Annotated in this window: 34 protein-coding genes and 1 riboswitch; of the genes, 25 read left to right on the top strand and 9 right to left on the bottom strand. The window is 47.7% G+C overall.

The genetic code is table 11. From position 1 onward, the window contains the following. Positions 1 to 164 precede the first annotated feature (164 nt). The 3 genes from ilvD to CRO25_RS29790 form a co-directional block, all read right to left on the bottom strand. Complete coding sequence (gene ilvD, locus CRO25_RS29800) at positions 165 to 1,850, bottom strand: dihydroxy-acid dehydratase (RefSeq protein ID WP_063566857.1); 1,686 nt, start codon at positions 1,848 to 1,850, stop codon at positions 165 to 167. Positions 1,851 to 2,164: 314 nt separating this feature from the next. Further along, positions 2,165 to 2,356, bottom strand: coding sequence for a KGG domain-containing protein (locus CRO25_RS29795; protein WP_079697458.1), 192 nt, complete (start codon positions 2,354 to 2,356; stop codon positions 2,165 to 2,167). A gap of 112 nt (positions 2,357 to 2,468) precedes the next feature. Next, the gene (locus CRO25_RS29790) at positions 2,469 to 3,521 is read right to left on the bottom strand and encodes an acyltransferase family protein (protein WP_079697457.1); all 1,053 of its coding nucleotides are present in this window, start codon (positions 3,519 to 3,521) and stop codon (positions 2,469 to 2,471) included. 221 nt (positions 3,522 to 3,742) lie between these two features. On the opposite strand from CRO25_RS29790, the gene CRO25_RS29785 reads away from it, so the two are divergent. The 6 genes from CRO25_RS29785 to mgrA all read left to right on the top strand — a co-directional run bounded on the left by CRO25_RS29785 (position 3,743) and on the right by mgrA (position 9,020). Beyond that, on the top strand, positions 3,743 to 4,708 hold the full coding sequence (locus CRO25_RS29785; RefSeq protein ID WP_079697456.1) for a sugar kinase: 966 nt from the start codon (positions 3,743 to 3,745) through the stop codon (positions 4,706 to 4,708). Between the two features lie 86 nt (positions 4,709 to 4,794). Then, positions 4,795 to 5,460 carry a bifunctional 2-keto-4-hydroxyglutarate aldolase/2-keto-3-deoxy-6-phosphogluconate aldolase gene (locus CRO25_RS29780; protein ID WP_063566860.1) on the top strand — a complete coding sequence of 222 codons (666 nt, stop codon included), beginning with the start codon at positions 4,795 to 4,797 and terminating at the stop codon, positions 5,458 to 5,460. Between the two features lie 90 nt (positions 5,461 to 5,550). After that, the gene (locus tag CRO25_RS29775) at positions 5,551 to 6,315 is read left to right on the top strand and encodes an alpha/beta fold hydrolase (protein WP_079697455.1); all 765 of its coding nucleotides are present in this window, start codon (positions 5,551 to 5,553) and stop codon (positions 6,313 to 6,315) included. Positions 6,316 to 6,376: 61 nt separating this feature from the next. After that, positions 6,377 to 7,162 carry an HAD family hydrolase gene (locus CRO25_RS29770; RefSeq protein ID WP_079697454.1) on the top strand — a complete coding sequence of 262 codons (786 nt, stop codon included), beginning with the start codon at positions 6,377 to 6,379 and terminating at the stop codon, positions 7,160 to 7,162. Between the two features lie 21 nt (positions 7,163 to 7,183). Then, positions 7,184 to 7,924, top strand: a complete 741-nt coding sequence (locus tag CRO25_RS29765; protein ID WP_079697453.1) for an NAD-dependent protein deacylase — start codon at positions 7,184 to 7,186, stop codon at positions 7,922 to 7,924. A gap of 88 nt (positions 7,925 to 8,012) precedes the next feature. After that, positions 8,013 to 9,020, top strand: a complete 1,008-nt coding sequence (mgrA, locus tag CRO25_RS29760; RefSeq protein WP_063566864.1) for an L-glyceraldehyde 3-phosphate reductase — start codon at positions 8,013 to 8,015, stop codon at positions 9,018 to 9,020. A gap of 100 nt (positions 9,021 to 9,120) precedes the next feature. On the opposite strand, the gene CRO25_RS29755 is transcribed toward mgrA, so the two are convergent. After that, positions 9,121 to 10,083 (bottom strand): AraC family transcriptional regulator, encoded by a 963-nt coding sequence (locus CRO25_RS29755; protein WP_079697452.1) that lies wholly within the window; start codon positions 10,081 to 10,083, stop codon positions 9,121 to 9,123. A 156-nt stretch (positions 10,084 to 10,239) separates the two neighbouring features. Here CRO25_RS29755 and CRO25_RS29750 point away from each other — a divergent pair, with 156 nt between their 5' ends. The 14 genes from CRO25_RS29750 (at position 10,240) to CRO25_RS29680 (ending at position 28,304) form a co-directional block, all read left to right on the top strand. Beyond that, a complete protein-coding gene (locus CRO25_RS29750; RefSeq protein WP_079697451.1) occupies positions 10,240 to 11,421 on the top strand; it encodes a galactokinase in 1,182 nt (393 codons plus the stop codon). A gap of 1 nt (position 11,422) precedes the next feature. Beyond that, complete coding sequence (gene galE, locus CRO25_RS29745; RefSeq protein WP_064635876.1) at positions 11,423 to 12,412, top strand: UDP-glucose 4-epimerase GalE; 990 nt, start codon at positions 11,423 to 11,425, stop codon at positions 12,410 to 12,412. A gap of 15 nt (positions 12,413 to 12,427) precedes the next feature. After that, positions 12,428 to 14,029: a UDP-glucose--hexose-1-phosphate uridylyltransferase gene (locus tag CRO25_RS29740; protein WP_079697450.1), complete on the top strand. Its 1,602-nt coding sequence runs from the start codon at positions 12,428 to 12,430 to the stop codon at positions 14,027 to 14,029. A 357-nt stretch (positions 14,030 to 14,386) separates the two neighbouring features. After that, positions 14,387 to 15,550: an iron-containing alcohol dehydrogenase gene (locus CRO25_RS29735; protein WP_079697449.1), complete on the top strand. Its 1,164-nt coding sequence runs from the start codon at positions 14,387 to 14,389 to the stop codon at positions 15,548 to 15,550. 260 nt (positions 15,551 to 15,810) lie between these two features. Beyond that, positions 15,811 to 16,347 carry a protease gene (locus CRO25_RS29730; RefSeq protein WP_063566870.1) on the top strand — a complete coding sequence of 179 codons (537 nt, stop codon included), beginning with the start codon at positions 15,811 to 15,813 and terminating at the stop codon, positions 16,345 to 16,347. Positions 16,348 to 16,405: 58 nt separating this feature from the next. Continuing rightward, the gene (locus tag CRO25_RS29725) at positions 16,406 to 17,962 is read left to right on the top strand and encodes a flotillin family protein (protein ID WP_063566871.1); all 1,557 of its coding nucleotides are present in this window, start codon (positions 16,406 to 16,408) and stop codon (positions 17,960 to 17,962) included. A gap of 165 nt (positions 17,963 to 18,127) precedes the next feature. Further along, positions 18,128 to 18,982: a glucose PTS transporter transcription antiterminator GlcT gene (glcT, locus tag CRO25_RS29720; protein WP_063566872.1), complete on the top strand. Its 855-nt coding sequence runs from the start codon at positions 18,128 to 18,130 to the stop codon at positions 18,980 to 18,982. Positions 18,983 to 19,270: 288 nt separating this feature from the next. Next, on the top strand, positions 19,271 to 21,328 hold the full coding sequence (gene ptsG, locus CRO25_RS29715) for a glucose-specific PTS transporter subunit IIBC (RefSeq protein WP_079697448.1): 2,058 nt from the start codon (positions 19,271 to 19,273) through the stop codon (positions 21,326 to 21,328). Between the two features lie 77 nt (positions 21,329 to 21,405). Next, on the top strand, positions 21,406 to 21,681 hold the full coding sequence (locus tag CRO25_RS29710; RefSeq protein ID WP_024633102.1) for an HPr family phosphocarrier protein: 276 nt from the start codon (positions 21,406 to 21,408) through the stop codon (positions 21,679 to 21,681). Continuing rightward, positions 21,674 to 23,386, top strand: a complete 1,713-nt coding sequence (gene ptsP / locus CRO25_RS29705) for a phosphoenolpyruvate--protein phosphotransferase (RefSeq protein ID WP_063566874.1) — start codon at positions 21,674 to 21,676, stop codon at positions 23,384 to 23,386. Before CRO25_RS29710 ends, ptsP begins: the two co-directional genes overlap by 8 nt. A gap of 249 nt (positions 23,387 to 23,635) precedes the next feature. Then, the gene (locus CRO25_RS29695; RefSeq protein ID WP_063566876.1) at positions 23,636 to 25,207 is read left to right on the top strand and encodes a helix-turn-helix domain-containing protein; all 1,572 of its coding nucleotides are present in this window, start codon (positions 23,636 to 23,638) and stop codon (positions 25,205 to 25,207) included. Positions 25,208 to 25,351: 144 nt separating this feature from the next. After that, entirely contained in the window at positions 25,352 to 26,518 is a 1,167-nt protein-coding gene (locus CRO25_RS29690) for a S9 family peptidase (protein WP_179132301.1), read from the top strand. A 26-nt stretch (positions 26,519 to 26,544) separates the two neighbouring features. Further along, the gene (locus CRO25_RS29685; RefSeq protein WP_063566878.1) at positions 26,545 to 27,525 is read left to right on the top strand and encodes an ABC transporter substrate-binding protein; all 981 of its coding nucleotides are present in this window, start codon (positions 26,545 to 26,547) and stop codon (positions 27,523 to 27,525) included. Beyond that, positions 27,525 to 28,304 carry a hypothetical protein gene (locus CRO25_RS29680; protein ID WP_079697446.1) on the top strand — a complete coding sequence of 260 codons (780 nt, stop codon included), beginning with the start codon at positions 27,525 to 27,527 and terminating at the stop codon, positions 28,302 to 28,304. Before CRO25_RS29685 ends, CRO25_RS29680 begins: the two co-directional genes overlap by 1 nt. Positions 28,305 to 28,448: 144 nt before the next feature. Here CRO25_RS29680 and gcvPB read toward each other — a convergent pair whose 3' ends face one another. The 3 genes from gcvPB to gcvT all read right to left on the bottom strand — a co-directional run bounded on the left by gcvPB (position 28,449) and on the right by gcvT (position 32,520). Next, positions 28,449 to 29,936: an aminomethyl-transferring glycine dehydrogenase subunit GcvPB gene (gcvPB, locus tag CRO25_RS29675; protein WP_079697461.1), complete on the bottom strand. Its 1,488-nt coding sequence runs from the start codon at positions 29,934 to 29,936 to the stop codon at positions 28,449 to 28,451. Positions 29,937 to 30,031: 95 nt separating this feature from the next. Continuing rightward, positions 30,032 to 31,387 carry an aminomethyl-transferring glycine dehydrogenase subunit GcvPA gene (gene gcvPA / locus CRO25_RS29670; RefSeq protein ID WP_063566880.1) on the bottom strand — a complete coding sequence of 452 codons (1,356 nt, stop codon included), beginning with the start codon at positions 31,385 to 31,387 and terminating at the stop codon, positions 30,032 to 30,034. Further along, a complete protein-coding gene (gene gcvT / locus CRO25_RS29665) occupies positions 31,384 to 32,520 on the bottom strand; it encodes a glycine cleavage system aminomethyltransferase GcvT (RefSeq protein ID WP_079697445.1) in 1,137 nt (378 codons plus the stop codon). The genes gcvPA and gcvT overlap by 4 nt, the downstream gene beginning before the upstream one ends. A gap of 301 nt (positions 32,521 to 32,821) precedes the next feature. Further along, a riboswitch (glycine riboswitch) is annotated at positions 32,822 to 32,944 on the bottom strand. Positions 32,945 to 33,291: 347 nt separating this feature from the next. Between gcvT and gcvH the strand changes: the two genes are divergently transcribed. From gcvH to CRO25_RS29640, 5 genes are all read left to right on the top strand, one after another. Further along, positions 33,292 to 33,681 (top strand): glycine cleavage system protein GcvH, encoded by a 390-nt coding sequence (gene gcvH / locus CRO25_RS29660; RefSeq protein ID WP_079697444.1) that lies wholly within the window; start codon positions 33,292 to 33,294, stop codon positions 33,679 to 33,681. A 565-nt stretch (positions 33,682 to 34,246) separates the two neighbouring features. After that, the gene (locus CRO25_RS29655) at positions 34,247 to 35,713 is read left to right on the top strand and encodes a PTS mannitol transporter subunit IICB (protein ID WP_079697443.1); all 1,467 of its coding nucleotides are present in this window, start codon (positions 34,247 to 34,249) and stop codon (positions 35,711 to 35,713) included. Beyond that, positions 35,713 to 37,818: a BglG family transcription antiterminator gene (locus CRO25_RS29650; RefSeq protein WP_079697442.1), complete on the top strand. Its 2,106-nt coding sequence runs from the start codon at positions 35,713 to 35,715 to the stop codon at positions 37,816 to 37,818. Before CRO25_RS29655 ends, CRO25_RS29650 begins: the two co-directional genes overlap by 1 nt. Beyond that, positions 37,815 to 38,249 carry a PTS sugar transporter subunit IIA gene (locus CRO25_RS29645; protein WP_024633110.1) on the top strand — a complete coding sequence of 145 codons (435 nt, stop codon included), beginning with the start codon at positions 37,815 to 37,817 and terminating at the stop codon, positions 38,247 to 38,249. Before CRO25_RS29650 ends, CRO25_RS29645 begins: the two co-directional genes overlap by 4 nt. Continuing rightward, on the top strand, positions 38,246 to 39,397 hold the full coding sequence (locus CRO25_RS29640) for a mannitol-1-phosphate 5-dehydrogenase (RefSeq protein WP_079697441.1): 1,152 nt from the start codon (positions 38,246 to 38,248) through the stop codon (positions 39,395 to 39,397). Before CRO25_RS29645 ends, CRO25_RS29640 begins: the two co-directional genes overlap by 4 nt. A gap of 52 nt (positions 39,398 to 39,449) precedes the next feature. Here CRO25_RS29640 and CRO25_RS29635 read toward each other — a convergent pair whose 3' ends face one another. Together CRO25_RS29635 and CRO25_RS29630 are read right to left on the bottom strand one after the other, a co-directional pair. After that, on the bottom strand, positions 39,450 to 39,698 hold the full coding sequence (locus tag CRO25_RS29635) for a cysteine-rich CWC family protein (RefSeq protein WP_079697440.1): 249 nt from the start codon (positions 39,696 to 39,698) through the stop codon (positions 39,450 to 39,452). Between the two features lie 92 nt (positions 39,699 to 39,790). Continuing rightward, the gene (locus CRO25_RS29630) at positions 39,791 to 41,800 is read right to left on the bottom strand and encodes a DNA mismatch repair protein MutS (protein ID WP_079697439.1); all 2,010 of its coding nucleotides are present in this window, start codon (positions 41,798 to 41,800) and stop codon (positions 39,791 to 39,793) included. Positions 41,801 to 41,845: the final 45 nt, after the last annotated feature.

Genomic DNA, 41,845 nt, shown 5'->3' with positions numbered 1-41,845 from the left:
TGCACCCTCGCAAACTTTTTCTAATCTGATTAAAACACAAAAGACCCGTAAGAGGGCACTTTTTTCAAAGTGTCTATCTTACGGGTCACAGTTCAAGTCGGCTGAAGAGCAACCCTTTATTTATGTTTCCGATATAGAAATTCACCGGATATCTCATACTTGAATTAGATACTCAGTACGCCACCGTTGCTTGCATTCGTTACCAGTTTGGAATAACGAGCGAGGTAACCGGTTTTTACTTTCGGTTCAAAGCCTTTCCAACCTGCGCGACGACGTTCGAATTCTTCGTCACTGATATGCAATTCGATGATGCGGTTGTTCAGATCAAGTTCAATAATGTCTCCTTCTTCAACAAAAGCGATCGGACCGCCTTCAGCAGCTTCTGGAGAGATATGTCCGATACTGATTCCGCGGGATGCGCCAGAGAAGCGTCCGTCGGTGATCAAACCTACTTTGGCACCGAGGCCCATACCTACGATCTGGGAAGTAGGAGCGAGCATCTCAGGCATTCCTGGTCCGCCTTTTGGTCCTTCATAACGGATAACGACAACATGTCCTTCTTTTACTTTGCCGTTTGCAATACCTTCGAGCGCTTGTTCTTGGGAGTCGAAGCATATAGCAGGACCTTTGTGATATCCACCAACCGAAGCGTCAACAGCACCAACCTTGATGATGGCGCCTTGTGGTGCAAGGTTACCAAACAATACAGCCAAGCCGCCTTTTTCGGAATGCGGGTTATCCAGGTGGTGGATGACATTGGTATCTTGGATTTCCTGACCTTCAACGTTCTCACGGATCGTTTTACCTGTTACCGTGATACAGTCGCCATGAATTGCACCTGGTTTCTTGAGCAATTCGTTCAGAACTGCACTTACGCCACCCGCATTGTGAACGTCTTCGATGTGAAGATCGGAAGCAGGTGCCAATTTTGCCAAGTGAGGAACGCGGTTAGCAACTTCATTGATTCGCTCGATTGGATACTCGATGCCTGCTTCATGAGCCAGTGCCAATGTATGAAGTACCGTATTCGTGGAACCACCCATAGCCATATCCAGTGCAAAAGCATTGTCGATGGCTTCTACAGTAACGATATCGCGTGGTTTCAGATCCAATTTGATGAGTTCCATCAGTTGTTTAGCGGATTGTTTAACAAACTCACGACGCTCAGGAGCAACAGCCAGGATGGTTCCGTTACCTGGCATAGCCAGTCCCATCGCTTCAGCCAGACAGTTCATGGAGTTCGCAGTGAACATACCGGAGCATGATCCACATGTTGGACAGCCGAACTGTTCAAGTTCAAGCAAGCTCTTATCATCGATTTTACCAGCTTGATAAGCACCTACGCCTTCAAAAACGGAGGTCAAGGACAGAGCTTTACCATTGCTGTCACGACCTGCCTTCATTGGACCGCCGCTGACAAACACGGTAGGGATATTACAGCGGAGTGCGCCCATCATCATACCTGGTGTGATTTTGTCACAGTTCGGGATACATACCATGCCGTCGAACCAGTGTGCAGATACAACGGTTTCCACGGAATCCGCAATAATGTCACGGCTTGGCAGCGAGTAACGCATACCAATGTGTCCCATGGCGATTCCGTCGTCAACTCCGATGGTGTTGAATTCGAATGGAACGCCACCGGCTTCACGAATAGCTTCCTTTACAATTTTACCGAATTCCTGCAGGTGGACATGGCCGGGCACGATATCGATGTAAGAGTTACATACGGCAATAAATGGTTTGCCAAAGTCCTCTTCTTTAACGCCCGCTGCGCGGAGCAAACTGCGGTGCGGTGCACGGTCAAAACCTTTTTTGATCATATCGGAACGCATCTTCTTGGCTGACATGGTGTATTTCCCCCCAAATTTATAATATTGAGCAACATGAATGGAAATATAAATGGCAGTGCATCTGTCGTTTAATTTCATCCGTACTCTAAAAAAAATTGACCAGTGATACTGGTTTCGAGCTTCCCGTAGTTTGTGAAGTTCTTTGCTGCTTTAAACCCGTGAACAACCCGGTTTTTCTATAGAGTCTATCACAACCGTCGTCATAATTCTACAATTCAATAGAAAGAAGCTTCAATCCATTAGTGGAATGAAGCTTTCTTGATTTGATGCACTGCATCAGGTGATCTTTCACCGCTACCTATGGGGATAGACTAACTGCTCCCGCCTTTGCGGCCAATCTCCCGATAGAATTCTTTATTATGAGTTTCTGAAGTCGCTTCTCCACCTTTTTTACCTATCGTTTGGTAGAAGCTCCGATCATGCTTTTTGGATGTGGCCTTGCCACCTAATCTACCCGCTTCCTCGCGACTCATTTTGTGTTCAGACGTCTGTGGACGTGCCATTACAAATCACTCCTTATATCATAAGTAGATTGTTGTAGCGCGTATTCCTACTTACCACAACATTTCCAGCCTGAAACAAGTCGATTTGGATGGAAAGGAGCAGGATTTCAGTTCATCTGAACCAGGATGCTGAACGTTTTAATACCCCCTGACGATTGAAGTGAACGCGGGAAATATCGGGCTCAATGAGAGGCCGAAAGGCATGACGGACGGCTGGGTGGGCCAGCGTTATAGCGAACAGTAACGCAATGGAGACAATCACCGGAATGTACAAGCTGGTCTCCATATAGTTGTAAACCCCGGACCAGACCGCCAAGCGAACGAGAAATCCATGTAAAAGGAACACATACAGAGTGCGTCGTCCCAATTCAGTCAATCTGGATGTTAATGAAGGGACCCAGGCGAGAAATAATGCTCCTGATCCAATTTCAAGTGCATAGATTCCGAGGCGGTAAATCCCTGCAAACCACTCATGATGTCCAAGCTCTGCGTAAGTCATGCTTCCCAGTAACCAGCCTGGTGAAATGTTGAACCCTCCGAGTCCAATCCAACCAAGAAGAGCAGCAGATAACGTACCTGCAATTCTTCGGCCCCAGCCGGATCGCAAATGGGAGCGGATGGACGCTCCGTAGTCATACCCGATAACAAAGAAAGGAAGGAACACAAACGTTCGGCTGAAGCTCAACCAGAAACCATCAATGGGTAAATATCCGGCACACACTCCCAGCATCACGGCACCCAGTAATCTATAGATCGGTTTCCAGGAGAGTGTAAGACGAAGCAACAGCCGCCAGCAGAAATGACTTGCCAGAAACCAGAGCAATAGATAAGGTGCAAAGAATGACAAACGCATATGCGGTGTGTGGAATACGGTGAAATCCATTACTGCATACAGAGACTGAAACAGAAGGTACTGTAATGCAATTTGCTTAAGTACATTGCGGCCAGATGTACCTTTGAGTGAATGTCTGGCAAAGTAGCCGGTTACCCATACAAACAGCGGCATGTGAAACGTATATATCCACAGAAACAGAGCCTCTGCTCCTGCAAAACGCGTAATGATTGGTTCGAGAGCATTGCCTGCTAGTACACAGACAATGAGCATGAAGCGCAAGTTGTAAAAAAAGGAATCCTGATCATTGTGAATGACGGTCGGTTTGTTCATGTTGTAGCCCCCCTGATAACCCTTGGCGATTGCAATCTGCTTCTGTAATAAGGGTAATATGGATGTGTAACATTAATTGTGATATATTTCACAAGAGTAAGCGCTATCCTTTCTCAAAGCTGTGACAACAAAATGAACGCTCCGGGATTGACAACGGTTGCATAGAGGCTGACAATGGGGAAAGAAGATGAGAAACTGTAAATATAAGGAGGGGAGAATTCATGTCGACGAATACCCGCCCTAGCCCTGAAATTGTTACGTTTGGCGAAAGCATGGGTTTGCTGACAGCAAAGGATACAAGAGGTCTCGAATATGCAGCGACATTAGACAAATCATTTGGCGGCGCAGAGAGTAATCTGGCTATTGGTGTATCCCGGCTTGGGCATACCAGCGGCTGGTTTGGCCGCCTGGGTAATGATCCGATCGGTAACATGATCTTGAAGGCAATTCGTGGTGAAGGTGTAGATGTATCCAGAGCAAGGATGAGCGACAAAGAGCCCACTGGTTTGATGATTCGTGAGAACGCTTCCGGGAAAGCTTCGGTGCACTATTATAGGAAGCTATCCGCTGCAAGTGCGATTACTCCTGAAGACCTGGACACGGATTATATCGCGGGTGCGCAAATCCTTCACGTTACAGGCATCACCGCAGCAATAAGCGCGTCGGGACTTGCTACTGTTGAAGCTGCTATACATATAGCTAAGCAGGCTGGTGTGAAAGTGAGTTTTGATCCGAATCTGCGTCTTAAACTATGGTCAGCTGAAGAAGCGCGTCCCGTACTGCTTCGTCTGGCTGAGCAAGCGGATTATTTCTTGCCGGGTCTGGACGAGATGAAACTTCTGTATAACGAAGAAGATGATCAAAAAGTACTTGAGCGTTTGTCCGCCATGAATGCAGTCTGTATCGTGAAGGGCGGCCCTGATTTGACCTACGTATTGGTGAATGGTACCCTAACGGAAGTTCCGTACTTCAAGGCAGATCATGTCCTGGATACGGTTGGGGCAGGAGATGGATTCTGTGCGGGCTTTTTGTCCGGCCTTATTAAAGGATATTCTCCGCAGGAGGCGACCCGTCTCGGGAATTTGACCGGTTCCATGGTTATACAGGCTGTTGGCGATTGGGAGGCGCTCCCGACGTTGGAGCAGGTCGAGGCCAAGCTGAACAATGTAGCTCATGTTGAGCGCTAGTCGCTGCTGATATCATATATGTCTCATCTTCGTTCATTAATGTAAGGCTTGTAATAGACAACCACATTGACAAGGGAGAGAATGAAATGAAGAAGCTTCAGCTGCTACAAAAAATAACAGACAGTGGGGTTGTTGCGGTTCTGCGTGCAGATTCTGCTGATCAGGTTATCGCAATGGCCGAACAAGCCATCGCGGGTGGCATCAAGATTATCGAGATTACGATGACGGTGCCTAGTGCCCTCAAGGCCATCGAGAAATTAAGCCGTGTATACCATTGGAACACACAAGATCCAGAGAAATTTGCCATTATCGGAGCTGGAACAGTGCTTGAACCCCAGACAGCGCGTGCCGCAATTATGTCAGGTGCCGAGTTTGTTGTGGGTCCTTCCCTGAACCCGGACACTGTGAAAATCTGCAACCTGTACCGGATTCCGATTCTTCCAGGGGTGATGACCATTGCGGATGTTCAACGTGCATTGGAACTTGGCGTGGATATTGTGAAGTTGTTCCCGGGTAATCTCTACGATCCGTCCATTATCAAAACGATGAAGGGACCTATGCCACAAGCGAATTTTATGCCGACCGGTGGGGTGTCCTTGTCCAATCTAGGTGACTGGATTAAAGGAGGCGCTGTTGCTGTAGGTATTGGCTCGGACCTTACAGCGGAAGCAGTGAAGACGGGGGACTTGAGTCATGTTCGCCGCAAAGCGGAACAATATATGGATGCTTACCGCAAGGCCAAGGCTGAATAGCGATGAATGATGGAGAAGGGGAGCCTCAGGAATGAAGGCTCCCGTTCTGCAAGCCGCGGCACCTGCGGAAGTGCAGAAAGGTGATGAACGTTGAGAAACCGATATAATACAGGGCGCAAGAAGAGGGGCATCGGGAAATTCCTGCTCGTTCTTCTGGCGCTCATTGTCATTGGATGTGGGTTTGTGGCCTGGAAGCTTTTTACGCCTTATGGACCACAGGAGATGGCTCAGACAGCCATGGAAACTGCAAATCAGGTGACTGTAACTGAAAAAGACAACTGGATTGATTTTGTACCGGACAAATCTGTTGGGGTGAGTGTTATTTTTTATCCTGGTGGATTGGTTAAACCGGAAAGTTATGCACCTCTTGCCCATGAACTTGCGGCAGCTGGACATCATACCATTATTGCGAAAATGCCTTTTAATCTCGCGGTAATCAAGCAGAATCTCGCAGATGATATTATTAAAGCCTATCCAGATGAACCATTTGTTATGGGAGGGCATTCTCTTGGTGGATCAATGGCAGCACGTTATGCGGCTTCCCATCCAGATGCACTTCAGGGCATCTTTTTCCTCGCATCTTATCCGGATGAAAAAGGCAGTGTGAAGTCACTGGGGATACCCGCGTTATCCATTTTGGGTACGAATGATGAAGTTGTGAATGCAACAAAGTATCAGAATGGTCGGGCATATTTGCCAGAAGATACGGTGTATTACACCATTGAAGGTGGTAACCATTCGCAGTTTGGTGACTATGGCCACCAGAGTGGTGACGGCGAAGCTGGGGTCAGTGAAGATGAACAACTGTCTCAAACGGTTAAAACGACTGTGGGCTGGCTGGATACAATCAAGTAAGCTGCAATTTCAACGGTGAATGGAACGAATCCATAGCAGACGGGAACTGGGGGTGATACGTATGTCCATGCTTCAAATTCATGGTAAGCAAGTTACCTGCCGAGGCATTCTATTTGATAAAGATGGAACGCTGCTGGATTTCTTACAACTATGGGGACCGTGGGCGGAGTCTTTGCTGAATCAGCTGGAATCACAGCTGTCAGAGCTTGGGGCCTCGTTCACGGTGGAGCGTGAGCAAGTTCTGGGTACGGTCCGCAATCGTGAAGGTCTTCTGATCGGATATGATCTTCAAGGGCCATTGGCTATTGCCACAGTGGACGAGAGCAACGGTTTGCTTGCTGGGCAGTTGTATGCCGCAGGCATGCCATGGAACGAAGCAATCACTACGATCCGCCGTTTTTCCAGTGTCGCCATGGGTGAGGTACGGCAGAGAAAAATGGCTGAATCGCTGCCTGGACTAAATGTATTTTTACAGAGCTGCAAGGAAGCATCGATTCCCATGGCAGTCGTCACTTCGGACAGCACAGCTGCTGCCGAGGAGCATATGGAGTGGATGGGCATCCGGTCGTATTTTACATCGGTTGTTGGAAGTGACCGGGTGACTCGGGGCAAACCGGATGGAGAGGCTGCGGTTCTGGCTTGCCGGGAATTACATATTCTTCCTGAAGAGGCTGTTGTGATCGGTGACAGCAATGGAGATATGCAGATGGGACGTAACGCAGGGGTGTCCTATAGGATTGGTTTCTGTCCAGAAATCGATAGAAGCCACTATTTATATGACGCCGATGCCATTATTCAAAATTATGATGAGTTAAAAATCATCTCTGAACGTTCCTCACAGGGGTGATCTCATAAAGGAGGAGAGAGGATGAACGCAACAGAACAACTGGCTGCCTGGATTAAGGAAAGTTCAAATATTGTTTTTTTCGGAGGGGCCGGAACTTCAACGGAAAGCGGGATTCCCGACTTCCGCTCTGCCGCTGGCTTATACCAGACAGAGCAGCATTCACCCTACCCACCGGAAGAGCTGCTGAGCCGACATTTTTTTGATCAGCATGCTGATATTTTTTATGATTTTTATCGAGGCAAAATGCTTCATCCCGATGCGATGCCCAACGGCTGCCATCGACTGCTCGCCAGATTGGAGCAGGAAGGAAAACTTCAGGCGGTTATCACGCAAAATATCGACGGGTTGCACCAGAAGGCTGGCAGCAGCAATGTTCTGGAGCTTCATGGTTCGATCCATCGAAATGCCTGTATGGATTGCAAGAGATTTTACGGGTTGGATGACATTATTACGGCAAAAGATACGGTTCCTCGTTGCACTTCATGTGGTGGCGTGATCAAGCCGGATGTCGTGCTGTATGAAGAAGAACTGGACCAGACGATATTATATCGTTCGGTTGACGCACTGTCTGCGGCGGATTTGCTGCTGGTAGGTGGAACTTCACTAACGGTGTATCCTGCCGCACAATTAATTACGTACTTTCAAGGGAAACATACGGTCTTGCTTAACGCTACACCTACGGCTTACGACAGGCAGGCTGATTTGCTGATTACAGACCCTATTGGTGAGGTAATGAATAAGGTGGACCAGCTTCTTGGTTAAACGTTAGTCAACATTGTCCGAATAACCGCATTCTCCGGCATACGGACCGGGTACTAGAGGCGGAACCTGGGGAAAGAAGGGATTCATGATGGTCTACGTAGCCAGCGATGCACGCTACGAAACAATGAAATACAACCGCGTTGGACGTTCAGGTTTGAAACTGCCAGCGATTTCACTTGGGTTATGGCATAATTTTGGTGGCATTAATAATGCGGAGAACGGCCGAAATATGATTACCCGTTCGTTTGATCTGGGCATTACGCATTTTGACCTTGCCAACAATTATGGTCCGCCGGCAGGTTCGGCAGAGCAGTTATTCGGTCAGGTTTTGGCACAGGATCTGAAGCCATATCGAGATGAACTCGTCATCTCCACCAAAGCCGGGTACTATATGTGGCCTGGACCTTACGGTGAGTGGGGTTCTCGTAAAAACCTGGTTTCCAGTCTCAATCAGAGCTTGAAGCGCATGGGTCTCGATTACGTAGACATCTTTTATTCTCATCGTTATGATCCCGAAACACCTCTGGAAGAAACGATGATGGCGCTGGACCATATTGTTCGTTCCGGCAAAGCATTGTACGTCGGTATCTCTAATTATCCTGCTGAACAGACGAAGCAGGCGGCCGAGATTCTCAAAGGTCTGGGTACACCTCTGTTGATTCATCAACCCAAATATTCCATGCTGGATCGCTGGATTGAGGATGGGCTGCAGGATGTACTTGATGAGTATGGAACAGGCAGTATCGCTTTTTGTCCATTGGCACAAGGCGTGCTCACCAACAAATATCTGAACGGTATTCCTGAAGATTCACGTGCGAAGGGCCCGTCTGTATTTCTGAATGAAAACAACATCTCGCCAGAGACATTGCGCAAAGTACGTGCTCTGAACCAGATTGCAGCCTCACGTGGTCAGAGTCTGGCCCAATTTGCTCTGGCCTGGGTATTGCGTGATGGCAAGGTAACTTCAGCACTGATTGGTGCAAGTCGTCCTTCGCAGATTGAAGAGAATGTGGCTGCTCTCAGCCAGTTGGAATTCTCCTCAGAGGAATTGGAGCGTATTGAATCGATTCTCCGTCCGGAACCAGATCATAAATAAAGTTCAAAAGGTGCATCTTAGCCATAATGGCGGGATGCACCTTTTTTGTTCCTTATTATGCAGAGCTACGAGATAGGAGATCCTACTTTTGATTACAGAATTATCGCTGGTTCGGTGGTACTTGGCGTGCCGTCTGATGCAAGGGCCTGTTAAGAATGTTCTCCCGGTACAAACTAGGGGCTTCCCCGTGGAATCGTTTGAACTGTTTGGAGAAATACAGCGCATCTGGCAAGCCCACGGAGGCCGACACCTGTTCGATGGACAGTTCCGGACGTTCCCGCAGCAGCTGGCGCGATTTGTCGATCCGCAGTTTAAGCAGGTAGGTAACTGGTGATAGTCCGGTTTCCTGTTTGAAAATGCGGGACAGGTAAGCACGGTTATAGCCAAGACTGGCCGACATTTGCTCAATCGAGACAGGGTAGGCATATTGAGTAGACATGTATTGAATCATCTGTTTTACAGTTCGTCGTATGGAAGATTCACCTGGTATTAAGGTTTGACCCTGAGAAAGGTGATTCTGTGCCTCGGCTAGAATCATATATAGCGTACCCAGCGATGTAAAATGAGAGCTTTCTTTCCGTTCGGAAAAAGCCATCTGCATCACGGATAACCAATCGGAAATACCGCAGGAAGGACCGGCATGAAAGACGGATTTTTCCGGACGGAAACCTGCTTCCTCTATATGCTTGGCAGTCTGGCTGCCGGTAAAGGCCATCCAGCGGTATTGCCAGGGATTCCGGGCATGGGATTGGTAGCTTACAAGCTGCCCTGGTTGAATAAGGAAACAATCTCCTGCGGATAGTTCGTAGGTATGTAGTTCAGTACGGAACGTACCGGCTCCTTTTTCTACATAATGCAATAGATAATAATCGTATAGCTTCGGGCCAAGGGCGTGACCGGGAAGGGTCTGGCTTGCCCCTGCAAAGAGGACATGCAATGCCCCTTTTTCATAATAAACAGGATTGGAGGCAACCGAGTAGCTGAGTGCTCCACTTTTGCCAGAGGTTTCCGGAATTTGTTTTATCGGATCCCCCGTTAGACCTTCCTTACGTTGTTCAGTCATGATGACATTCCTTTCCTTCCTGGATGTTCCATTCATTATACGTCGAAAGGTCACATTTATCCATATGGAACACACATGGTTGCATTTCAAGAGGAACCGCCTTCTTGTATAATAACATTAAGAAAACCAACAACATTGAGATGGGGTGCAGCAGCAATGAACATAAATGAATTGAAACAAAAGTTTATTGACAAGTACGGAGAGAGTGGAGCGGACATCCGTGTGTTCCATGCCCCTGGGCGGGTGAATCTGATCGGTGAGCACATTGACTATAACGGGGGGTACGTGCTTCCGGCTGCGCTTGAATTCGGTACCACTTTGATTATCCGTGAGCGTGAGGACAACAAGTTGCAGTTGGCTTCCACGAATATGCCCTATGAAGGAACGCTGGATACGTCCTCCATTGGCAAAGAGAAAACAGGGGAATGGACGGATTACCCGGTAGGCGTCATGGTTGAACTGCAAGGCAAAGGCGTAAAAGTAACCAAAGGTTATGACTTCCTCTATCATGGAGAAATTCCGAACGGCGCAGGACTTTCCTCTTCCGCATCGCTGGAGGTTCTTACCGGGTTTGCTATCCAGTCGCTTGAAGGTTTGAATGATATTGATACGGTTCAATTGGCGCTGCTGTCCCAAAAGGCAGAGAACGAATTCGTTGGCGTCAACTGTGGCATCATGGACCAGTTCGCTGTAGCTAATGGAGCAGAGGATCATGCGATCCTGCTGATGTGTGACACCCTTGAATATGAAAAAGTACCATTCCGTACGGGTGCCTACAAGCTGGTCATTGGTAACACGAACAAACGTCGGGGGTTGGTGGACTCGGCTTATAACGAACGTCGCTCCCAATGTGAGCAAGCACTTGCCATTTTAAAAGAACAACTGCCTGCACTGAACTATCTGGCGCAACTTACACCTGAACAATTCGTTACACTACAGGATCACATCAAGGATGAGAAGGTAAGACAGCGTGCCCAGCACGTCGTGGAAGAGAATGCACGTGTACTTGCATCAGTGGATGCACTGCGTGATAACGATCTGGAAACCTTCGGCAAGCTGATGAATGCTTCTCATGAATCCCTTCGTTATCTATATGAAGTGAGCTGCGAAGAGCTGGACGTGATGGTTGAAGAAGCTCAACGGATTCCAGGCACTCTAGGTGCACGCATGACAGGAGCAGGATTCGGTGGATGTACGGTATCCCTTGTGCATGAGGACGATGTAGAGCGTTTTGTAAGCGAAGTTGGAGCGGCATATGAAGCACGCACCAGTCTCAAAGGCGAGTTCTATGTATGCGGAGTAGGCGACGGCGTTAAAGAATTGAAGGAGGCGAAGTAAGATGGCGATTTTGGTGACAGGTGGAGCAGGATATATTGGTTCTCATACGGTAGCGGCTTTGTTGGAGCGTGGCGAAGAGGTAGTTGTACTGGATAACTTGCAGACAGGGCATCGTGAAGCTCTGCTGGGCGGAAAATTGTATGAAGGTGATCTGCGTGACAAGGAACTTCTGGCGAAGCTGTTCGCTGAGAACTCTATTGATGCAGTCATCCACTTTGCAGCTAACTCACTGGTTGGCGAGAGTATGAAAGATCCTGTGAAATACTATGACAACAACGTGTTTGGCACATTGTGCCTGCTGGAAGCGATGAATGCAGCGAATGTACGTCGCATCGTCTTCTCCTCCACGGCTGCTACTTATGGCGAGCCGGAGAAAGTGCCGATTGAAGAGAGCGACCGCACAGAGCCTACGAATGTATATGGTGAAACCAAGCTGATGATGGAGCGCATGATGTCCTGGTTCGATAAAGTACAGGAAATCAAATACGTCTCCCTTCGTTACTTCAATGCTGCTGGAGCCCATGATAGCGGCAAAATCGGTGAAGATCACCAGCCGGAGAGTCATCTTATCCCACTCGTACTGCAAACGGCATTGAAACAACGTCCACACATCGCCGTGTTCGGTGACGACTACGCGACTGAAGACGGAACCTGTGTACGTGATTACATCCACGTAAGTGATCTGGCGGATGCGCATCTGCGGGCCGTAGATTATCTCCGTAAAGGGGAGAACAGCAACGTGTTCAACCTGGGCAACGGTCAAGGCTTCTCTGTTAAACAGGTTATTGAGACGGCTAAGAAAGTAACCGGACTGGATATTCCGGTTGTACAGGAACCACGTCGTGCGGGTGATCCAGCTGTACTGGTGGCTTCGTCTGCCAAAGCAAGATCCGTACTGGGTTGGAATCCAAAATGGACCAATCTGGAGGATGTCATTCAAAGCGCATGGAGCTGGCATCAGTCCCACCCTGACGGCTACGGAAAAAACTAGGAGGCGAACATCGATATGTCACAGACTCATATTGCAGCAGGTGCCACAGAGCGGACACCGGAGCAGCAGGAAGCACTGCATGCCATTGAACGTCTGGTAGCATTTTCCTTGCAGAACAAATTGATTGAAGAAGCGGATCGGGATTACAGCCGTAATCTACTGCTAGAACAGTTTGGGTTCTCCGAGCCGTATGCAGGAGTATTGAACGAGACGGTGTTGGATGGCCCCCAACCATTGCTGGATACGCTGATTGATTATGGATTCGAAATTGGACTTATACCTGAAAATACAGACACGTACCGTGATTTGCTCGATGCGAAAATTATGGGTCAATTGATGGCACGTCCATCTGAGGTGGTGCGCGCATTCCGTCATACGGAGCAGACCGAAGGCATTGAGGCGGCTACCTCGCAATTTTATGAGCTTTCAATTCATTCCAACTACATTCGGATGGACCGTATCTCCAAGAATGTGTATTGGACACAGGATACAGCTTATGGAGATATGGAGATTACAATCAACCTGTCCAAGCCGGAGAAAAGTCCAAAGGAAATCGCGATGGCAAAGCTGCTTCCGCCTCCGGTATATCCGAAATGCCAACTTTGTCGTGAAAATGTGGGCTATGCGGGACGGGTCAACCACCCGGCCCGTCAAAACCTACGTATCATTCCTTTGGAATTGAACGGCGAACCTTGGTTCTTCCAATACTCGCCATACGTGTACTACAACGAGCACTGCATTATTTTCCATCACGATCATGTGCCGATGAAATTAACCAAGGATACGCTGCGTAGGCTGCTGGCTTTCGTGGGGGAATATCCGCATTACTTTATCGGTTCCAATGCCGATCTGCCTATCGTTGGCGGCTCCATCCTGACTCATGACCATTTCCAGGGTGGACGCCATACCTTTGCCATTCAAAATGCGAAGCCAGAGGCGGTATTCCGCCATGCTGGTTCGCCGGGGCTTACGCTTAGTCTTGTGAAATGGCCAATGTCCGTTCTGCGGCTGGCTTCACACGATCCTGCAGAGTTGCTCGAAGCGGGGAATGCCGTTTATGAAGCATGGAAGGTGTACAGCGATTCTACGGTGGAGATTGAGGCCTTCAGTGAGGTTGACGGAGAACAGATTCCACACAATACAGTGACTCCAATCGTTCGTCGCAGTGCGGACGGAGGATATGAGATGGACCTCGTTCTGCGGAACAATCGCACGAATGATGAACATCCCGAAGGGATTTTCCATCCGCATCGTGAAATGCATCATTTGAAAAAAGAGAACATTGGACTCATCGAAGTGATGGGGCTTGCAATCCTGCCAGGTCGTTTGAAAGAAGAGCTGGACAGCATCGCGGATATTCTCGCTGGGGATACCAAACTTGCTGAGGCGGCCAAAGCTTCCGAACATGTGTTGAACAAACATCTGGGCTGGGCAGAAGAACTGATCGAACGTTTCGGTCCCAACCTGCTGAACAAGGAGCAAGCTGTTGCGCTTGTGCAACAGGAAGTCGGCTTGAAATTCGCCGAGATTCTGGAGCATGCAGGTGTGTACAAATATGATGAGGCGGGACGTCAAGCCTTCCGTCGTTTTGTAAGCATCATGGGATATACCGAATAAACATAATTAACGAGGAACACCAACCCATACAAGGGCTGGTGTTTTTGGTTTGTTTGACATGTGCAGTTGTAACTGAATCGTGAAACCGCGGAACAGTTACATCTGTTCGCAGGAACTATTTGGGTATACTTATCCAACATATATAAGCTTGGCGTCCATTCCAGAGCCACAGGATGCTGCTTAAGACGGACTTACATGGACGACGTTGGTTGGTTCCAACCAGCGAAATGACCCGTGCATACTTGCAAATCAACGGGTTGCTATAAAGTGAGTGGCTATCGATTTGTTTTTGTATAATCGGGGGACTATAATGGGAGTTGCACTAAAATATGAATCTCCATTGGAGGCGACATAGATATGAGATCATTTCAATTTTATAATCCAACCCGATTGATTTTCGGTAAAGGTCAGCTGGAAGCACTGAAAACTGAAGTACCGAAATACGGCAAACGGGTTCTGCTTGTATATGGTGGCGGCAGTATCAAACGCAGCGGTTTGTACGATCAGGTGATCGGATTGCTAAAGGAAGTTGGAGCTGAGGTTACGGAGTTGGCTGGTGTAGAACCGAACCCACGTCTTTCGACGGTTCACAAAGGCGTAGACCTCTGCAAAACGAACAACATTGACCTGGTCCTCGCTGTAGGCGGCGGCAGTGTATTGGACTGTGCCAAAGCGATTGCCGTAGGTGCCAAATATGATGGTGACATGTGGGATTTTGCCCAGCGTAAAGCCGTTGCACAGGATGCTCTTCCACTGGGAACCGTGCTGACAATGGCTGCAACTGGCTCGGAAATGAACTCCGGATCAGTTATCACGAATCAGGATACACAGGAGAAGTTGGGCTGGGGCAGCGCGTATTCGTTCCCTGCGTTCTCAATTCTTGATCCGGTAAATACATATACCGTTCCTCTGGACCAAACGGTTTATGGCATGGTTGATATGATGTCCCACGTACTCGAGCATTACTTCCATCTGGATGCCAACACACCGGTTCAACTCGGATTCTGTGAGACGATTCTGCGCACAGTTATGGATGCAGCCCCTCGTTTGGTTGAAGACCTGGAGAACTATGAACTGCGTGAAACGATTCTGTACTGCGGAACGATGGCATTGAATGGTGTACTGAACATGGGTCTCGCTGGTGACTGGGCTACTCACAATATCGAACACGCGGTATCCGCAGTGTATGACATTCCGCATGGCGGAGGGCTCGCGATTCTGTTCCCGCATTGGATGAAGCATAATGTGGACGTAAATGTGGATCGTTTCAAACGTCTGGCCATCAATGTGTTCGAAGTTAATCCTGAAGGTAAATCGGACAAACAGATTGCTGAAGAAGGCATCGAAGCGTTGAGCAAATTCTGGACATCCATTGGTGCGCCTAACCGTTTGGCTGATTATGATATCGATGATAGCCAAATTGAAGTGATGGCTGACAAAGCCATGCTCTTCGGCCCATTTGGTAACTTCAAAAAATTGCAACGTGAAGATGTTGTATCTATCTACAAGGCTTCTCTATAAGAATAAAACATAAAAACACAGCGATGTGTTCTGGAACCGCACGTCTCCTTTAACGGAGATTTGCGGTTTTTTGTTGTGAATAAGAGCGAATTGGAGAATGTTCCAGGAACTGGACCATTTTGCAACCAGAATAACCATTATCGGGTCTATAATACAAATGAGGAAAGATTTTGAAACATAACAGTGGGTTGCTACGTATTTATTTACATGAGGAATGCCCAGTTGGATGGAATTGCGGCAGAAGAGAGGAGGAACGGGGAATGGAGTCAATCTATTGGGGGTGTCTAATCGGAGGAGCCATATTTGCAGTCGTCAGCCTTGTGCTAGGTGACTTGATTGATGGCTTGCTGGACGGGGCCTTTGAATTGCCAGGCCTTGATTTTTTCAAACCTGTTGTGCTGGCTGGTTCCATAACAACCTTTGGCGGAGCCGGTATTATGCTGACACGTTATAGCTCGATAAGTGCGATTTCGGCACTGATACTATCCCTGCTTATAGGTATTGCTGCAGCCATGCTGGTATTCTTTGCATATATCAAGCCGATGCGTAACAGTGACGTTTCCATTGCGTTTTCCATGAAAGAGCTATCCGGGAAAATTGGAGAAATTACCATTCCGGTACCGGAAAAAGGTTTTGGTGAAGTCATGATCAAGATTGCTGCCGGTAATACGGTGCACACGGCATCCAGCTTTGAACATCGTCCCATTGCGGCGGGAGCGCGTGTTGTAGTTGTGGATGTAACCGAAGGAGTGCTGCGTGTGTCGGAATGGGATGAAGATGTACTTAAAGATGTTTAAGGTAGTTTAACCGTTAGCAGTGTAAGCAGTCATGTATGAATAAGGGGAGAGATGTGGAATGAGTGATTTGAATTTGGATATGGATGTATTGTTGATTCCTGCAATAGTTGTCGGTGTTATTCTGATTCTTGGTTTGGCGTTCTGGGCGAGGTACAAAACGGTTGGGCCGGATGAAGCCATGATCGTTACGGGTTCATTCCTTGGAAGTAAAAATATTTCCGACGATGACTCCGGACGCAAAATTAAAATTGTTCGTGGAGGCGGCGCATTTATCTTGCCAGTATTCCAGCAGTCAGAGTTTATCTCGCTGTTGTCCCATAAGCTGGACGTTTCCACACCAGAAGTATACACGGAACAAGGCGTACCGGTCATTGCCGATGGTGTCGCCATTATCAAGGTCGGTAGCTCAATAGAAGACGTGGCTACTGCAGCCGAGCAATTCATCGGTAAGCCGGTAGAATCGTTAAGAGGCGAAGCACAGGAAGTTCTGGAAGGGCATTTGCGGGCCATCCTCGGAACGATGACGGTGGAAGAAGTATACCGTAACCGCGATCGCTTCGCGCAAGAGGTTCAAGGTGTAGCTGCCAGGGATCTGAAAAAAATGGGACTGCAAATTGTCTCTTTTACCATCAAAGATGTTCGTGACAAACAAGGTTATCTGGATGCCCTCGGTAAACCGAGAATAGCAGCCGTCAAGCGTGATGCTGAAATTGCGGAAGCGGAAGCGATGCGGGATGCACGTATTCAGAAGGCCAATGCAGAAGAGCAAGGGCAAAAAGCCGAGTTGCTGCGTGATACGAATATCGCTGAAGCTGCAAAAGAGAAGGAACTGAAAGTAGCGACGTTTAAGCGGGATCAGGATACTGCTAAAGCAGAAGCGGATCAGGCTTACCATATCCACGAAGCGCGTGCGAGACAAACCGTGGTGGAGGAAGAAATGAAAGTTGAACTCGTTCGTAAAGAACGTGAGATTGATCTGCAAGAGAAAGAAATTATCGTACGTGAGAAGCAGTATGATGCTGAAGTGAAGAAAAAGGCAGAAGCGGATCGTTATGCGGTGGAGCAGGCTGCCGAAGCGGATAAAGCCAAAAGAATGCGTGAAGCCGATGCAGTACAGTACTCCATTGAAACGCATGCGAAAGCTACTGCGGAGCAGAAGCGTCTTGAAGGGCAGGCTATGGCGGATGCAGAACTCGCTAAAGGTACAGCGGATTCAGAAGTTATTCGTCTGAGAGGACTTGCAGAAGCGGAAGCGAAGGAAAAACTGGCCGAGGCGTTCCAAAAGTTCGGCGAAGCTGCCGTGCTCGATATCATCGTCAAAATGCTGCCTGAACTTGCTGGTAAAATTGCGGAACCTATCTCTGCGATTGATAAACTGACTGTTGTGGACACAGGTAAAGGTGAAGGCGCCACTCGTGTAAGCAATTATGTAACTGAGCTCATGGCGACGGCCCCTGAGATGCTCAAAAGCGTCTCCGGCATTGATGTGGAGCAGTTAATTAAAGGCCTCACCAAACCTAAAACAACAGCACCGGTTGCTATCCAACAGAGTGAACCTGTAACGACTCCCTCTATAATCGATAAGATTGTGGAAAAAGCTGGAGTTGACGAATAAGACAACGAATTATAAAGCAGTCATGCTCTATTGACCTTAAGGCGAATTTTTGTTACTTTTTAAGCGAGACGTCCGGCGCGGTTTGCCCGCTTCCGGATGTCTTTTCTTTCTTACTAGGGTGTGACTGAATCACACCTAAGATGGTGTGAAAAAGAGGTGCAAATATTGAGTAGCCTGCAAGTAGCCAAAGCGCTAAATAATAATGTAATTATTGCACAGCATCCTGAACATGGAGAAGTTGTCGTGATTGGTAAAGGCATCGGCTTCAATCGGAAAACGAATGATATTATTCCACTGATGGCTGTGGAGAAGATGTTCATTTTGAGAAACCAGCAGGAGCAGGAGCAGTATAAACAGCTTCTTCCACAAGTGGATGAAGCATTGATCGAAATTATTAACGAAGTCATTACGTATATTGCAGAACGTACGGACGTTCCTTTAAACGAACATATTCATATCGCACTGACCGACCATATTTCTTTTGCATTAAAACGCAAAGAACAAGGGATTGTTATCCAGAATCCGTTTCTATATGAGACCCGTGAAATTTATCCTGACGAATATCGTATGGGTGAATATGCGGTTCGTTTGATTAAAGAAAAACTGGGCGTAGATCTAGGAATGGATGAAATCGGTTTTATTGCGCTTCACATCTACAGTGCCATGACCAACCAAAATATTTCCCAAGTTCGCGAGCACTCGCAATTGATAACTGATTTGGTGAGCCTGGTGTCCACCCAACTGGATTATTCGTTTGAGACCGAGTCACTGGATTATTCCCGGTTACTGACTCATCTTCGGTTTGCCTTAGAGCGTGTCCGTCGGGGAGACAAAGTGGAAGAAATCCACAAATTGGATTCCCTGTTGAAGTTAGAATATCCTGAAATGTACTCGCTTGCATGGAAGCTAACGAAGGTGATGGAAAAAAGGTTGAATCTCCCAGTGTATCCTGCGGAAGTAGGTTATTTGACCATTCATTTGCAGCGCTTGAATCAAAGGAAAGAAGAAGAGAGTAAGTGAAAAAATTCCATCATTGGAATTCTGGTTCGACAAATTTCGTGTAAAGGCTTGCATCGTTTTTGAAGTGGTGCTACAATGGTCTCCGTAATCAAGCAACTGAATAAACACAAACGACGTGTTACTGATTCGATCAGGCATGAGTTATCTAGAGCGTGATTGTTCTTACCTTATACCGGGTATGCTATACCCGAAGGTTGGACCAATTTGCTTTGTTAACTCGTGCCTTTTTTGTTTTCCCTTGCTTGCTTCACAACATAAAAATTTAAAAGAAAGGGTGGATACGACGCAATGTTTAAAAAGCTTTTTGGTGTATTGCAAAGAGTAGGTAAAGCTCTCATGTTGCCCGTAGCGATTCTTCCAGCAGCAGGTTTGTTGCTCGGGATCGGTAACATGTTTGTAAATCCGGATTTTCTGCAATATGCTACAGCGCTAGATACCCCATGGGTAAGCTCGATCGCGACGATTATGATGAATGCGGGTCAAATCGTATTTGATAATCTGGCATTGCTGTTCGCTGTCGGTGTAGCCGTCGGGCTGGCCGGAGGCGAAGGGGTCGCAGGTCTTGCGGCCATCATTGGTTACTTGGTCATGAACGTGACTCTGGGTACGGCAGTTGGTGTTACACCAGCCATGATCGGTGAAGTACCCGGTTATGCCAGCATCTTGGGTATCCCTACATTGAGTACTGGCGTGTTCGGAGGTATTATCATAGGTATTACCGCCGCGCTATGTTACAATCGATTTTTCAAAATCGAACTGCCGTCTTACCTTGGTTTCTTTGCAGGTAAACGTTTTGTCCCAATTATCACTTCAGTCGTTTCCCTCTTAATCGGGTTGCTTCTGGTAATCATCTGGCCTCCGATTCAAAATGGGCTGAATGCTGTATCTCACTTCATGGTAGATACAAGTCCGACATTGTCGGCATTCATTTTCGGAGTAGTAGAACGGTCACTTATTCCGTTCGGTCTACATCACATTTTCTATTCACCATTCTGGTTTGAGTTCGGTGAATATGTGAACAAAGCTGGAGATGTCATTCGTGGAGACCAGCAAATCTTCTTCAATCAACTGCGTGATGGTGTGAATCTCACAGCGGGGACGTTCCAAGTTGGTAAATTCCCGTTCATGATGTTCGGTTTGCCAGCTGCGGCTCTTGCGATGTACCATGAAGCAAGACCGGAGCACAAAAAGTATGTTGCAGGGATCATGGGATCAGCTGCGCTGACTTCGTTCCTCACAGGGATTACAGAACCGCTTGAGTTCTCTTTCCTGTTTGTAGCGCCAATCCTGTTTGCAGTACACTGTATCTTTGCAGGTTTGTCTTTCATGACGATGCAAATTCTTGGAGTCAAAATCGGGATGACATTCTCCGGTGGATTCATTGACTTCCTGATCTTCGGGATTATCCCGAACCGCACGCCTTGGTGGGATGTTATCATCGTAGGTTTGATTCTTGCAGTGATCTACTATTTCGGATTCCGATTGATCATTCGGAAATTCAACCTGAAAACACCAGGTCGTGAAGAGGCAACACCTGAAACAGCTTCGGGTGGTGGAGGCTCAGGTTCAACGGATGATCTGCCTCACAACATTCTTGCTGCATTCGGCGGGCAAGAGAATATCAAACATCTGGATGCCTGCATTACTCGTTTGCGGATTGAAGTAAATGAGAAATCCAGTGTAAATAAAGATCGTTTGAAACAATTGGGTGCATCTGGTGTACTTGAAGTGGGTAATAATGTACAGGCCATCTTCGGTACACGTTCAGATACGATTAAATCTCAAATGCAGGATATCATTGCAGGGCGGACACCGGCACCGGCTCCAGCAGCTGTGGCTAAGCCAGCTCCTGAACAGGAAAAGGCGCAAGGTGAAGAAGGCGAACGGATTATTGCAGAAGACATCGTTATGCCAGTTAACGGCGAATTGATGGATATCACAAACGTTCCTGATCCGGTCTTTGCTGAGAAAATGACAGGCGATGGCTTTGCTGTTCTGCCTCATGATGGCAAGATTACTTCTCCTGTATATGGTAAGGTGTTTAACGTATTTCCAAGCAAACATGCCGTGGGCATTATGTCTGACGGAGGCAAGGAAGTACTTGTTCATATAGGTGTCAACACGGTGAAGCTGAAAGGTCAGGGCTTTAACGTGCTTGTGCAGGAAGGCGACCTGGTATCGGCAGGACAGCCGATTATGGAAGTGGATCTGGAGTATGTGAAAGCTAATGCTCCGTCGATCATCTCTCCGATCATTTTCACCAACCTGCCAGAAGGCTCGACAGTAACGCTAACGAAAAGTGGGTTACTGAAAATTGGCGATCAGCCGATTATTGAGATAAAATAAGAAGTGTTACGACGATGGCAAGCAAGTGTAAATATATGCAATGCCTAAACTAAATTATTGAAAGTGAGATGATTGTAATGCAACAAACATTCAGAATTACAGACGAAGATGGTATCCACGCACGTCCGGCGACAGCCCTGGTTAATACAGCAAACAAATTCAAAGGTGCAGAATCCTTTGCAGAAGCTAACGGTAAAAAAGTAACTTTGAAATCCATCCTGGGCGTACTTTCCCTTGGTCTGGAACAAGGCGACACCATCAACATCATCGTTGAAGGCGAAGGAGAAGCTGAAGCTCTTCAAGCTCTGACAGACGTTATGGTTAACGAAGGGCTGGGCGAAATTAATGCTTAATGTCTCTGGGATCGCGGCTTCGGCGGGTATTGCTATCGCCAAGGCGTTTATCTTGGAGCATCCCAACTACTCTGTAGAAAAACGCGAAATCAACGACGTTGACGCAGAGATCGCGAAACTCGACTCAGCTCTGGGCAAGTCCCAGGCTGAGCTTGAGGCGATCAAAGAGCGTACTTTACAAGAGCTTGGCGAGAAAAAAGCTGAGATTTTTGCTTCGCATTTGCTCATTCTGAATGACCCGGAACTGATTGATCCGGTTAAAGCGAAAATTGCAGATGATAAGATTAATGCGGAATTCGCATTGAACGAAACAGCAACGCAATTTATCGAAATGTTCGAAAACATGAAGAGTGCTTACCTGCAGGAACGTGCTGCGGATATGCGTGATGTAACCAAACGTGTGCTAAATCACTTGCTTGGTATCGAATTCATGAGTCCGGCTGAGATCAGTGAAGAAGTGATCGTGCTTGCGGAGGATCTTACGCCTTCCGACACGGCTCAACTGAACCGTCAATATGTTAAAGGTTTTGCAACCAATATTGGTGGACGTACTTCTCACTCCGCGATCATGGCTCGTTCGCTTGAAATCCCGGCTGTTGTTGGAACCAAGGACATTCTGGCTCAAGCGAAACAAGGTGACATGATTATCGTTGACGGTTTGGACGGTCACGTACTGGTTAATCCAACGGATGATGTTATTGCTGAGTATCGTTCCAAACAGGAGCAATACGATGCACAACGTGCGGAGTGGAGAAAACTGCGTGATGAGCCAACGGTAACGGTGGACAACGTTCATGTGGAACTGGCAGCCAACATTGGTACACCGAATGATGTTGCTGGTGTTCTGGAGAATGGCGGCGAGGCTGTAGGCCTGTACCGTACCGAGTTCCTGTACATGGGCAGAGACAAGCTTCCTTCCGAAGACATTCAGTATAATGCTTACAAGGCTGTACTGGAAAAAATGGAAGGCAAACCTGTTGTTGTTCGTACACTCGACATCGGTGGAGACAAAGAGCTTCCATATCTGGACCTGCCAAAAGAAATGAATCCATTCCTCGGTTTCCGCGCAGTTCGTCTGTGTCTGGACCGTCTGGACATTTTCCGTACTCAATTGCGTGCATTGCTGCGTGCAAGCGTACATGGTAACCTGCGTGTAATGTTCCCTATGATCGCAACACTTGGTGAATTCCGTGAAGCGAAAGCTGTCTTGCTCGAAGAGAAAGAGAAGCTGGTTGCTGAAGGTATTGCTGTTTCTGACAGCATTCAACTCGGAATTATGGTCGAAATTCCTTCGACTGCAGTTCTGGCGGATCAGTTTGCCAAAGAAGTGGATTTCTTCAGTATCGGAACGAACGATCTGATTCAATACACGATGGCTGCTGACCGTATGAACGAACGAGTGGCATATCTGTACCAACCTTACAACCCAGCTATTTTGCGTTTGGTTAAAATGGTTATCGATGCAGCGCATCGTGAAGGTAAATGGGTTGGCATGTGTGGTGAGATGGCCGGAGACGAAACAGCAATTCCATTGCTACTCGGTCTCGGACTGGATGAGTTCAGCATGAGCGCAACATCTATTCTGCCAGCTCGCAGTCAGATCACCAAGCTGTCCCGTGCAGACATGCAAGAACTTGCTGCCAAAGCACTCGATATGCAAACGGCTGAACAAGTCGTTGAATTGGTTCAAAGCATTCAAGCGTAATGTAATTTTACGGGGTTTCCACCCGATTTTTAGGGTTTCTTTTTCCGATAAAAAAGCTGCAGTCTTGCAGCGATTTTGCCGGTATCTGTTGTTACAGCAGATACCGGCTTTTTTTGTTTTGGGCCGATATCACTATTCTGCAGAGAAGTTACATTTTTCCGTTTGTATCTTGGTTGAAAATCATTATCATTAAGATATTCGAACAATTCAATCAATGGACATCATGCTGAGGGAGAAAGTAGGGTTACCATGAAGGTCAATGAAAAAAAGGCAGGCAAGATGCTTAAATATAGCAGTATCGATTCGTTTGAAGTGTCCTCAAATGGAGAAATTGTTCATGCAGCGACAGCGGAACACTTCGCTATTCTTTGTATAAGTGGCTCAGGAACTTTGGTATCGAACGAACACATATCCCGATTGAATGAAGGGGAAGTCTATTTGCTGGCTCCTGGACAGAGGTTCAAGCTGGCGGCAGATGAGCAGGCGTTAAAAGGCTGTATGGTCCGTTTCGAAGTATACGAATATGGCGGAGAACAGCAGATGACCGCTACCCATGCTTTCATGGAGGGTTTGTTTTGGTGCAAAGATCCGCATCAACTCGCGCTCTCTTGTGATCGATTGCTTCAACTGGAGGTCGCTGGTGACGAGGAACACTTCAATAGACAGGCCGCATTATACGGTTTGATGACTTCACTTGTTCAAGCGGAGGCCAAGCCGGAAAGCGTTGAGTCTACCGCTTCTGCGATTGCCCGTGTTGCCGATTATATGAATGAACATCTGGATCATGAGTTAAAACGAGATGAATTGTCCAAGCTTGCTGGCCTGAGTCCAGGATATTTTTCGTGGGCATTTCAGCAATATACAGGAAAGACCCCGACGGCCTATCTGATGGATGTCAGAATGAAACGGGCCAAGGAGCTCCTTTTGTCAGGTGATGGTGTAAAAGAGACCGCGGTCCGAGTCGGCTATGAAGATGAATTTTATTTTAGCCGCAGATTCAAACAGAAGATGGGACTTTCGCCTAATGCGTTTGTCAAAAGCCGCAGATATAGTATCGCAAGTGTCTCTGATCCAATCTCGGGCAGTTTACTGGCACTTGGCCTGCTTCCGAAAGCTGCTGCCTTTTATCCAAATCATGAATTATACAACCGAATGACTCGTCTGCATTCTTATGAGCTGGGGGAAGGGCAGATCTGGCAAGAAAATGTGGATCGATTGCGTGCGTCGGAGCCGGAGCTTATTTTCTGCACTGACATTCTGGGCGAGCGGGCGCGAAAAGAGCTGGAGCAGATTGCGCCGACAGTTGCCATCCCTTGGTTATCCGCAGACTGGCGCGAGCAGCTTCGAATGATTGCAGAAGTCATGGAGCATCGGGCAGAGGCGGAGGTGTGGCTGTCAGAATATGATGGCAAGGCGGAAGCGGTCTACCGCAAAGTAAGACGTAACATCGGTGGAGCTACCGTCAACATATGGCGTATCACGGATTCGGAATATCGGATATATGGCAAACGCAATGCTGGCGCGGTCCTTTATGATGATTTTAGATTGGCAGCTACGCATCGTCTCGATGACATCAATGTTTTTGAATCGGTGACTAAAGAAGCTCTGGAAAAATACGACGCAGATATGCTGATTATCATGGTAGATTCCACACAGCAGGCGGCCCGGGAATGGAAGGCGCTTCAGGCCAGTGAGCAGTGGCATCGTTTGACAGCGGTTCGGCATGGACATGTGTACGAGGTGGGGACAGAAAAATTGTTTGAGTATTCAGCTTGGTCGCATGATCGGGCGCTATCCTATTTTATGCGGTTATTTGGCTGACTAAAGTCCAGTTCACTCCGTTTATATATCCATGTTTAGCTGAAGCAATGAATGATATGATACGTATTGAGAAAGAAAATCATTATCAGTGTAAAGAGGAGGTGACATTCCATTTCTGGAAAGCCGCCTTGGAATCTAGAGCAATTGTTTAAAGCACCTCGATTATACCCGGTTTCCGAAGATCAACATACCGGCGTACATGCTTGCTTCTATGAGGGTGTGTCATATAAAGGTCGTGCTACTCGCATATTTGGCTACTACGGCATCCCGCGTCCGGTCTCTCCTAACGAGGAAGTTCCCGCGGTAATTTTGGTTCACGGTGGTGCGGGAACAGCTTTTAGCAGTTGGGTGAAAGAATGGATGGCACGAGGGTATGCTGCGATAGCCATGGATCTGGAAGGGCATGTTCCATTCGGGGATGAGGAGCACACCGAACGGATGGAATGGCCTTCACATTCATGGAGTGGTCCTGAGAAACAGGGTGTATTTGCAGATTACGAACAGCCTGTTGAAGATCAATGGATGTATCATGCCGTAGCCGCTGTAATATTGGCTCATTCATTGCTCCGCTCTTTTCTGGGTGTAGACAAGCAGAGCATAGGTATAACAGGAATTTCATGGGGAGGCATCATCACAAGTTTGGTTGCGGGGTTAGACACCAGGCTTTCTTTTGCCATGCCCGTTTATGGCTGTGGGTATTTGCATGAACCGGGTTCCTATTATGGGCTTAGCTTTGCATCGATGCCGGAGGCAGAGGCAGAACGTGTTCGTCTATTATGGGATCCATCCACATTTCTGTCGGAAAGCCGCTTGCCGATGTTATGGCTTAACGGTAGTAATGATACCCATTTTCCGTTGACCATATTTAACAAGTCTTTTGAGCAGCATCTGGAGTGCCATCCGAACAACAACAGCAGACTAAGCCTTCACCCGGGTCTCGGGCATTCTTATAAGGAGGCATGGGCATGCGAGGAGGTCTTCGCTTTTGCGGACAGCATCGTTAAAGTGAAAGCTGCGCTTATTGAAATTTGTGAGGAGAAGCACGAGGACGGTTGGTTTGTCGTTCGGTATGATTCATGCCTTCCTGTCCTGGAGGCCAATCTTTATTGGTGTGTGGATGATCGCAATTGGAGAACCGCAAGATGGGAGTCCATTCCCGCTTCGTTGGATACAACGAACTGCAAAGCGCTCATACGTCTTCCACAGCCTGGAAGTTCGTTTTTTATGAATCTAAGAAATGAAATGGGATGGATCACAAGCACACGTGTAATGAGAAATGAGAGAACGGCAGAAGACAAAATAATAGAATAACCAAAGAATAAGGGGATCTGTAGAAAATGAAACAACGAAATCAACGCTACTTCACGTTAACAGCAGTTTTGCTTGCGGTGCTATTATTGATTGTGGCCTGTGGCAACAAAGAGAAGTCAGGTTCGTCTGAGGCAGAACCGACGAAACAGGAACAAGCGGCTTCGGAAGAGTCCCAAGATGCCACGTTTACATTTAAGGATACAAATGGTGAGCAGACATTACCACAAAAGCCAGAAAATATTGCTTCCACAGTGACATATTTGACGGATCACCTGATTGCACTTGGCATGACGCCACAAGCTACGGTGAAATCACAGAACGAAGATTTTCCGTTATATTTGAAGCCATTCTTGAATGATGTGGCTATCATCGGTGATCAAGGTAAGGTCAGTGCAGAGAAAATGCTCTCTCTTGGACCAGATCTGATTGTGACGGATACGAACAGCAAAGAGCAATACGAGAATTATGCCAAAATTGCTCCAACGGCCATGCTTGAGAATGGATATGTGGCACCTGATTGGCAGACGGCATTTCGAGCTACCGCGGCGGCCTTTGGTCTGAACGAAAAGGCAGAAGAAGTGATAAAAACCTATGAAACGCATAAAGCTGAGGCGATCCAAAAAGTTCACGCCAAAGCAGAGGGTAAGACACTCATGGTATTGCGGATAAGAAATGATATTCGGTATTACGGAGACATGGACTACAAATGGCTTTATGATGATTTCGGTTTCTCCAGACCGGCTGTTTTCCCCGTGACAAGCGCTGAAAGTCGCTATGAAGTATTGTCTAATGAAAAGTTGCCAGAAATCGATCCGGATTACATTATCCTTATCAATGATAATGAAGAGATCTATAACAATCTGCAGACCTTGGGGATTTGGGAAAACATGAAGGCTGTTAAAAATAATCAGGTATTCCAGGTGGCTTCAGATTCGTGGTTTGGCGGGTATGGACCCAATGCGGCTACTTCCATGCTGGATGACCTGAATCGTTTGTTCGGCGAATGATGAATGACCGGATTCGTGAGGAACTGGGGAAGCACTTTAATCTTGTACAGGAACTGAATGGTGTACCCGTGGCATCGCTATGTGGAGAATCTATTGTTGATCCGGAGGCAATGAGAAGCTTTTTGTCCGCCTATCAACAGTTAATCGAGGGACAGGATCTAACGGTTGCCGCAGCCTATTTCACCAGTTGGTTCGGGGATGTGGCAGCTGCGCTGCAATATACCGTATCCGTCCATGATGCAGCTCCGAATTTTTCGCTAGCCAATCTGAGTATACATTTGATGAAGGAAACCGGGTATACACGAATTGCTTTTCAACTTGAGAACATGGATGTCACTCTCGCTCCGAAGGATTCGGAGGAAAGAACGGTCTGGCTTGAAGCAGAATTAAGACGTCTTTACAGTCAGACTGCACGTCCCCTCATGGAGTGTTTGTCCAAAGCTTCTGGGTTGCATGTCAGCATGTTGTGGGGGCAGTTGCCAACGGCTCTGCAAAACTACAGGGAGAATATTCATAATACGTATCAAGACGATGAAGCTCTCTTGCGTCAGTTTGCCGCTGATGAACTGGTGCTGCAAAATGGTCTGGAAGCTGATGTATTTGGTCTGGCCAAGAATCCGCTTCGTGTCAGGGTTCGGATGATTGATCATCCGCTGGAGCCTACGAAGAGACTTGCGATCAAAAACGTCTGTTGCTTGCAATATTTACGACAAGGTCGCTCCTATTGTTACACCTGTCCGCGATTGGGCAAGAAGGAACGGGCCAATTGGAAGCCCTAGACCGGAGAAGATAAAATAAAGCTGACAGGTTAATAAGCAATAAAGAAAACAGCCGCGCAGAAAGCAAAATGCGGCTGTTTTTGGCATTTATTAATGATTATCAACGACTGAATATGTTTTCATTAGTTTATTAGAGGTTAGCTTTTAACTGCAAGCACAGTTCAGTACAGGTTTACGGGCTGCTGTTGTTTCATCCAGACGGGTAACCGGTGTGCCGTAAGGGGCATTGAGTACCAGTTCAGGCGTTTCTTCTGCTTCCTTGGCAATGCGAATCATCGTATCGACAAACCCATCAAGGGTTTCTTTGCTCTCGGTTTCGGTTGGTTCGATCATGATGCACTCCTCGACGTTCAGCGGGAAGTACACGGTTGGCGGGTGATACCCAAAATCAAGCAATCGTTTGGCAACATCCAGTGTACGTACACCATACTGTTTCAACCCCCGGCCAGACATAACGAATTCATGTTTGCACACGCCTGGATACGGAATCTCGTAGTAAGGTGCGAGACGGGCCATCATGTAGTTGGCGTTGAGCACCGCACATTCAGATACCCGGCGTAAGCCTTCAGGTCCATAAGTACGAATGTAGGCATAGGCGCGGACCAGAATACCGAAGTTACCATAGTAAGCTTTGACCCGGCCAATGGATTGATCACCTTCGCGATCCAATGCATATATACCCTCATCATTTTTGATGACCATCGGTTTCGGCAGAAATGGAATCAAGCGGCTCTTCACACCAACCGGGCCGGCACCAGGTCCACCTCCGCCGTGCGGAGTACTCATCGTTTTATGCAAGTTCAGATGCACCACGTCGAAGCCCATATCGCCAGGTCGGGTGATGCCCATAATGGCATTGGAGTTGGCTCCATCGTAGTACAGCAAGCCACCTGCCTGATGCACAATGGAGGCAATCTCCTGAATGTCTTTTTCAAAGAGTCCGAGTGTATTCGGGTTAGTCAGCATGAGCGCTGCGGTGTCCGAACCAACAGCTGCGCGAAGTGCGTCAAGATCTACCAGACCGTCTGCGCGGGAAGGAATCGTTACCGTTTCGAAACCTGCTACGGTTGAACTTGCCGGGTTGGTCCCATGAGAAGAATCGGGTACGATGACTTTCGTACGCCGTTCACCACGACCTTCGTGGTAAGCACGGATCATCATGAGCCCGGTCCATTCGCCATGTGCACCAGCGGCCGGTTGCAGCGTAACGGCGTCCATCCCGGTAAGTCCGGCAAGGTCATTTTGCAACGTGTAGAGCAGTTCAAGTGCACCTTGAATGCTGGATTCATGCTGATATGGATGAATTTTGGCGAACCCGTTGTAACGGGCCACATCCTCATTAATCTTCGGATTATATTTCATCGTACAAGAGCCCAGCGGATAGAATCCGTTATCTATCCCGAAATTACGACGAGACAGGGCAGTGTAATGGCGAATGACGTCAACTTCAAAAACCTCAGGCAATGCTGCTGCTTCCGACCGAAGCATTTCCCGGGGAATCAGGGAATCCACAGCTTGACGGGGAACGTCGCATTCGGGCAACGAATAAGCGACCCGACCCGGACTGCTGAGTTCAAAAATCAACGATTGCTCCGGTGCTGGAGAGGCAGCCTGGTTAGTGTCTGTTGTGATAGTTTCAGGTTGGCCCGAAGTGGAGATAGAGGTTACCGTTTCCGATTGTCCTTGTGCTGATGTCGTCGTAGTTGTCTTTGTTGTCGTTTCCTGAGTCACAGCGATCCCTCCAATACACGTGCGAATTCGTCGATCTCTTCCTTGCTGCGTCGTTCAGTAACTGCAATCAGCATATGTCCGGCGAGCTCGGGATAATCACGGCCAAGTTCATACCCGCCAATGAAACCTGCATCGAGCAATTTCAGTTGCAGTGGTTCCACATTTGTTCCTTCAGGCAGTTGGATAACAAACTCATTGAACGTAGGGGCGGTAAACGTAAGAGAGACGCCTGGAATTGCGGTAAACGTATTAAGGGCATAATGGCTCTTTTGCAAATTCAAATCAGCAACGTCGATCATGCCTTGTTTACCCATAATGGACATATATACAGAGGCGCTCAGCGCGAGCAACGCCTGGTTGGAACAGATGTTGGACGTCGCCTTTTCACGGCGGATATGCTGTTCCCGTGCTTGCAGCGTGAGTACAAAACCACGCTTGCCGTTGCGGTCCGTTGTCTGGCCTACAATTCGGCCAGGAATTCGGCGCATATGAGCCTGGGATACGGCGAAGTATCCGCATGTTGGGCCGCCGAGTGAAGCGGCGATGCCAAGGGGCTGCGCGTCGCCAACGACGATGTCAGCACCCAGCTTGCCTGGGGCTTCCAGCAGACCCAGCGATAGCGGGTTGGCGCTGACCACGAGCAGGCTCTTGTGCGCATGCGCAAGGTCTGCGGCCTGTTTTACATTTTCCACGGCGCCGAAGAAGTTCGGGCTTTGAATCATGACGGCTGCGGTGTCATCGGACACGGCGGCTTGCAGGGCATCCCAGTCTGTTACACCATTTTGATATCCAATCTCAACAATCTCCAGATTGAGGCCGTGAGCATAAGCTTGCAATACCTGACGAGATTCGGGGTGCACGGTACGTGACACAATCAGCTGTTTGCGGCGGGTTGCCGCTGCGGCCAGATTGCCTGCTTCCGCAAATGCAGTTGCACCATCGTACATGCTGGCATTGGCTACAGCCATGCCTGTCAACTCACAGATGTAGGATTGAAACTCGAAAATCGCCTGCAATTCTCCTTGGCTGATCTCGGGTTGATAAGGTGTATAGGCTGTATAGAACTCGGAACGGGAGATGACATGATTAATGACGGAGGGAACGTGGTGATCATAAATGCCTGCACCCAGGAAACTGGCGTGTGTCTCGAAGTTGGCATTCGCTGCCGCTTGCTTCGACATATGACGTGTCAGTGCGTATTCATCCAGTTTGGAGGAAACAGGCAGTTCGCCCTGATAGCGAATCTCCTGTGGAATGTCATGGAACAGATCCTCAATCGTTTCCACGCCGATGGTTGCCAACATGGCACTCTGATCCTGCTCGGTCATGGGGATGTAGCGATGCTTGCTCATGCTTGATCAGCTCCTTGAGTAGGTGTCTTTGGCGCACGTGTCCGTTTATGAAAAGGGGTCTTCACGACCTCGGCTTTCAGTTTCTTGCCACGAATCTCAATCTCCAGCGGGGTACCCAGTGCAGCATATTTGCTGTCAATCAAGGCCAGCCCCAGATTACGTTTTAACGTAGGCGACTGGGTGCCTGTGGTTACTTCACCAATCTGTACGCCTTCGGCGTAAATGGGATAATGAGGACGAGGGATGCCGCGCTCCAGCACTTCGATGCCGACCAGCTTTCGGGCAGGCCCATCATTTTTTTGCTGCAACAGGGCTTCATGTCCGATAAACGGTCCTGCATTTAGCTTCACAAACATACCTACGCCAGCCTCCAGCGGTGTGATGGTTGCAGACAATTCCTGTCCATACAGGGGCAGCTTGGCTTCAAAGCGCAGCGTATCCCGGGCACCCAGTCCTGTCGGAACGAGTCCGTGATCTTCTCCGGCTTGCATCAATCCGTTCCAGACCTCAGCAGCTTGTTCCGCGGGAACGTAGAGCTCAAAGCCATCTTCACCCGTATATCCGGTGCGGGATAACAGCAATGAAACGCCACATACCTTCGCATTTGCCACAAAGCGGAAAGGCTCAATCGAAGACACATCGGTGTCTGTCACCGTTCTGAGAATATCCACTGCCAGCGGACCTTGCAGAGCAAGTAGCGCCGTTTGATCCGAATCATTAGTCATCGTTACGCCTGGCGTCATGTGCTGTTGCAGCCATGCCCAGTCCTTGTCGATGTTGGAGGCGTTAACCACCAGCATATAATGCTGGTCTTTCAGTTTATAGATCAGCAGATCATCGACCACGCCGCCATCCGGATAACACATTAACGTGTATTGGGCCTGCCCGGGAACGAGTGTTGTTACATCATTAGTGGTCATGTGCTGTAAAAAAGCTTCTGCGTGTTCACCTTGTACGGTGAATTCGCCCATGTGGGATACATCAAATAATCCAGCACGTTCTCGCACCGCTTCATGCTCTTTCTGAATTCCACTGAATTGTACCGGGAGCTCCCAGCCACCAAAATCAATGCATCGTACGCCTTCATACTGCTGATAGAGTGGAAAGAGTGGGGTTCTAAGCAAATCGGACATCCAATCACCTCGTCATGGGCCGTCAACCGGCCGAGTGTATAACCGTGGATCAATGAATCTGGCATCATATTTTATTATAAAAGTAAGGTAAGGACGCTATGGGCAGCGCCGCTCTATAACCTGTTTTCGTTTTTTTGGGAAAAAGGAAAAGGACAGGCCAAAGAATCGGCATGCCAGAAGCACGCTGTATTCTTAGGCTCTGTCCTTGGTACCTGAGAGTTACCCCGCCGCATGATGCAGCAGGTTTCCCCTTGGGTGATCATAACGCCCATACAGGGCGATTAGATGCTCTCCAGAGTTGCGTCCCGTAAAAGTCCTTTTGCCTGAGAGATTCACCTCCGCTTGTCGGTGGCTTACTCCTTCGGCGTTACCGCATGTACACCCTGATTCGGGTGTCAAGGGTAATCTCTCCCTTTACATTCATCCGCGGGTATTGCATAGACCAATTAAACACATTTACTACTCTCATTAAAGCCTGAATCGTCTATTGATGTCAAGAACGATATCATAGATATGAACAAAAAATCCGAATGAAATTTTTAATTAACATTTTAATGTACGTCTATTTATAAAGAGTGCGCTTACTTTTCTAATATTCACCATTATATGTAGGGAGGGTCCATTTGAGTTACAGGCATATAAGGAAGAAAAACAAATAAATTGTGAGGTATCTTGACATTTGAATCGAAAATATCATACGCTATGTTCTGGGAAAAAGGTTAAGGTCAAAGAAACGCATGCACTCATTAATGAAAAGCGAGGCGGATATCGATGAGCGAATTGAAAAGTGATTTCCTGTACAGTGAAGAGCACGAATGGGTGCAGACCGTAGGGGAGGATACCGTACGTATTGGCATTACCGAGTTCGCGCAGCATCAGCTGGGTGACATTGTGTTTGTAGAATTGCCTGACCTTGAATTGGATGTAAAAGCGGAAGACGGCATTGGAACGATTGAATCCGTCAAAACCGTTTCGGATTTGTTTTCTCCTGTCAGTGGAACGATTATTGCTGTGAATGATGCATTGCAGGATTCCCCGGAGCTGGTTAACAACTCCCCATATGAGGAAGGCTGGATGATCGAGATTCGTGTTGAGGGCGACCTCACAGCAGCACTTTCCACATTGATGAACGCGGATGCGTATCGTAAACATACGGAATAATATTAAGGTACAAATTTCCGCTAGATACGGAGTTTCAGCTTAATGGAAAAGTTCGTTTAACGTAATAAAAATGAATCGATTGATTATAGATCCGGATGGTGATACAGCTCATTCGGAGAATACTTAGGCGCAATTGCCTCACCTGGGACAGGGTGAGGAAATTGCGCTTTTTTCGTTGTTAACAGACGAATGGGATGGAATGAATATCAATTAACGTGTTTCATCATTATTTCTAATTGAGATAGAAACAGCTCGTTCAAATAGAATAAATTTACAATTTCATTTGTCATTAAAATGGGGCATTTCGTGGGTATGATACATGAAAGGGAATAACAGGTTCCATTCCATATACAAGGTTCAAACATGGGACAATCCTTTAAATTTAAATCTTGTCATCAACGTTCATGACGGAAGTAGGTTTTCATTTCGTTGTAGAAGATACCGTTTTCATTTACGATATGGTTGTAAATTAAGATTTATTGAAGATTTGTACCTTTGTTCATCTGGATCATCGTTGTCAAAATTCAGTGGAATTAAGGTTTAATATGTTGAGGAGGTTTTCAATATGAGTTCAGTGGACGCAAAGTCCGAAAAAAGCGGAGGAATACGGGTCGGCGTTCAGAAGTTTGGACGTTTCCTGAGTGGTATGGTTATGCCGAACATGGGTGCATTTATCGCCTGGGGTTTGATTACGGCATTGTTCATTCCAAAAGGATGGTTCCCTAACGCAGATTTTGCATTGCTGGTTGATCCAATGATCAAATATTTGCTGCCTTTGCTTATCGGTTACACAGGCGGTACCATGGTACACGGCCAACGTGGTGGTGTAGTCGGTGCAATAATGACCATCGGGGTTATTGTCGGCAGTGACATTCCAATGTTCCTTGGCGCCATGATTGCCGGACCATTGGGAGCTTGGGTCATTAAGAAATTTGACAAAGCTGTCGATGGCAAAATCAAATCAGGGTTTGAGATGCTGGTTAACAACTTCTCCGCTGGTATTATTGGTGGGATTTTGGCCCTTCTAGCCCTTAAAGGCATCGGGCCTTTCGTTGAAGCGATTAGCAAGGTGTTATCGGCTGGGGTAGAAGCTTTGATGAACGCTGGTCTTCTCCCGCTGGTCAACCTGATCATTGAGCCAGGAAAAGTATTATTCCTGAACAATGCCATCAACCATGGGATTCTGACACCGATTGGTACGGATCAAGCAAGAGAACTGGGGCAATCCGTATTATTCATGCTTGAATCCAACCCAGGACCTGGACTCGGCATTTTGCTGGCATACTGCTTCTTCGGTCGCGGATCAGCCAAATCTTCCGCTCCAGGTGCTGTAATCATTCATTTCTTTGGCGGGATTCACGAGATTTATTTCCCTTACATTCTGATGAGACCGATACTGATTCTGGCTGCGATGGCTGGTGGTGTGGCGGGTACATTGACCTTCATGCTGACAGGAGCTGGTTTGGTATCTGCACCGTCACCGGGAAGTATCATTGCCTACTCATTGTTAACACCTAAGGGCGGATATCTTGGCATGTTTGCCGGGGTAGCCGTAGCTGCGGTTATCTCCTTCCTCGTGGCATCCATACTGCTCAAAACAGGTAAACAGAAGGATGACGAAGATCTGGATAGTGCTTCCAGCCGCATGAAAGATATGAAAAATCAGGGCAAAACGGGTAACCTCACCGTTGATAAAGACAATCGTGAAGCTGACCGTGCAGCCGATATTGCTTCTTCGGCAGTAAAAACGGATATCAATAAAATTGTATTCTCCTGTGATGCAGGTATGGGTTCGAGTGCCATGGGTGCCTCGATTCTGCGGAAGAAAATGAAGGCAGCCGGTGTGGATGTCGCTGTAACCAACACGGCGATCAGTGAGATTCCACAAGATGCCGACATCGTCATCACACAGAAAACATTGACTGACCGGGCCAAATCCGTGGCTCCAAATGCAGAGCATATTTCCATCGATAACTTCCTGAAGAGTCCTGAATATGAGGCACTGGTGGAGCGCCTCAAATCCGACTCCTGATGAGTAATATTACAAGGAGACAGCGTGAGATCGTGGAGTTCCTGCTGGAGCATCCTCATGAGGTAACTGCTGGCGATATAGCTGTTGCGGTCAAAGTAAGCACTCGTACCGTACATCGAGAGTTGCAGATGATTGAACATTGGCTTGAGCCCCTTGGCATGAGATTGGAAAAAAAATCGGGAACCGGGGTTCGAATTGATCCCGGTTCCGATGATTTGGCCGTATTGCGTCAACAACTTGAGCTTAACGAATATGTGGAGTTTACGCCCGAAGAGCGTAAACTCTTCATGCTTTGTATTTTGCTGGATGAATCCGAGCCTGTGAAGCTGCTTGCATTGGCCTCAGATCTGAAGGTAACCGTGTCTACGGCAAGCAATGATCTGGACGATCTGGAACCACGCATTCAGCTGGCTGGCTTGAAGCTGGTTCGCAGGCGTGGATATGGGGTCAAGATCAATGGAAGCGAGCTGGCTCATCGCATGGCTATTTCCGCGCTCGCTCTTGAATATCTGGATGAATCCGATTTGTTCGGTAGACAGGCGGAGCAGGGAGTTTCCAAAGTAAACAGCAAACTTCTGGAAATGATAGGGCATGAGGATGTACTTACGGTCGAAAATGCATTATGGCAGCCGGATATTGAGTGGTTGGAAAATATCCCGGAACGTCAATACATGAAGCTGCTGATCCAATTGTCTGTAGCGGTCGTGCGGATTCGCAAAGGTTTTGGCATAGGTCGGGGCACACAACAGGACAAAAATGACGTTGGAAATCCTCTGCAAGATGAGCGGAAGGTGCCGGAATATTTGGCTTCACGGTTGTGCGGCGTTCTATCTGCCCAGCTTGGGCTGGAGTTTGTCGGCGAGGAGCAGGCTTATTTTCACAGGCTGCTAGTTGAAATCGAGCAATCGATTCATTCCTCGCGTCTACTGCCCATAGACGATCTGGTCTTACTCGACATGGTTCGTTCCCTTACAGATCGGATGCAGGAGAAAACTCATTATTCGTTCCATGAGGATCGTCTGCTTCGTGAAGGTCTGATTGCCCATATGGAGCCGGTGCTGGAACGTATGGATGGGCGGCAGCTTATCCGTAATCCGTTGCTTCAGCAGATCCGCAAGGATTATGAATCACTGTTTGAGGATGTAAAGAAAGCCGTGCGAGAGGCTTGGCCCAATACGGATGTGCCGGATGAGGAGATCGGATTTTTGGTAATGCACTTCGGTGCTTCCATTGAACGGCTGCGGGTGTTGAAGCGTGAAATCAGGGCTGTCGTCGTCTGTACGAGTGGGATCGGATCTTCACGGATGTTATCGAGCCGTCTGTCCAAGGAAATTCCCGAAATTCGGATTGTGGACAGCGTGTCATGGTATGAAGCCGCACGTATACCGAAGACGGAATATGATTTGGTTCTCTCTACTGTGGATCTGCCGATGGATAAACATCAATACTACAAGGTGAGCCCACTGCTGACGGCAGAAGAAAGTGAACGTTTAAGACACTTCATCAGGACAACGACGCTTCAGCGGGAACATAGTCCCCCACCTGAAGCAGAATCAAGGACAACAGGACGAATTTCCGATCCGGTTGGACTGGAAGCGACCTTGATTGAAATCGTACAGATAATCGGCAAGTTTCAGGTGTTCCCGCTGGATAATCAGGAGATCGGATTTTTAGAAACGGCTTACGCCATGTGCAGCGTTTTGCATCAATCCGGTGTATTGAATAATCCAGATGAGATTGCCAGGCTGCTGGAGGAGCGTGAAGCTGTTGGAAGTCAGAAGATTCCCGGAACTTCCCTCGCTCTGTTTCATACACGCAGTGATGGCATTCACAGTCCTTCAATTACGCTGTTCCAATTGACAGAGCCGCTTCTACGCACGCCGGAAGACCCGGCAGGTGTCAGCCATGTGCTCTTGATGCTTGGACCCAGACAGTTACCGAAGGAAAGTTTGGAGGTACTGAGTGAGATCAGTGCGCTATTGTTGCAGGAAGAAATGATTGCATTACTTGAAAAAGGCAACCGGGATGATCTTATTCATTACTTGTCCCAAGAACTTGCGGGATTTTACCGCAGCAAAACCGAAATTGGAGGTATTCAAACATGAGTGTGTTAACTAAAGATAAAGTCATCATGAATGCAACGGCTCAGGACAAATACGAAGCGATTCGTATGGCAGGTCAAATTTTGAAAGACGCGGGACATATCACCGCTGAATACATCGACAAAATGCTGGAGCGTGAAGAGATTGTCTCCACGTATGTCGGCAACGGACTTGCGATTCCACACGGCACGAAGGAATCCAAATCATTCATCCTGTCCACAGGCATTTCCGTCATTCAGTTCCCGCAAGGTGTTGATTTTGGGGAAGAAAAAGCGTATATGGTAATTGGTATCGCCGCTCAAGGTGGAGAACATATGGAGATCCTGACCAGCATTGCAGTCATCTGCGCCGAGGAAGAGAACATGGAAGCTTTGCGTCATGCTCAAACCGCTGAAGAAGTCATCACTATTTTGGAAAGTGAAATGGAACTATGAAGGCCCTTCACTTTGGAGCAGGTAATATTGGACGTGGCTTTATCGGTTTGATTCTGTCCCGTGCAGGCTACAATGTTGTTTTCTCCGACGTTAATCAGGAGCTGGTTAAGGCTCTAGAGCAGCGTGGAGAGTATACGGTTGAACTGGCTAACGAGGCCAAAGACCTGGAGAAAGTTACCGGTGTGAGTGCAATCGATGGAACCAATCTGGATACCGTTGCTCAGAACGTTGCAGAAGCTGAACTGATCACAACTGCAGTGGGCGTGAACATTCTGAAACATATTGCTCCCGGTATTGCCAAAGGACTTACGTCCAGACTGGGAGCGGGCGATGTCTTCCAGCCCCTTCACATTATTGCCTGTGAAAATGCAATTGGAGCCAGCACTCAGCTGAAAGAACATGTATATGGCCTGCTTGATGAGCGGACTCGCCTGCTTGCGGATCAGTACGTGTATTTCCCGGACTCTGCCGTAGATCGGATTGTGCCGATTCAGCATCATGAAGATTCATTGCATGTACAGGTAGAGCCTTTCTATGAATGGGTTGTTGACCGTTCACAAATGGCTCCTGCGTTCAAACCGGTTGAGGGTGTAATGTATGTGGATGATCTGGAGCCTTATATCGAACGGAAGCTGTTTACCGTAAATACGGGACACTGTATTGCCGCTTATATTGGATATGTGAACGGGTTTGATACAATTCAGAAGGCTATTGCCGATGAAAAAGTCAAATCCATCGTATATGGTGCCTTGCAGGAAACCGGAGCCGTTTTGGTGAAGCGTTTTGGATTCAATGCCGACGATCATCAGTTGTACATTGCCAAAATATTGGAACGGTTCGTTAACCCGCATCTGACGGATGAGGTAACTCGTGTAGGACGTTCTCCACTGCGGAAACTGTCCCCGAATGACCGTCTGGTTCGCCCAGCTCTCCAGGCTTACGAGTATGGAACGGAGACAACACTTTTAGCGATGGGTATGGCCGCTGCCTGCAAGTTTGACGTATCCGAAGACCCGGAAGCGGTGGAACTCCAGACTACGATCCAGCAAAAAGGGATTGAAGCAGCACTCAGCCAGTATACGTCCATGGATGAGAGTCATCCTGTACTGAAGCAGGCTGTAGCGCATTATCAACAAATGCAGAAGTAACGTTCTGTATTTCCATACAAAATAATATTGATTGAAGAAGAGCCTCACAGGGTTAACTGTGGGGCTCTTTATTTTGCTCTGTCTTCTTTTTATACGTATCCAGACATGCCTCGCAGATGCAAGACTTCCTGCGCTGTTCTGCCGGAATGGGGTCAAATACCCCTTCTGGGAACACAGCCCGGTTACACCAGCATTCTGAATGAGGACGACCAGCCGCATAGGAGCAGCCATTGGCCTCACCGCATAAAGGACATACAAGAACTTCTGGAGTGACTTTCTTTGTATCCTGCTCAACAGACATACGAGTCTTCCTTCCCCGATAAATTTCTAACCACGAACGATCGATAGGTTTATTAAAGTATAGCAACTCAACCCATTATATCAATCCTGTGGTTATTCTTCAGGGGGCAATTCAATCTTCAGTCCTTCCACATGCTTGCGACTCATCAGTTTGCGTTTCTTGCGATTCTCTTTGGTCTCCAGCACAATGTCGAGGTCATAGTCACCCGGATATAGTTCATTTGCGGAGATGTGCAAAGTTAGACGTTTCTTATGAATTTTGACTTTACGTCCACGCAGCATGACTCCGATATTTCCGCGACTGTCCTCCACATCACAGACGATGCCTGACTGGTTCAGATAAGCTGCATAGACGCGATCCCCTTTTCGGAATGCTTTGGCTGGGGAAGCGGGTTTTAATGTTTCAGGCCGATCAGCAGATTGCTTTCTAGTTCCAGTCTGTACGGACGGGCTGATAGGTTTTATCGTGTTCCTTGCTTCATTCAATTGTTCTTGTTCAACCGTGCTGTTTATTTGCGATGACGTTGAACTTACGTTAGGCACGGATGGAGAGGAGGTGGAAGAGACACTTTGCGAGACACCCTGATCTGAAATGAGCTTGGAGCGCTCAATAATACGCTGTGGCATACCCAATTTCAGTGCAATGGAATAGGCATAGCTGTCCCCGGCTTCTCCGATCCGCAATCGATAAAGAGGTTGAAGAGAGACCGTATCAAATTCCATTCTTGCATTCTCAAATCCAGGCGTGGATGCTGCAAAATGTTTGATTTCCCCAAAATGGGTTGTAGCGATAACGGTAGCTCCACGGCTGTGCAGCTCCTCCAGCATGGCGATCGAGAGTCCCACTCCCTCACCGGGATCGGTACCGGAGGCCATCTCGTCAATAAGCACAAGTGTTGATGAATCGGCTTGCTCCAGGATGCCAATCATGTTGCGAATATGTGCAGAAAAGGTACTGAGTGCTTGCTCCATGCTCTGTCCATCGCCGATATCAACAGCAATTTCATGATACACGGCCATCTCGCCATCTTCAGCGACAGGCACAAGCAGACCAGATTGCATCATCAATGTGAGCAGACCCAATGTTTTAAGTGCAACCGTTTTGCCACCCGTATTCGGCCCGGTAATGATTAGTGAGGAATATGTTTGACCAATTGCAAAATCAAGCGGAACCATGGATGCACCCATAAACGGATGGCGGGCATGATGAAGCCGAACACGTCCAATGGCATTGACGCGTACAGTTCGTCCATCCATGGTGGCCGCATATTTCGCTTTGGCAAATAGGAAATCCAGAATCCCTACCGTTTCCGTATTTAACGAAATTTCACGATTATAAGACTCTGCGAGGGAGGTTAAGTCACCGAGGATTTTCATCTCCTCCCGTGATTCCTCGGCTTGCAGTGAAGACAGCTCCATTTGCAGACCTACTAATTCAGCAGGCTCAATATATACGGTTTGGCCACTTCCTGATTCATCCAGCACACTGCCTTTAACGTGCTTGCGGAATTCTTTCTTAATGGGCAGCACGGTTCTTCCACCACGCTGACTAATCACATTTTCCTGCATGATGGAGCGGTGTTTGCTTATTAGAGAATCCAGCTTGCGCTTCATGCGTTCCTCATTCACCGTCATTTTTTTACGAATACGTATCAGCTCCTTGCTCGCCTGATCCTGAATGCGTCCACTATGGATACAGCGTTCAATCTCGCTGAGCAGGGATTCCATCCATATCATGGATGAAGCGTAGCGACTAACTGTGGGGGCCACTTCGGATTTGCCCTCCATGTATTTCATAAGCTGTGCGCAGCTGCGCAGAAATTGGGCGAGATGACTGAAATCACGTTCCGTAAATAAATAACCGGTGCCGAGCAGATCCATGATGGTCTCCATGCCATCCAGTGAAGGAATGGGCACACTGGCACCGTAACGAATCAAAGCAGCCGCTTCAGCGGTCTCTTCCAGCCGCATTTGAATCAGAGAAGCGTCCACCATTGGCTTCATGTCTCTTGCGTAACGTTTGCCCAAATAGGATAGGGCACAGGCTGCAACGTTTTTTTGAATTTGGGGATAACCCAGACTGGTTAACGTTTTTTCATTCATGCTTGATCTCTCCTTGGATATAAAATGGAATTTCGGTTAAAGCGA

The sequence above is a fragment of the Paenibacillus sp. RU5M genome (genome assembly GCF_900221055.1).
Taxonomy (GTDB): Bacteria; Bacillota; Bacilli; order Paenibacillales; family Paenibacillaceae; genus Paenibacillus; species Paenibacillus marchantiae.
This window is presented reverse-complemented; position numbering and strand designations above follow the sequence as displayed.

What these genes read in the sequence shown, in the direction of transcription:
- ilvD (WP_063566857.1), bottom strand. Translation starts at nt 1,850, where the DNA reads ATGTCAGCCAAGAAGATGCGTTCCGATATGATCAAAAAAGGTTTTGAC.
- CRO25_RS29795 (WP_079697458.1), bottom strand. Translation starts at nt 2,356, where the DNA reads ATGGCACGTCCACAGACGTCTGAACACAAAATGAGTCGCGAGGAAGCG.
- CRO25_RS29790 (WP_079697457.1), bottom strand. Translation starts at nt 3,521, where the DNA reads ATGAACAAACCGACCGTCATTCACAATGATCAGGATTCCTTTTTTTAC.
- CRO25_RS29785 (WP_079697456.1), top strand. Translation starts at nt 3,743, where the DNA reads ATGTCGACGAATACCCGCCCTAGCCCTGAAATTGTTACGTTTGGCGAA.
- CRO25_RS29780 (WP_063566860.1), top strand. Translation starts at nt 4,795, where the DNA reads ATGAAGAAGCTTCAGCTGCTACAAAAAATAACAGACAGTGGGGTTGTT.
- CRO25_RS29770 (WP_079697454.1), top strand. Translation starts at nt 6,377, where the DNA reads ATGTCCATGCTTCAAATTCATGGTAAGCAAGTTACCTGCCGAGGCATT.
- CRO25_RS29765 (WP_079697453.1), top strand. Translation starts at nt 7,184, where the DNA reads ATGAACGCAACAGAACAACTGGCTGCCTGGATTAAGGAAAGTTCAAAT.
- mgrA (WP_063566864.1), top strand. Translation starts at nt 8,013, where the DNA reads ATGGTCTACGTAGCCAGCGATGCACGCTACGAAACAATGAAATACAAC.
- CRO25_RS29755 (WP_079697452.1), bottom strand. Translation starts at nt 10,083, where the DNA reads ATGACTGAACAACGTAAGGAAGGTCTAACGGGGGATCCGATAAAACAA.
- CRO25_RS29750 (WP_079697451.1), top strand. Translation starts at nt 10,240, where the DNA reads ATGAACATAAATGAATTGAAACAAAAGTTTATTGACAAGTACGGAGAG.
- galE (WP_064635876.1), top strand. Translation starts at nt 11,423, where the DNA reads ATGGCGATTTTGGTGACAGGTGGAGCAGGATATATTGGTTCTCATACG.
- CRO25_RS29740 (WP_079697450.1), top strand. Translation starts at nt 12,428, where the DNA reads ATGTCACAGACTCATATTGCAGCAGGTGCCACAGAGCGGACACCGGAG.
- CRO25_RS29735 (WP_079697449.1), top strand. Translation starts at nt 14,387, where the DNA reads ATGAGATCATTTCAATTTTATAATCCAACCCGATTGATTTTCGGTAAA.
- CRO25_RS29730 (WP_063566870.1), top strand. Translation starts at nt 15,811, where the DNA reads ATGGAGTCAATCTATTGGGGGTGTCTAATCGGAGGAGCCATATTTGCA.
- CRO25_RS29725 (WP_063566871.1), top strand. Translation starts at nt 16,406, where the DNA reads ATGAGTGATTTGAATTTGGATATGGATGTATTGTTGATTCCTGCAATA.
- ptsG (WP_079697448.1), top strand. Translation starts at nt 19,271, where the DNA reads ATGTTTAAAAAGCTTTTTGGTGTATTGCAAAGAGTAGGTAAAGCTCTC.
- CRO25_RS29710 (WP_024633102.1), top strand. Translation starts at nt 21,406, where the DNA reads ATGCAACAAACATTCAGAATTACAGACGAAGATGGTATCCACGCACGT.
- ptsP (WP_063566874.1), top strand. Translation starts at nt 21,674, where the DNA reads ATGCTTAATGTCTCTGGGATCGCGGCTTCGGCGGGTATTGCTATCGCC.
- CRO25_RS29695 (WP_063566876.1), top strand. Translation starts at nt 23,636, where the DNA reads ATGAAGGTCAATGAAAAAAAGGCAGGCAAGATGCTTAAATATAGCAGT.
- CRO25_RS29685 (WP_063566878.1), top strand. Translation starts at nt 26,545, where the DNA reads ATGAAACAACGAAATCAACGCTACTTCACGTTAACAGCAGTTTTGCTT.
- CRO25_RS29680 (WP_079697446.1), top strand. Translation starts at nt 27,525, where the DNA reads ATGAATGACCGGATTCGTGAGGAACTGGGGAAGCACTTTAATCTTGTA.
- gcvPA (WP_063566880.1), bottom strand. Translation starts at nt 31,387, where the DNA reads ATGAGCAAGCATCGCTACATCCCCATGACCGAGCAGGATCAGAGTGCC.
- gcvT (WP_079697445.1), bottom strand. Translation starts at nt 32,520, where the DNA reads ATGTCCGATTTGCTTAGAACCCCACTCTTTCCACTCTATCAGCAGTAT.
- gcvH (WP_079697444.1), top strand. Translation starts at nt 33,292, where the DNA reads ATGAGCGAATTGAAAAGTGATTTCCTGTACAGTGAAGAGCACGAATGG.
- CRO25_RS29655 (WP_079697443.1), top strand. Translation starts at nt 34,247, where the DNA reads ATGAGTTCAGTGGACGCAAAGTCCGAAAAAAGCGGAGGAATACGGGTC.
- CRO25_RS29650 (WP_079697442.1), top strand. Translation starts at nt 35,713, where the DNA reads ATGAGTAATATTACAAGGAGACAGCGTGAGATCGTGGAGTTCCTGCTG.
- CRO25_RS29645 (WP_024633110.1), top strand. Translation starts at nt 37,815, where the DNA reads ATGAGTGTGTTAACTAAAGATAAAGTCATCATGAATGCAACGGCTCAG.
- CRO25_RS29640 (WP_079697441.1), top strand. Translation starts at nt 38,246, where the DNA reads ATGAAGGCCCTTCACTTTGGAGCAGGTAATATTGGACGTGGCTTTATC.
- CRO25_RS29635 (WP_079697440.1), bottom strand. Translation starts at nt 39,698, where the DNA reads ATGTCTGTTGAGCAGGATACAAAGAAAGTCACTCCAGAAGTTCTTGTA.
- CRO25_RS29630 (WP_079697439.1), bottom strand. Translation starts at nt 41,800, where the DNA reads ATGAATGAAAAAACGTTAACCAGTCTGGGTTATCCCCAAATTCAAAAA.